The sequence below is a fragment of the Psychrobacter sp. Ps3 genome (genome assembly GCF_022129275.1).
In the GTDB taxonomy this organism is placed as follows: Bacteria; Pseudomonadota; Gammaproteobacteria; order Pseudomonadales; family Moraxellaceae; genus Psychrobacter; species Psychrobacter submarinus.
In genome coordinates, this window is record NZ_JADQAL010000007.1 from 1 (window position 1) to 57671 (window position 57671).

Here is a 57671-nt window from a genome sequence, read left to right on the forward strand (position 1 = left end):
ACTATTTTAGCGATCAGCAGTGCGCATTTGTGAATGTTCAACACGCCCTAATCTTGATGGTGCTCAGGATGCACTCTATTTCCAAACAACAACCCTACTCTCCTACTTTTTAGGAAAGTTCTCTCGCGCGGATAATCTTTTAACGTATGCTTTCGCTTGCTCAGGTAACGCCACCCCCAACATTTTTAGCCAATTAAATAGATGATGATAGTAGATATCAGCTAAGCTAAAGCGATCACCTGCTATATATTCTTGGCTATCCAACCAACTCGTGGCAATCGGTAGCGCGTTTTGAATATTGGTTATGCACTTCTCAGCGGTGCCCTCAGGCCAGTTCTCATAATTGTCTAATACCTTTATCTTCGTTAATATCCACACATAACTTTCAAGCTCTATCATGCCAAACGAGATGACCTGACGCAGTTTATAGTTCTTCTCGGCATAGTTATCATCGTTATGGCTAGGCGTTAGCGGTCTATCAGGATGCAAGTCATTGAGATATTCGATAATCGCTAACGATTCAGTGAAGTGCTTACCGTCATGGGTCATCGTTGGCACTTTGCCAAACGGGTTAATCGCTAAAAACTCAGGGCTTCGCTGCTCAAATTTATAAGCGTTTAATTCTTTGGTTTCATAGTCTAGGCCAAGCTCTTGTAGTGCCCAGACTACAGTTTCTGCGCGGCTAGGATGGGTGTATTTATAGAGCGTAATCACTAAAACGTCCTTTTTATAGTTGGTTAGAAATATAATTTAAAAACTTTTATATTCATATCAGATACACCTAAACGATAGCAAATCACTTAGACTATTAATATAGAATTTATGGATTAATGATAAGGACGCTACCATGACGAATGTTCAAACCAAGCCACTTTTGCAAAAGCAAGTCTCTGTCCCTGATAGCTCTAGCTCTACTGCTAGTTCTGCTACTCGCACGGTTACTTTGTCCGTATTACAAGCGGATATTACTACGCTAAAAATTGATGCTATTGTCAATGCGGCCAATTCGAGTTTGCTCGGTGGCGGCGGCGTGGATGGCGCGATACATCGAGGCGCAGGGCCGGAGCTGCTCGCTTATTGCCGCACCTTGAACGGCTGCGCCACTGGCGAGGCAAAAATAAGCCCAGCGTTTGATCTACCCTGTGACTATGTCATTCATACCGTAGGGCCAGTTTGGCATGGCGGTAATAATAATGAAGAAGCGCTACTGACAAGCTGCTATCAAAACGCGTTAGAGTTAGCCGCTGAACACAAGGTCGCTAGCCTTGCTTTTCCATCCATCAGTACTGGCGTTTATGGTTACCCAATCGACAAGGCCACTAAAGTAGCGGTAAATACGGTGAAGAATTATGTATTGGGTAAGCTAGAGTCGTCAGATAACTTTTCGGTAAATGAGATTATATTTTGCTGCTTCTCGGCTAATGATGCTGCGGTTTATCAAAGGGTTTTAGAGGCGGTTTAAAGTAGAGGCTAGAAGTCTATAACAAGCCTTTAAAAGAATCCAAACCACCACCCGCCATATTAAATAATAAGCCTGCTAAGTTAATCACTACCGTCAGATAAAAACTAATTCGAAAATCAGGCTTTTGTGACTTGTGACGCAAGTAGGTCTGCGCGACCATCGCCCCAACCCAGCCGCCGAGCACGCTTAGTAGATGCAAAGTCGATTCAGGCGTACGCCACGCGCCGCTTTGCGCAGCCGCTTTGTCCTTGGCGTAAGTGAGATAAGTAATAACGCCTAATAGTACATACCAAGCCAAGACCAGCCAGCTCAAATCACCCATCACTACTAATAATACTAATACTGCATAGAATGCCACGCCTAAAAGTAGCCTCTTCTTTTGCCCTGCTTCAAAGTCTGCTTGTTGGCTTTTCTTTGCGTTACGCTGACGGATTTGACTGTTCTTATCTGCTATTTGCTGCTGCACAAAACTGAACTCTTGTACTTGCTTGGCTTGCAAGCGTCCTTGTTTATCTTGTCCAATACTAAAGACCACTGGCTCATGGATGACAGGTCGACGCGGCGCTTTGAACTCGCTGACATGAAAGAACAGTGACTCCCCAGCTTCGGTTTCGATAAAGCCAAAGCCTTTGTCATCTTGCCACTTTGTAATTCGGCCTTGTTGTCTATTTGCCATGTTTGCGATACTCTCTTATTTGACTAGGATTAAAACTTTTATAATCGGTCACTTTTTATAATCAGTAACTCTCTACAGTTAACCTTTATTTTAGCGCCTTTACGTTACACTATTTACGCTTACATAGGGCAGTATTTCGCTTATCATTTCTTAATCTATCACCTGAATCTATTCACTGATAACAACACTCTACTTTTAACTAAAACTGGTTTTTTATTATGACTGACTCTCAAACCTCATCACAATTTATCAATCCAAACGAAGACACTCGTATCACTCATGGCAGCTTAGTCAAGCTGCATTTTGAGGTGTCATTAGAAAATGGTACGGTCATTGACTCGACCTTTAATCGTGATCAGCCGGTCAGTTTGACTGTCGGCGATGAAAGCCTGTTGCCGGGTTTTGAGCAAGTGCTGATGAATCTGCGGGCAGGCGACACCCGTACCGCGCACTTGGAGCCTGAGCAAGCTTTTGGCGACTGGAATCCAGATAATGTACAGCACTTTAGTCGTCCGCAGTTTGCTTTAGTCGCGGACAATCCTGAGATTGGTATGATGGTGGAGTTTGAGGATAAAGGTAAAAACACTTTGCCCGGTACTATTAGCGCGATTAATGACGATGAGATTGAGGTCGATTTTAATCATCCCCTAGCCGGGCAAGACGTACTATTTAAAGTCAAAATCTTTAAGGTGACGCCGCCGGGTGTGACTGGCATTCAGCTGAGTTAATCACACAAGCAACTCAAAACAATAATCAATAATCAATAATCAATAATCAATAATCAATAATCAATAATCAATAATCAATAGTCAGGATGCAACCATGCAATATGAAGTGCTGCCACAAATCGATGAAAAGGTATCGAAAATTTGTCTAGGAACGATGACTTGGGGACAACAAAACAATGAGCGCGAAGGCCATGAACAAATGGACTTAGCCCTTAGCGAAGGAGTGAACTTTTGGGACTGTGCAGAGATGTACCCCTCACCGCCTGACAAAGATAAACAAGGCGATACCGAGCGCATTATCGGCACTTGGTTTGCAAAGACACAGCAGCGCGATAAAGTTATCTTGGCCAGTAAAATGTCGCCGATGAGTTTTTTGCGAGACGGTAATAGCCGCTATAATGCCAAGCATATTAGTAGCGCTATTGACGGTAATCTGCAGCGCTTACAAACCGACTATATTGATGTCTATCAGCTGCATTGGCCTGAGCGGCAGTCGAACTTCTTTGGTCAACGCGGTTATGACAGCGAGATGTCAGCGCAATCGCTTGATGACTTAACGCCGTTTTTAGAGACCATTCAAGCGCTCAATGATGAGATCAAAAAGGGCCGCATTCGTGCTTATGGACTCTCAAACGATACTGCTTGGGGACTGATGCGCTACTTATGGGAAGCGGACAAAAACGGTCTCATCGCGCCTATCACGGTGCAGAATCCTTATAGCTTGCTCAATCGACTTTATGAGGTGGGTATGGCTGAGATTGCCCATCGCGAGAATGTCGGTTTGCTCGCCTACTCGCCCCTAGGCTTTGGGGTACTCTCTGGTAAATATTTAGGTGGCAAAAAACCAGCTGGCGCGCGGCTGACGATGTATGATAGATTCCAAAGATATATTAATGAGCAAGCGCTAGCAGCCACTGAGCAATACGCTAAGATTGCCAGCGATGCCGGACTAGATATGGCGCAGATGGCGCTCGCTTTTGTGAACTCGCGGCCCTTTGTCACAAGCAACATCATTGGTGCCACGAGCATCGAGCAGCTCAAATCAAACATCGATAGTGTTAATCTAACTTTAAGCGATGACGTATTAGCCGCTATCGAAGCGGTGCACACCCAGCAGCCGAATCCATCTCCTTAGTTCAGCTAACTAAAGCTGTTAGATTCTAAGGCTGCTAAATTCTAAAGCTATGAAGTTTACGCAAAAAGGCGCTAATCGATATGATTAGCGCCTTTGTCATTCACTTATATCGGCTCTTAGCTTAATACTCGTGCATGTAGCTCTGCGAGCCCTTCTTGCATGTGCTGTTGCAACAGATCTGTCAGCTCACTTTTGCTACGGCCTTGTGGGTCGATCGCTTCAAGCGGCAAAACATAAGCGGTGACGTTCTTAGTATCGAGTACTTTTTTTAGACTCTGCTTCATGGTCAGCTTGCCATAATAAGGCAATTCTTGACTTAAGCTGCCGTCTTTATTGACATAGGCAATCACCATCGCTCGTACCGGCACATCAGCGTCGATAGCCGCTTGCAAGAGCTTACCATGAATGCGCTTAATCTTGGAGCCATCGGTAGTAGTGGCTTCTGGAAAGAAAATAACTGAAAACCCTTGGCGCAAAAACTCAGCGATTTGCGCTGCTACTGAGCCGGCATCGCCCGAGCCGCGCTGAATAAACACGGTACCAGCCGCATAAGCAAGCTTACCGAATATCGGCCACTCGCCTATCTCCGCTTTAGATAAAAAGAAAGCCGGACTGACCGTACCAACCACCGGAATATCCATCCATGACACATGATTGGATACCCAAAGCCCATGATACTGCTGTACCGGCTCAACTTCGACAACCTTTATACCAAAAGAGCCGACCATCTTGCGGCAAAACGCTTGGATATAACGCGGTAGTTTTTCGCGCGGCGGGTTTTTAAAAGCGCCTATACGCTGTGCAGCTCGTAGACCACCTGCCATAGTGGTAGTCATACCAACAATTTGCTTACTGCGGCTAAATTGTTTTTTTAATGAAAAGCCTGGCTTAGAATGGCTCATCTGTATCCCTCATCATTGAATGTCTGTAAAAATGGCGTAAGTATAGCAAAATTCTCATAGTCAGTGACGATTTGTTCACTGAGCTTGAATGAGGGTTCTCGTTATTCACTATCTACTATAAACCTATCTTTTGTAAATCCAGTAACATAAAACTGGCGTCACTATGACAATTAGGCTTTAATAACCAGTAATAAGACCGCATATAGACTATTATCTGAACGCGATTATCCGCCTAATTATAGCCGATAATCGCGATTTATTTCCCCCATTTATAGGTGAAAATTTTTGGAATATTTTGAAAGATATGAAGGTGGCGAGCGTGCTGTTTTAGTGCACTTAGACATTCGTCAAATACAAGATCCCGATGATTTAAGCGAGTTTGAGCTACTTGTTGACTCCGCTGGCGCTCAGCGCGTGGAGCTAGTGACAGGCTCACGCTTAAAGCCAGATGCTAAGTACTTCGTCGGCTCTGGTAAAGCTCAAGAGATTGCTGAGTTAGTCAGTGCCAATGATGCTGATATTGTGATTTTTAATCATAGCCTCTCCCCCTCGCAAGAGCGTAACTTAGAAGCTTTAACGAAATGCCGCGTGCTTGACCGCACTGGCCTTATTTTGGATATATTTGCACAGCGTGCGCGTACTTACGAAGGTAAGCTGCAGGTAGAGCTGGCGCAGTTGAACCACTTATCCACTAGACTAGTACGTGGTTGGACGCATTTGGAGCGACAAAAAGGCGGTATCGGACTAAGAGGTCCTGGTGAAACGCAGCTTGAGACCGATCGTCGTCTACTACAAACGCGGGTCAATCAGCTCAAATCTAAGCTTGAAAAAGTACGTCAAACTCGCGCGCAAGGCCGTGCTCGCCGGCAAAAATCCGACGTCCCGACGATATCACTAGTCGGCTACACGAACGCAGGCAAATCTACCTTATTTAACCGCTTAGTCGATGAAAACATCTATGCCGCAGATCAGCTATTTGCGACTCTAGATCCGACTTTGCGCCGTTTAGATTGGCAAGGTGTCGGCCGTGTGGTCTTAGTCGATACGGTAGGCTTCGTGCGTCATCTACCGCATGAGCTTGTCGAATCCTTCCACGCTACTTTGGAGGAAACTTTAGAGGCAGATCTATTGTTGCACGTGATTGATTCTTCTAGCGAGGATATGCACGAGCAGATTGCAGCGGTCAAAGAGGTGCTAGCAGAGATTGATAATGATGTGCCAGTACTCAACGTCTATAATAAGATCGACTTAACGGGCGAGCCTGCGCGCATAGGTTATGCCAACGAAGGTGAGCCAAACCGCGTTTATGTCTCCTCAAAAGACAATTTAGGCATCGAAGAGCTCACACTTGCGGTACAACAGCTGATGACGGGTACTTTGACAACCTTTAATCTCACCTTGCCCTACCATGCTGGACACTTTAAAAACACCTTGTATGAGCTTGGGGTTATCTTAGAAGAAAGCTATGATGATAGCGGCCACGAGTGCTTGACCATTCGTCTGCCAAGCGAGCGTCTCAAGCAGCTATTAGGGGAAGCAAACCTGCAGCCTATGGAGGTGCTACCGTTAGCGCAAGCGACTTTACTGATGCCTATTCTTGAGCCTTTTGAGCAAAACAATGAGGAAGATTTGCAGCTGTCTGAAGATGAGTCATTAGTAGCGGAAGACTTAACCTACGAGCAGATCTTTGAGACGGATAATGAGTCTAGCGATCATACCGCTATAGATGACAACCCAAGTCCGCAAGCGTAAGAGTTAACATCAAGGTTTTAGAACCAGCAGGATAGCTGCTGTAAAGTCTGTATTAAGCAATGAGTATATTGGCCATTTTTAGGCTGATGTGCTCATTTTTTATTGTTTGTCTGTCCTGGCTCTTTTGCTATTATCACCGCGCATGAGTTTTTATTGTAAATACACCGGCCCTTAAGGTTTATTAGTCGCTCACTTCACTATATAATCAAGCGCATTGGTTGTCCCTCAACCAAAGTTTTTTACCTTTATTTCTTTTAAAATAATAGAGTAAAACTTTTACGCAATCCATCTAAAAGCCTAGCCATAGCTATTTGCGATGCTGTTTATCGATAGTTTTCGTCAGTACTTTTTATCAATAGCGTGGCGCTTGCTTTTATTCTATCTAGACTCTGTAGTTGCCGTCTTGGCAAGGATAGCTTATGAATGCCCTTACCCAAACCAAACTGCCTTTGTGGTTAGCCTTACTTTTGACGCTCGCCATGGTGGTCATAGTGCGCGAATCAGCGCTACTCCTGTGTCAGTGGGCCGGTATCGAAAAAGCCGCCAACATTGTAGGCCTCGTGGCGATGTTCGTCATTTTAGTCGTTTGGCGCTTGCTCAAAGGCTTACCGGAATGGATCACCAGAGCCAGTAACTTATTGTTAGTCGATAGCGGTTTTGCTTTTTTGCCGGTATCAGCAGGCGCTGGTATTTTATTGTTTGAGTTAGGTGATGAATTTTGGGGCGTCATGCTGACAATGGCTATTAGTACTTTGATACCGCTTTGGGGTCTAGCGATTCTAGCCAACCGCTGGTTGAGCTCTAGTGCTGACAATAAGAACAGTACAGGCCTGACAACACCCAAAGTTAGCGATAAGTCTGAGTAGCCTGCGCGGCGGAGAATTAAGATGATGTTTAGCAGTGTATTTATGGCGACTCTAGCCGCTATTTTATTGACCTTAGTCGCGCACGTGATCGCGCGTATCTTGGCCAAAAAGATCTCATGGCTGCCTATGGTCATTACCGCTTTGGTATTAGTACTGCTGTTTTTATTTATTACGCAGTGGGATTACGAGCATTATTATAGCGTTGCCAAACCAGTGTTTGATCGCTTGCTTGGCTATGTCACGGTACTGTTGGCTATCCCTTTAGCCGCCATGAATTTTAAAGGTTTGCCGGTTAAGCGCTTATCTATCATTGTCCTTATCGCAAGTGTGATCGGCGCGCTGTTACCGATGTCGTTAGCTTATCTGTTTTCACTCAGTCACGACACTTTGTTGTCCTTTGCTACGCGTTCTGTCACTACCCCTATTGGCTTGAGCGTGGCGGACTTAATCAGTGCACCGCTTACAATGGCCAACTTAATTATTATTGTTTCTGGACTGCTGGGCGGTGCCGTCGCTAGATTTTTATTTAAAAAAGTAGATGACGACAGAGCCAAAGGTTTAGCCTTAGGACTGGCCGCTCACGCGTTCGGCACAGTAGAAGCTTGGCAAATCAGCCCTACCGCTGGGCGCTATGCTGCCTTCGGTCTTGCGGTAAATGGCTTATTGACGGCTGTTTGGGTTCCTATATTTATCAGTGCTTTTAACATCTAAATTTTACCGAATAAATAATTTTGACTAAAAACCTATAGCTATCAATACAATAGGGCTAAGCAATATTTTGTGTTATAGTAAGTAACTATTATATTTTGTATTTATTACTAGTGGTTTGGTTACCATTGTAACTTTACAGAACTGTAACCTTATAGAATTTACTAATAATGCGAATCGCTATAAATGCTTTGTCTGGCTAATACATCAGTTATTGATACCATTGTTGAAGCTATGGTTAAAGCTACTGTTGAAGCTATCGTTTCGTCATTAACCGATAAAGAGTGATTTTCTTATGCCGAATACTGCCCCTTTATTGAGTCGCTGCTGGTCATCTATCTTGCTGACCTCTATCGCCCTATCCGCTGTTACCGTGACGGCACACGCTGGTAATATGTACATCTATAAGGATCAAGCGGGCCAAGTCCTCTTGACCAATGTCAGTCCGAGCGGTAATTTTGATAAATTTACCAAAAAAGTCAAAGTCACTTACTACAAAGATGCCAAGGTGCATGAAAGCAATCGCGATAACACCTATAATAACTATGGCACTAGTACCGCTAGTAAGAGCAGTAGTCGTAATGCTTATGATAGCTACATTCGCGCTTCTGCGGCGCGTCATGGCGTCGATCCTGGCTTGATGAAAGCGATGATGCATACTGAATCTGCATTTAACCCCAATGCTCGCTCACCAGTGGGAGCACAAGGTCTCATGCAGCTTATGCCAGCCACTGCCCGCCGCTTCAACGTCCGTAATGCTTGGAACCCTGCAGAGAACATTGAAGGCTCAGCGAAGTATATCGCTTGGCTGATGAAGCGCTTTAATAATAACGTGGAGTTTGCTGTAGCAGGCTATAATGCTGGCGAAGGCAATGTCGATAAATATAATGGTATTCCGCCCTTTAAAGAGACGCGCAATTATGTCAAACGGGTGATGAGCCGCTATCATAGTCTATATAAAAATGATGCTGGCGTCGTGGGTAGTGCCATGATTGCTAGTAATGCTGATAGCAATAGTGGTCTACAAAAAGTAAGCTATGGTACGAGTAGTAACGCTCATAGCGCAAGCTACGTTAACTCTGCTTTTGAGGCGTTACGTTAAGCACTTGTCTATCGTTATGGTTTATAAGTATCAGTATCTAATAGCCCATATCAACGCAAAAAGCCCATTACTTAAGTAATGGGCTTTTTTGTATTTGCTGACTTTAGAGTAACAACATACTCAAAGCTTACTTGCTAGCCGCTTGTGCAGCAGCAACTTCAGCAGCGAAATCTTCTTGTTTTTTCTCGATGCCTTCGCCAACTTCTAGACGCTTAAAGCCTAGTACTTTTACGCCCTCAGCTTTTAGTACATCGCCGACTTTTTTGTCATTGTCCATGACGTATGGCTGACGTAGTAAAGTCACTTCGTCTAGGTACTTACGTAGGCCACCTTCGATCATTTTTTCAACGATGTTGTCAGGCTTGCCAGACTCTTTAGCTTTGGCTTCGATGATATCTTTTTCACGAGCCAATACATCAGCAGACACGTCTTCGTCATTAACTGCTACTGGGTTGAATGCAGCAATATGCATCGCTAGGTTTTTACCCGTCTCTTCGTTACCGCCTTCAAAAGACACAACAACGCCGATGCGTATGCCATGACGATATGACGCTAGGTTGTCGCCTTCTAAAGTCTCTACACGGCGAATTTGAATGTTCTCACCGATTTTTTGTACTAAAGAAACGCGAGCTTCTTCGACGCTTTGGCCATCACCATAAGGTAGTTCAGAGATAGCAGCAACGTCAGTGACGTTGTTTTCGAGCGCAAGATTAGCCACTTTTTCTGCAAATGCAGTGAAGCTATCATCTTTTGCCACGAAGTCAGTCTGACAGTTTACTTCTAAAAGATAGGCTTGCTTATCGTTTTGCGCGATGACAATAGCGCCGTCAGCTGCGATATTACCTGCTTTTTTAGCCGCTTTTGCTTGACCTGACTTACGTAGGTTGTCAATAGCAACTTCGACATCACCATTGGCTTCTTGCAGGGCTTTTTTACATTCCATCATGCCAAGACCAGTACGGTCGCGCAATTCTTTTACCATTTTGGCAGATACTTTTACTTCTGACATAAGAGTTACCTTTTATTATGTATGTGAGTATTGATATGTATGGGGTACACGATACTTATATGTCTCAAGATATATCTGTGAGAGATATTTGCACGTATCTGAACACATTGAATCTTCGTCCAGCAAGTCAGTAACGTGTCAATAACAGATTAATAAACTAATAAGAAGGCATGACGAGTAAAACTTCATCATGCCTATTTTGAGCTGGTTTGAGCTTATATTTACAAGCTCAGCTTATACGCTATTAATAGCTTTATATGGGTGCCAAGCACTATAAATCAAGGCTTGCCATATCTTAGGGCTATTTATAGATCAGCTTGTGCTTCCGCTGGGTTCTTAGTAGCCGGAGCTTCTGCAGGCTGCTCGGTAGCATTGGCTTCAGCTGGTGCTTCTTGCTCAGCAGGAGCTTGCTGGTCAGCTTTGCCGCCCGCTTGCGTTTGAGCATATTCTTTACCCGCGATAACCGCATCGGCTACTGCTGTGACATATAGAGTCACGGCACGGATAGCATCATCGTTAGCAGGGATGATGTAATCAACATTATCTGGGTTAGAGTTGGTATCAACGATACCGATAACTGGGATACCTAGGTTTTTGGCTTCTTTGATCGCGATCGCTTCATGATCGACGTCAACAACAAAGATAGCGTCAGGTAAGCCGCCCATGTCTTTGATACCGCCTAAAGAGCGCTCTAGTTTTTCCATATCGCGAGTACGCTCTAGCGCTTCACGCTTAGTTAGCTTAGCAAACGTACCGTCTTCGCTTTGTTTCTCAAGATCTTTTAGACGAGTGATTGACTGGCGTAAGGTTTTCCAGTTGGTCAACATACCACCTAACCAGCGATGGTCAACGTAAGGCATGCCAGCACGCTGTGCTTGCTCACGGATAACGCCGCTTGCCGCGCGCTTAGTACCTACGAATAGGACTTTGTTTTTCTTAGCGGCTAGGTTGTTGACGTAGTTTAGCGCTTCGTTAAATGATTTAACGGTGTGCTCTAAGTTGATGATGTGAATCTTGTTACGAGCACCGAAAATATAAGGACCCATTTTTGGGTTCCAAAAACGTGTTTGGTGACCAAAGTGAGCGCCTGCTTGTAGAAGGTCGCGCATTGATACTTGAGTTGGGTTGTCTATAGCCATGATATTATCCTTGGTTGGGTTATGCCTCCATCTTACAAAAACGACCTATCTAGCGACACGCATTTGCTAAAGCGTTATTAAATAATCAAAATTATAAAAAAGCACTCAGACAAATTAATCAAATCGCCAGACACCCAGTCATCTTTTATCGTAAGATGTGTGTCATTGGTTGGTTTAAAGAATGCGCCACTTGCGAGGGACAGTTAAAATAAAATACCAAAACCGCCCTGCAATAAATAGCTGCGCTGTATTTTATCATAAAAGCAAGGGTAAGCTCTAGCACTTTGTTGCTTGATGCTTTGATTGATAGCGCTTTTTTTATAGCTTACAGAATGTACTAAAAGCCCTAAGCAAGCGTTGATCAAACTCACTCCGCATCATCAAGGTTAAGATTGCGATCGATTTGCCAAATCAAGAATGCGCCAAGGCTCATTAGCGAAAACATCGCGATACCTATTTTTAATACGGGGTTAACGGGGAATAAGTTTAATAGCAAGCCGCCAAAGATACCGACTGAAAACATCAGTGAGCCTTGCATAGCACTTGCCATACCAGCACGGGTTTTTTGAAAGGCTAAAGCGATAGCAGAAGCATTCGGCTGGGTCAATCCTAGTCCTGCAATACAGAAAAAGATGCATCCTAACACCAGCGGCAACCAAGCATCAGTACCGAAAATTAGCCCGATTATAAATAATGCAGCAGCAGAGATGACCTGCATCATCGTCCCAAAACGCAGGATACTTAGAATCCGAAATCGGTTAGTGAGCCACTGGTTTAGCTGAGTCAAGCCCACAAAACCTGCCGCGTTCATACCAAAGAGCCAGGCAAAATGAGTCGCCGATACGCCATAAGTATCCATGATAAGCTCGGAAGCTGAGCTGATATAGACGAACATCGCGCCCATTAATAAGCCGCCGCCTATGGCAGGATAGTTGAACCTTGGATCTTTTAGTAAGTCCCAATATTGACTCAGCACTTCTTTGGCTGGGCGAGCATTGCGATTTTCTTCGCTTAAGGTCTCAAAGAAGAAGAACTTGGTTAGCAGTAGATTGAGCATGCCAAAAGCAGCCAAAAACCAAAAGATAGAATGCCAATCAAAAAACTGTAGGAATAAAGCACCAAGCGAAGGCGCTAAAATTGGTGCCAGACCCATCACTAATATCATGATAGAAAAAGCCTTTGCGGTTTGCTTCGCTGTCAGCCTGTCACGAATTGCCGCTCGCGTCACTACAGCGCCAACACAAGCGCCAAGCGCTTGCACAGTACGGCCTGCAAATAAGACATATTCACTGCTTGTCGTAGCACAAACTATGGATGCGACAACGTAGAGCGCCATGCCAAAATAAAGCGGCTTGACGCGGCCGACGCGATCACTCAGTGGCCCATAGATCAGCTGACCAAAAACCAAACCAACAAAATATGCCGGTACGGAGTTGGCCATAAAAGCGGTCGATACACCAAAGTCATCTGCCATAGCAGGCAGTGCGGGCAAATACATATCAATAGATAACGGCCCTATCGCCACAATAAGCCCTAGCATCATAATCCAAGCTACCGGTAGCTCTGATGAGCGTACTCTAGTAGCGGCGGCTTTTTGACGAGCAGCCTTTTTGTCATTTGTGACATTGGGTTTTGGAGCAGACATAGTACGTACCGTTTATGATTATGGTGTGAAAGATAGGTTTATAAGGTTAAGGATAGTATTTACCAATAAACACTATTACGCAAACAAAGCAGCAGACAATCCTATATCGGACTGTCTGCTGCTTTTTCAATGGAGTGATAATACTTAAAGTATACCGCTCACATAATCTTTACGATAGTAAGCTCAGTATAAAAAAAATCAGCGGAACTGGGATGAATGTTACGCAGCCTCTGTCAGCGTAGACACAGCACTCTAAGAAAACCTTTATTCGTTTCACGCTAAGCTATTTTCTTAGCTACGGGCCTAAACGATTAGCGGAATTGACGTTTAGCGAACACCGTGCTCGCTTGTTTGGCTTTTCTAAGCGCAAGTTTGCGATTACGACCAAGCATCAGCTTGATTTGCCACATTTTTTCTTTATATAGTACTAGTGCTGGCTGGTGATGCATGGCATTGATAACACGTTTGCTTGCCAGCACCGCATCAGGGGAGCGCTCTACTAGCTCTTCGGCTAGCTTTTGCGCGTGCTCAAGAGGCATCTCAGTACAATGACTGACTAGGCCCAGCTCTTTACCTTCAGTGGCATCCACGATACGCGCAGTCATCGCCATCTCTTTGAGTACGTCTTCACGCACGACACCAAGCGCGGACTGAGTCAAGCCCATATCCGGCACTAAACCCCATTTTGCCTCCATAATCGATAGCTTACAATCAGGGTGGCTGATGCGTACATCACAAGCCAGTGCCAGTTGCATGCCAGCACCGATGCAGTGGCCTTCTAGTACTGCAATCACTGGGACAGGCAGATCACGCCATACCAAACAGACACGCTGAAACAGGCTTTGTTTCGGCTTAATTAGCTCCCACATCGCATATAGCTGGTTTTTTGGATTATTCAAATCCCCTAGGTCGATACCGGCGCAAAAAGTACCTTCGCTACCCTTTAATATTACCGCTCGTAAGCTTGTGTCTTTGCTAATATGGCCTGCAACACGAATGAGCTCATCCACCATCTGAAAGCTCAGAGCGTTTTTTTTCTGCGGGCGACTCAAAGTGACAGTGGCTATGTTTTGACTGACACTGACGTGTAGCGTTTGGTATTCATAAGCGGCGATGGCGTGCATGTTAGTCCCTTAAATAGTGGTCGACAAAGTGAACCTTAAAGTGAAAGTTAAAATGAATTTTCATCATAGCAGTGTTATCTCAAAGCTACCCTAGCAATAACTGACTATCCATTCAAATCATCTTCCAGTTCATATCGTTTTCGCTTAGACGGTGATAATTGAGCTCAGAATAAGGCGATAAATCTAGCTTTTGTAGATTATTGAGTGCGGTCATTAAGTCTTCATAATAAGGCTGTAGCATGGCAAACTGTGCAGGTGTGGTATGTTGTACGTTTAACAAGCACTTATCTTCTAGGTTTTGACTGGCAAGACGCAGCTGCGGGACGCCAGTATAGCGACTAGCTCCTAGGATACGGTGAGCAATCTGCGCAAGTATATGACGATCTTTTGCTTGCCAAGCTTGAGCGAGCGCTTCTCTTTCATCAGCGATAGTATCGAGCATCATGATGATAAGCTTCGCTGCCAGATCTGGCTTATTCGCTGAACGGGTCAATGCATCTTGCCAGTCCAAAATATCAGATCTGACAGTGGCGTTTGTCGTAGAGGGCTGCTCTAGAGGTAGTAGCTGCCGATCCGTTGCATAGCTTTGATTTGGTTGCAAATGAACATCAGGCTCTAAAGGACTTTGTGATAGTTTTCTTTGATCGAGATGGTTATAACGAGCTTGAGTACTATTACGCCCGTAGCCTTGAGCTGCCTGAGTATCCGGTAGGTTGTCACGTAGCGTATCGTGTACATTATCACGCAGATAATTATCGCGAATTTTCTTTAGCGATAGCGGACGCAGCATTTTTTTATTGTTTTTCTTGGGGTGTAGCTGGGTTTGTTTACCCTCATTATTGTCTTGATCGCTTACCTTTAACTGAGTGTCATTGGCATTATTGGCACTCAAATCGGCCAAACTCGAATCCTCTATATTAGTGTGCGCCAGCTGAGTACTCGTCGCCATATGCTTGGTTGCGGCGCGCCCTAGCCATTTTTGTAGCACTTGTAGTAACTGCGGCTGGCTAATAGGCTTACCGACATAATCATCTATACCACTAGCAATAAGGCGATCGCGCTCATCAGATAGGCCGTGAGCCGTCAGCGCAATAATAGGAATATGACTATCTGCTGCTTCTATTTTTCGGATCTGTTCGGTAGCCTCTCTTCCTGACATTCGCGGCATTTGGATATCCATAAATATCAGATCGATGTCATGATGAGTGGTCGTTGCTTTTTCTGTTGCGGTTTTTTCAGTGCTTGACTTCAATAAAGATGGCGCATTACTGAGCTGCTCGCGCGCTTCTGCTTTTGAGCGCTGAGTCTTACTCGATAAGCTTTGAGTGGCACTTTTGTTATTGGCTTTGGCTTGCCTAGCCTGCTGTTTACTGATCAGCTCTATCGCTTCAAAGCCACTATTGGCAGTGATGACATGGATACCAAGCTCGCTTAAAAGCGCGTCCAATACCAAAAGGTTAGGCAGATGGTCATCGACAGCGAGTACCGTGATTCCCTGCCAGCGCGGCTCTTGCACTTGTACTAGCGCTTTTTTATTTTGAGTGTCTAAAATAGCGTAGAGCTGGCGCTTATCCAATGGCTCATACAAGATATCGGCATGATAGCGATTTAGCAGGGCTTGATCAGCCGCCACTTGGTAGCCAAATACCGCCAGCTTACCTTGATAATGTAGCCTGATTTGCTTGAGTAGCGCCATCATATCATCTTGGTTATCGTTATCAACGATCACCCAATCCCAATAGTTATCTTGCTCTTTTAGCGATTCAAGCACCCCTGGCAAGGAGTTGGCTTGAGTCAGCTTGATAGGAAGATTCTGTAGGCTGGCTTTGAGCACTTGTAGGGAGGCGGTATGATTGATCCACACCAGCATATGAAACTCGTCGCCCGCTCCCGCTAGCGGTGCAAGCATAGGTAGCGAAATGGTGTTTCCGCTTGCCGCCTCTAACACATCAACGTGGGTTGGCATTCTAAACCAAAAAGTCGCGCCCTTATTAGCGATATTTTCTTGTGCATTGTCATAAAAACCAATGTCACCGCCCATCAGCCGAGTCAACTGTTTTGAGATAACAAGCCCAAGTCCAGTACCACCATACTGCCGAGTAATAGAAGGGTCACCTTGACTAAAGCTTTGGAACAGCATATTTTGGTCGGCCTCTGAGATACCTTTACCACTATCTTGCACACTAATCATTAGGTAGTTATCTTGATAGTCGTCCAAGCTGACGCGCACGACCACATCGCCATTATCAGTAAACTTAATGGCATTACCTACTATATTGGTCAGTACTTGCTTGAGTCTTAGAGCGTCCCCTACGATCTGCATAGGCACATCATTATAGAACAATACCGCCATCCGCAAGCCTTTTTCAGCAGCGACAGGAGACAACATATCGACCACATCATAAATAGTGCTGTAGAGATCAAACTCGTGACGATCAAGCACCAGCTTACCTGCTTCTATTTTGGAGAAATCAAGCACGTCGTTGACCAGCGCCAATAGATGCGCCGAGGACTTGCGAATAGTCTGCACATATAGGTCTTGCTCAGTATTAAGCTCGCCATGACGAGCAAGTAGATTAATAAAGCCGTCAATACTGTTGAGCGGGGTGCGCAGCTCATGGCTGATATTTGCCAAAAATGCCGACTTGGCTTGACTGGTGGATATGGCAGCGTCACGGGCATTACGAATCGAGATGTTTTGCATTTCCATCTCATCAAAGGCTAGGCGCAAATCATCTTCGGTCTGTTCGGCGTGATTTCTTAGTTCCTGAAAGCTGCTATGTAAGCGGCGCAAAGTTCTGACTAGATCTTGCTGTAGCAAATTTAGCTCGCCGTTAGACTCGGTCAAGATAGGCTTATATAAATTATCAACGGTGGTACGCTGCAGCTGTAGTCGCAGCTCATAAATAGGGGCGATCCAGCGCTTGGCATAGATATTGAGGCTAAGCAGTAATATCAAAATAGTAAGCAGACCGGTAATCGCTAAGGCCATAACGATACGGTAACGCGCCAAATATAGCGGCTCATTATCCATATCGATGAGCAGCCACAGCCTTTGAGCGGCAGAATCACTTAGAGGTAATCCATAAGCGGTGCCTATGGCGGTAGGCTGCTGCATCATAACGCTCTTGGCAGGATTAATCTGCGGCCACTGTTCTTCTACGCCGTAACCGACACTTGCTAAGACTTGATTACTCTCATCGATAATAGCGATACGCTGCACATGCTGCTCTGACTGTATATTGCTCAGCTTTTCTTGTATGGCAGCGAGCGTTGTTTGAGTTTCTAGCGAGTTGGTCTGCGTAGCCGCTAAACCCTGAGACTGCTCTAGTAACTTTGGCGCAATCTCAGCGATAGTCGGCTTATAGCGAATGAGCACCGCCTCAGCCAAGGCTTGCTGCTCAGAGTTAGAGGCGCGCATGGTCTCATAAAACACCAATATGCCGCCGACTGCGGCTAGGATACATATGGGTAAAAACACCAGTAGAATCAACTGACCGTAAGCGCTACTCGTATCAAAGCGTTTTTTATATGCCATGCTAAAAATAAACTCCAACGACTCTATAGGTCACTTCAAAGGAATGGATCGAATGGTTGCTAGGACAATTGAGATAATAAATTCCATTTTAGCAGTATTCTTAGCGTCTCTGTGAATCAATCCTCCTGCCCCTTAATTTGCTCCTTAATTCTCATTTGGTCACAAGTAATTAATGATGCGCTAAGCGTAGCCAAAAACAAAATGATATAATAAGGCCAGTTTTTATTCACGCTACATTTTATTAGCTTTGCTATAGCGTTTTGGCGATTAGCCACAGCCAGTAGCAAGCTCATTATTCACTATACCTTTGCCTTAACACTAGCCAATAATATGAGCTAAAACACTTCAAAATAGCGCTCATTGCAACATTAACTTTTATTATAATAGGATGCCCCATGTCGTCTACCGCCAACGCTAATTTTATTACTCAAGTCACACAGCTTGCCGATTGCGTGGGTCAGACACCGCTGGTCAGGTTGCAGCGTTTACCTGCGCAAGAAGAGGTGACTGACAGCACCCAACTGCTTGCCAAGCTTGAAGGCAATAACCCAGCAGGCTCGGTAAAAGACCGCCCTGCCTTTAATATGATCTATCAAGCAGAACAGCGCGGCGACATAAAGCCTGGTGATATGCTCATCGAAGCCACTAGCGGCAATACTGGCATTGCCTTGGCGATGGTTGCGGCTATGCGCGGCTATCCGATTACCCTATTGATGCCTACCAATTCAACCCAAGAGCGTAAAGACGCCATGGCGGCCTACGGCGCTGTGTTGATTGAAGTCGATGAAGGTATGGAAGCGGCACGCGATATGGCTTTACAAATGCAAGCTGATGGCAAAGGTATAGTGCTAGACCAGTTCAACAACCCGGATAACAGTCAAGCGCATTATCTCACGACTGGCCCTGAATTATGGCAGCAAACGGGCGGTAAAATTACCCACTTTATTAGCTCTATGGGTACCACCGGCACCATCACTGGCGTCAGTCAATATCTAAAAGAGCAAAATCCTGATATCCAAATCATCGGTCTACAGCCAGATGAAGAAGCGTCTATCGCTGGTATTCGTCGTTGGCCAGCTGCTTATATGCCGGGCATCTATAATGCTGACTTGGTCGATGAAGTTATGGATGTCGATCAAAAAATCGCTGAAGTCTATATGCGTAAGCTTGCCAAGCTCGAGGGCATCTTTGCTGGTGTGTCCTCAGGAGCTGCAGCTTGGGCTGCTGTGCAAGTTGCCAAAGCCAATCCGGCTGCGGTGATAGCCTTTATCGTTTGCGACCGCGGCGATCGATATTTATCAACTGGGTTATATAACGTTAATGATGCTGATGATAGTGCTTCAGCTTAAGAGTGTTTATAGCATCGCCTGTTATAGCCGACCAATTATAGCGCTAAGCGCAATTATAAGTGCCATCAGGACTATTTATGAGCCAAGCCCTACCCGCTAATCCCGTCTTAGTATTCGATATCGAAACCATCGCTGATACTGAGGCGGCCCGTCGTATCTATCCACAATTGGCGAGTCTCAACGATGCTGATACTTTAAGTGCGCTGACGGCTATTCGCACCCAAGAAGCCGGGCATGATTTTATGCGCCTGCCCTTACAGCGTATCGTCTGTATCTCCGCTTTATATATCAAAGACGGTCAATTCTCTTTATTTTCCTTAACAGCGAATAGTTTCAGTGAGAAAGAGATACTAGCAAAGTTTTTCCGTGCCTTTAGCGATTTAGAGAAGCTACCACAGCTGATCAGCTGGAATGGCTCAGGTTTTGATATTCCTGTACTTATTTATCGGGCTATGCAATATGACCTCTCAGCGCCTTGGTTATTTGAAGAGGGCGAGCGTATCAAAAACATGCGCTTCAACAATTATGTCAATCGCTTCCAAACTCGGCATTTGGATCTGATGGATCGGTTTAGTCAGTATGGCGCCTCTCGACGTGAAGCGATGGATGTGGTCGCTAGTCTCTACGGTCTGCCGGGCAAGACGGATGTCGATGGTAGTATGGTTGGGGAGCTGGTCAGTAATAAGGAATGGCAGACGCTATCGATATATTGCGAGTCCGATGTAATGAACACTTGGCTGATATACTTGCGCTGGCTGCGCTTGACTGGACAGCTCTCCTCCACAGGGTTTATAGAGTGGCAACAGCAAAGCCGCGATTATCTGACCGGCTTTACGCAAGCCGATGGGCGCATGCGTCATCAAAGCTTTCTTGATGAGTGGTCATTACCTTCTTAGTGACGCTAAGTAAAAGTGATGCTAACTAAGATATCAGCTATCGGCCGTATTTATTAGTCTCATATTTATTAACCCAGTACACCCATTTTCAATTTTTACTTATTTTTATCATTTATTGCTAAGGCAGGTTTATGCAGCCCACCGACGATCAGAACACTAAGAACAATGTTAATAGCAGTGATGCTACTGCTCAGACTCGCTCTAATAAAAGAGACAGCAAGGCGATTATCACCCCGCCTAATAAAAAGAAATCGAAACCGTCCTCAAAGACTCGTCGGCGCTTAAAAGATGCACCGCCAGTACCTTTTACTATCGACGGTCTTTCTCATGATGGTCGCGGTGTAGCCATCTATGGTAATGGCTTTGGCGCAGATAAGGGTCACCTTGAAGATAAGCATGGCAAAAAAGTCTTTGTCAGCTTTGCTTTGCCAGGAGAGAGCGCCTTAGTCAAGCTGACCAATAGCCGAGCCAGCTTTGAGGAAGGCGATGCTATAGAGGTTACTGCCAACCCCAATCCAGAGCGCGCAGTGCCACCTTGCCCGCACTTTGGCGTCTGCGGCGGCTGTAACTTGCAGCATTGGCAACCAGATAGTCAGATCAGCTTTAAACAGTCCGTGCTGGCTGAGATGCTCCAGCATCAAGCTGATGTGCAGCCGGAGCAGTGGTTAGAGCCGGTGGTTGGCGATAGATTAGGATATCGTACGAAGGCTCGTCTTGGCGTGCGCTATGTCGCCAAAAAAGAAACCGCGCTAGTTGGCTTCCGTGAGCGTTCAAGTAACTTTTTGGCTGAGCTAAACGAGTGTCACATTTTAGATCCGCGTATCGGTTTTGAGATTGAGAATTTAAAGACGCTAATCAGTAAACTCGAAAGCCGTGACAAGATTGCCCAGCTTGAGCTGGCGATGGGTGAGTATATTCCTGAGCTACCCGATGGTACACAGCCGGTAGCGCTGATTGTCCGTCATCTAGAGCCCTTATTAGATGCCGATATCGATAAGCTAAAAGCCTTTTTTGCCGCGCGCAATTGGCAGTTATATCTACAATCTAAAGGCGTCGATAGCATTCAGCGTATCGCTTTAACCCCAGATGACGATATGAGCGAGCAGTTTGGCCGTTTATATTACCAGTTGCCTGAATATGACTTAACTTATGAGTTTATTCCGACCGATTTTACCCAAGTCAATCTATCGGTAAACAGACAAATGACGAAGCTGGCTTGTGATCTATTAGAGCTCAAAGCTGGCGAGCGCGTGCTAGATCTGTTTAGTGGCTTAGGTAATTTTAGCTTACCATTAGCGCGTTTGGTCGGCGAGACAGGCTTGGTGATTGGCGTGGAAGGCAGCGCGGAGATGACTTTACGAGCCGCTACTAATGCCAAGCGCAACGGTCTTGATAACACGGAGTTTTATAGTCAAGACTTGACCCAAGATTGCACAACTGAGCCATGGGCCAACCAAGGCTTTGATGCGCTGCTTGTCGATCCGCCGCGTTCAGGCGCTTGGGAGATTATGCAGTATCTACCTAAGTTCAATGCCCAGCGCATCGTTTATGTCTCCTGTAATCCGGCGACGCTTGCCCGCGATACTAAGGCATTGCTTGAGCAAGGGTATCGACTGACTCATGCAGGGGTTATGGATATGTTCTGTCACACCGGTCATGTGGAATCGATTGCTAGGTTTGAAAAAGTATCTGCGTAATCACTTGTTTTGCTAAGTCTATTAAAGCGCCCGGGTTATATTCTATGGCGTAAAGATTATGTTTACGAGTAGCAATATTACAGAGCTCAACTTGAGTTATAGCAGCAAACTGCGATAATAGTCGTGACAGCTATCATAAAATTGCTAAGGTTTTGCAACAGCTATTTATTTAATTATCATTTAGTCTATATTCAAGCACTCTTGAATGATTTGCTTTAACTGCCACTTAACTAAATGCTAGTAACTGATGCTAATAACTGGAATAAAAGAGTTTGGCAGCCCTAAGCCTTATAGTTTGATTTTTTAGTATTTTTATAAAAGTTATTCTGTAGAACCTACCACCCAAACTTATTACTTGAGCTTATAACTAAAGCGTCATAGCACAAACTAGGATGACTCACCGCTTTATAACAGCTGCTATTTTGGCGGCTGTCTTGGCTTAAGTTTTATAGGTATTGATGATCATTTTTATGATGGATTACCAATATCGCTGTCAACAATCTTTAATAGCTAAAAGGAGCCAGCTGTGGTCAAGATTAGAGAAGGATTGCCCTTAGTAGATGGTCAAACTACCCAAGAAGATAGTGCGAGCTTGGCGGCGCAATTGGTTGCCAACCAACGCTCTCACCAGTCTGCTAATAGCTATGCGCAAATTCCTTTCGATATCAAGCAGCAATTGGCCACTCATAAGCTGCATACCACATTTGATCGCTCAGCCGCGCTTGCTTATCATACTCACGACCCAAAACTAGCTGATTACGCTGCGGACTCCTACACTCCGACAGGTTTTCCAGATTTAGACCAAGCCAACATTGATGTACCGGCGTGGCTAGATAATGTCGCCGAACGTATCGGCCAAGACTCAGTTCCCAATTTGGCGGCAGCTTGTGAGTTTATTCGCAGCCGTATGAATACCAGCGAGTCTGAGCGCTCAGGAGCTTATGTCACTGGCATCGGTATGAGTGATATTCTCACTTATCTCTATCAGGACGAAGACGCCTTAGTCGCTGCGATGCTCTATCGAAGCGCGCGTAAATCTCTGATTTCGTTGGCTGAGATTGAGCAAAACTTTGGCGCTGATATTCGCATGTTAGTCAAAGATACATTAGCGATGGGTAAGCTGTCCGCTATTATTGAAAATAACAAACGCTTAGAAGACCACTTTATTAATAAACAGCGCGACCAGCTCTCTAATGTCTATAGCATGCTGATCTCGGTCACTAACGATGTGCGAGTAGTGCTGATTAAGCTTGCTGAGCGTACCTTTGCAATGCGTGAGCTCTCTTTTTCTAGCGCTGAGCGCCAACAACGCGTGGCTCGTGAAGTCATGACGATTTATGCGCCGCTCTCGCATCGATTAGGGATTGCTCAGCTTAAGTGGGAGCTTGAAGACTTAGCGTTTCGTTATCTTGCCCCTGATCGCTATAAAGAAATTGCCAAGCTATTATCTGAGAAACGTAGCGAGCGCGAAGCTTATATTCAGCGGGTAGAGAGCAAGCTTAATCAAGCACTCATCGATGCTGATATCGTAGGCGAGGTTTCAGGTCGGGTCAAACACATCTATTCTATTTATCGTAAAATGAAGCTCAAAAGCTTATCTTTTGATCAGCTCTATGATATTCGTGCGCTGCGTGTCTTAGTCCAAAACCCTGCAGATTGCTACCACGTCTTAGGCTTAGTACACGGCTTGTGGCGTTATATCCCTGAGCAGTTTGATGACTATATTACCAACCCTAAGCCCAATGGTTATCGCTCCCTACATACCGCTGTCATCGCAGAGAATAAATCGCTTGAGATACAGATTCGTACTAACGAGATGCATTTTGAAGCTGAGCTTGGCATGTGCGCGCACGTTAACTACAAAGAAGGGCTGAAGAATAAAAAGGACAACTATCTCAACCAAAAAATTAGCTCGCTACGTCAGCTATTATCCATCAATAACGAAGCGCGTAATCAAGCTCAAGGCGATAATGAGAGCGACGTAGAGTATGATCTAAATGACTTTGATGAAGATGAACAAGCCATTGATTTTGATGAGCTTGAGCGCATCTACGTCTTTAGCCGTGATGGCGACATTATAGAGCTGCCTAAAAATGCCACTGTGCTTGATTTTGCTTATTATGTGCATACTCAAGTCGGTAATCGCGCGCAAGCGGCTCGGGTCAATCAGCGTTATGTGCCCCTCACCTATCAGCTCAAAACCGGCGAGCAAGTGGAGATTATTACCAAAGCTTCGCGCGAGCCTAATCGCGACTGGCTAGTTGCTTCTTTGGGTTATATTCATACTAGCCGTGCTCGCTCCAAGCTGCGTCAATGGTTTAATAAGCAAGACCGCGATAAAAACCTTGAGATTGGTCGACATATGCTCAGCCGTGAGCTTGAGCGCTTATCGGTGCATCCAAACAGTATCGATCTGAATGACTACACTCAGTTTTTTCATGTCAATACTCCTGACGATATTATCGTCGGCTTAGTCACCGGTGAGATTGGTCTGAATCAGCTGACAGGACATATCTCCAGGCAGCTACATTTAGAGCCTGAAAAGCAAAAAGCTGAGTTCACTCCTACTATCGACCCAAAAACCACGGGCAAAGCGGATGCCTATAAGATTTATATCGAAGGTTTGGATAATATCGAGATCAATTTGGCAGGCTGCTGTCATCCGATACAAGGGGAACCTATCTCAGGATATATCACCTTATCACGCGGCGTCAGCATTCATAATCGTGGCTGTCCTGAATATGAACGTCTAATAGAGCGTGATCCTGAGCGCGCTGTTAGTGCAGCTTGGAGAGCAAAATCCGGGCGTTATCAGCCTGTAGACATTCACATCGAGGCGTATGATCGCCGTGGCTTACTACGCGACTTGACTCAAGTCATCGATAAAGAAAGCGTCAATATCCGTCAAGTGGACACCACAAGTAACGATGATAATATTGCTTTTTTGAAGTTCCATGTTGAGGTAGCAGGATTGGCGCATTTATCTAAACTGTTAGCCAAACTTGAACAACAGCCTGGCATATTGCACGCACGCCGAGCGGTTGCGCCTTAATACAGCACTGCTTTAGCACTGATAATTACTCAAAACCATTCCTTTAAAGGTCATGATATAAACGCTTATGCCTGAATTACCCGAAGTCGAAACGACCAAGACTAGTCTTGCGCCTTTACTTAATAAGACTGTAGAGACAGTACAAGTGTTCCAGCCTAAACTGCGCTGGCAGATGCCTGATGACTTGCAAACCTTGGCCGGTTACCGCTTACAGAATGTTGAGCGCCGTGCAAAATACTTAATTTTAAGCTTTGTACCATCAGCGCAGTTATCACAAAGCACGGAGTTAAATAGCGATAGCCGTAAGCTGATTATTCATTTAGGCATGTCAGGGAGTTTGCAGCAGCACGCTTATGGTACTGAAAAACGTAAGCACGACCATTTGATACTCACCTTTAGTGATGAAGATAATACCCTTAGTCAATTACATTATCACGACCCAAGACGTTTTGGCGCGGTACTTTGGTATGCCAATTATAAAACCAAACTACTCGATCACCTCGGGCTTGAGCCGTTATCTGATGATTTTAATACCGACTATCTATATCAGGTCATTCAACGTAGCAGTAGTGATAACAGTGCCAGTAAAGATGACATAGATAAGAAAAAGATAACTAACAAAAAACCTATCACGCGACCGATTAAATCAGTCATTATGGAGCAGCAAGTCGTAGTGGGCGTCGGTAATATTTATGCTGCCGAAAGCCTTTTTTTATCGGCGATTCATCCCGCTACTCCTGCTAACACCTTATCTTATGAGCAGATAGCGCTACTGGTTGAACATATTAAAGCAATTTTAGATAAAGCCATTACGCTTGGTGGCTCTACTCTACGCGATTTCACGGTAGCTAGTGGCCAAACAGGCTACTTTCAACAAACCCTAAATGTCTATGGGCGACAAGGCGAAGATTGTCCGAACTGCGCCGCTACTCTGGATAATATCAAGCTCAATGGGCGCGCGAGTGTCTTTTGCCCTGAGTGTCAACCGCTACCAAAACCAAATCGTTAGCTACATGACTCACTAAAGCTTTATAGAAAGTAGTCAAGACAAAAGTGATTCATTGAGCCGTTAATGATAAAGCTAAAGGTACAGCGCATGAATTTATATTGCTAATCGCCCAACATCTTGGTTTAATAGTAGCTATGTTTAATAGTAGTTGTGCTCAATAATACTAACGTTTAGCAATAGTCTTAGCCTCTATCTTCCACCCTTATTTTAGGATGACATCATGACTGTCAAAACTCGCTTTCAACATGCTGTTAAGTCCAAGCTTTTAACCGCTCTTACTAGTATCAGCCTTGTAGTTATCACTATGAATCCAGCCTCAGCGGCAATCGAGATTGACGAGACAGATTTTGGTCCTTCATATGACACTATGGTAGTCGATACGGTAGTAGGTAAGCCGTTGCAACTAGTCGCCGCCGTTACTGGTACAGCCGCCTATTTAGTTAGCCTGCCTTTCGCCGTCGTCGGTGGTAATGCGGATCAGTCGCAGCAAAAACTATTTGTGGAGCCTTGGGAGGCCATGAGCCGCTGTTTGGGCTGTACCGTCGCCGAGGATAACTACTACAAGTCGCAAGCAGTCGATGATAATACGGTGCGCATCGTAGTCGATCAGCCCTCCGAGATCTTGATTAATACTAACGACTACGTCGTAGTAACTCCTTAGTAGCCGTAATACGTGAGTAATAGCAATACCCTAATAATAGTAACATCCTAATGATAGTAACGCCATAAAATCAATACAGAGTTAATCGCTATTCGCTGACTACTCTTATCTATTACAAATTTTTGACATAAAAAAAGGCTAACACGAGGTTAGCCTTTTTGCATTGTGACACTAAGTCAAATCAAGGTTTAAGCGTTCTTCTTACGACCGTGACGCTTACGCTCACTTTCAGTCAAATAACGCTTACGGATACGAATCGCTTTTGGTGTTACTTCAACCAGCTCATCGTCTTGAATGAATTCAAGCGCTTGCTCAAGCGTAAACTTAACTGCTGGCGTCAACGTCAACGCTTCATCAGTACCACTAGCACGTACGTTGGTTAACTGCTTACCGGTTGTTGGGTTCACTGTCATATCATCATTACGAGAGTTAAGACCAATAATCATACCTTCATAAACTTCAAGCTGAGGCTCTGCAAATAACTTACCACGCTTTTGTAGATTAAACAGAGCAAAGCCTAAACAGGTACCATTAGCCATTGAAACCAACACACCGTTAGTACGACCACCGACATCACCGATCTTTTGTGGACCATAATGTGAGAAGCTTGACGTCATGATACCACTACCTGAGGTCAGTGTTAAAAACTCAGAACGGAAGCCAATTAGACCGCGAGCAGGTATAGTCGCTTCAATACGCATACGACCTTTACCATCAAGCTCCATATTGGTCATCTCGCCTTTACGCAAGCCAACTTGTTCCATGATAGCGCCTTGGTGCTCTTCTTCGATATCGAAAACGACGTTTTCATAAGGCTCTTGTAGTTTGCCATCGACTTCTTTGACGATAACTTCTGGGCCAGATACACCCATCTCAAACCCTTCGCGGCGCATATTTTCTATCAATACTGACAAATGCAGTTCACCACGACCAGAGACTTTAAATTTATCTGGAGATTCAGTATCTTCCACGCGCAGAGCAACGTTATGAATCAGTTCACGCTCTAGACGCTCCCGGATATTACGAGAAGTCACAAACTTACCATCACGGCCTGCAAATGGTGAATTATTCACTTGGAAGTTCATCGAAACGGTTGGCTCATCCACAGTCAATGCTGGTAGTGCTTCGACATGATTTGGATCACAGATAGTATCAGAGATATTTAGTGCATCGATACCTGTGATACAAACGATATCACCAGCCTGTGCATCTTCAACATCAATACGATCAAGGCCATGGTAGCCCATAATTTTTAAGATACGGCCGTTACGTGTCTTACCATGCTTATCAATGACAGTAACTGGTGTATTGGTAGACACTTTACCACGCTGGATACGGCCAATACCGATAACACCTACGAAGCTGTTGTAATCGAGGCTAGATATTTGCATACGAAATGGTGCGTCAGCATCCACTTGTGGCGGCTGTACTACATCAACGATGGTTTTAAACAACGGCGTCATATCTTCAGCCAGATCATCAGCATCCAGACCAGCAATACCGTTTAACGCTGAGGCATATACCACCGGGAAATCCAACTGCTCATCAGTTGCGCCAAGGTTATCAAAAAGATCAAAGATCTGGTCCATAACCCAATCAGGGCGTGAGCCAGGACGGTCAATTTTATTGATAACGACAATAGGTTTCAGGCCTTGTTCAAACGCCTTTTGCGTGACGAAGCGAGTTTGCGGCATAGGGCCGTCAACAGCGTCAACGACTAACAATACACAATCGACCATCGACATGACGCGCTCAACTTCCCCGCCAAAGTCGGCGTGACCTGGGGTGTCGACAATGTTAATACGATATTCAGTATCATCAGAGTTATCTGTCCATCTGATCGCTGTGTTTTTAGCTAAAATGGTGATGCCACGTTCTTGCTCAATATCACCAGAGTCCATCGCACGTTCGGCAATGTTAGCACGATCGCCAAAAGTACCTGATTGATGTAATAACTTATCAACCAAAGTAGTTTTACCGTGGTCAACGTGGGCAATAATTGCAATATTACGCAAGTGTTTAATATCGTTCGCCATATAAAATGCTCGTTTTGTCTTAAGAAAATACAGTAGCCATCTATGCTACTGGATAAATTTTATTTACCAATTTAGCAAAAGCTTTACGAAGATAGTAGTCAATCGTCATTTGCGTACGATTAATTAGGAGGCATAGACGCCGTAATTTTCGATTTAGGGCACTAAATAATACATTTAGCGCCATAAAGATCTTTTTGGCGTAAGGCTTACCGCGTAAAGTGCTGATAGTGACAAATCTATTGCTAAATAGCAGCAATAATAGGGGACTTGTCCATTTGCAAAATGTTTGGGCGGATAGTATAACATTAATGCAAATACTTTTTTGCATTAAGTTATTTATATCATTACTTTTTATGCAACGAAAAAAGCCACCTTTAAAGGTGGCTTTTTTTTATAACAATTAAGATATCAAATTGCTACTTACTGAACAACCATGTCTTTAGTTTGTTCTACAGTCATTGTTTTGTCACCAGTGATGATGGCATAAACACGACGGTTCATAGCGCGACCTTCTTCAGTATCGTTATCAGCGATAGGACGGTCGTAACCGTAGCCTACTGTTGATAAACGGTTTGGTGCGATACCGAACTCGTTAGTCAACATAGACTTAACTGCTACAGCGCGGGCTTCAGATAGACGTTGGTTATAACGTGCTGATGGGCCAGTTTTTGAAGCATGACCTTCAACGCGGGCAGTTGAGTTTGGATACTCACGCATCTTCTCAGCTACTTTAGCGATTTCAGGCTGATATTGTGATTTGATAGTAGATTTGTCGTTATCAAAGAATACACGTAGCTCCATTTTCAACTCATCAGTAATATCTACTGGGATTGGGCAACCACGTTCGTCAACGACGACGTTCATTGGAGTACCTGGGCAAGCGTCTAGTGAATCAACAACACCATCACCGTCAGAGTCTACATCTTCTTCTACAACGACTACTGGCGGTACATAAACGTCAGGCTCTACCACTGGTGGTACTGCTACGGTAGGCTTCAAGTGACCACCTAGTACAACTTCTAGACCAGCTAAGGCCATGCCTTCCCACCAGTTGTTATCGAAGTTATGAATAGCACGTGCTTCACCACGTAAGCTCAACGCATCATTGATACGATACATCGCACCTAAACCTAGGTTACCAATAGTATCTTTAGATTCAGAGACTTCAGTTCCAGCAGGTAAAGTGCTTCCAGCTGGAGCAGCTTTTATAGCATCAGTAGTCGTATATGCGTTTTTATTTTCGACTTTAATCTTAGATTGACCAGCACCAATGAGCATATATGGCTTGAATGCATTATCAGTGTAACCAGTAAATTCCTCTAATCCAACTAAGAAGTTACCAGAAATCATCTCTTGTTCTACATCGAATGCGCTACCAAGGCTGTTGCCATTACCGTTTACAACATTACCATCGGCATTAGATACACCATATTCTACTTGAAACTGTGTAGATGGAGTTAACTCAATACCTAGAGCCGCACCAGTATAAAGATCATCTTCTTTATAGATGCCGTCCTGAACACCAGTGCTATTGACATCGGCACCTGCTTTAAACAGATCAACTTGATCATCATCAGCACCTTCGCTGTAGTGATAACCTAGTAGTACTGGGCTGATAGTAACACCAGCGTTAGCCGCTAGTGGAGCAGCTGTTACAGCGAACAGAGCTAGAGCGATTTTATTCAATTTCATGAGCTTCCTCCAAAGGATAATTTAAGTGGATAAAACAAGTCATACCACTTCCTAAGATATGTTAACTACACACCTATCACGAATGTGTCATTATACAACAAAAGTAATTAGGAAGTAGCTTAGCGATTATTAATTCAGTTTACAACTTTTTTTATCAGGCAGCTACACATTATTACACGATAATAGGGTAACTAAAACAAACTTCAGATACATTCCTGATATTAACTGACATAACCACAATCTTTTTGTTTTTGACCTTAGACTTATGGTTACTAAACCTACCTAAATAATATCAACTTCTTTATTTGTTGTATCTAAGCATTCTAGTACATCCTTGTAGTTTTCTCTATCCATAAAACACTCATTTCACTAATTGAAACATTTTTTGACAGTTGGGCTATATTCTGCTTATATGTACTAGTAAACATTATTTCACTTGCTAGCACTAACAATCCTATTAGAATTGGACTTATTATTTATCCAATAACAGATAGTGCTATCACTAAAGATAAATACAGCGCGCAAATACAATCTATGTCAGTAGTTCGCTGTAGGCTTTACTCATTTATTTAAGATTTACTGTAGACCGCATTCCCCTATTAATTAGCAATTAGCTCAGGGCGGTAAGAAATCATGTACGCTTTAAATCATCCACTACTCATATATTCGTTTATATTAATATTAATTTTAGTATTATTTATATACTTTATTCTCAGTTACACTATCGAGCAACGCTCACGCCAGATTCAAAGGGATCAGGGTTTTACCTTAGTAGAGCTTATTGTAACTGTCTGTGTTTTAGCGATAATAGCTATTATTGCTGCACCATCTATATTAACTCAGTTAGCCAATATGGAGTCTAAGCGCATCAGATACGATATAAGCTCTATGTTAGCTACTGCAAAAGCGGAGAGCTATTTAAGACGTCAAAATCTAATTGTTTGTTTATCGGATTCAGCAGGACGTTGTCATAAAAATAGCAATAAAGCGATGTTACTATTCTTTGATCACAACAATAATCAGCACTTCGATACTTCTACAGATGAGCTATTAGAGCAACAGCGCTTGTCTCCTAGGTATGCTCAGCTACATCTGCGAGCAGGTAATCGGCATTATATTAAGTTTTGGGGCGATAGCGGTAGGCCTCGAGGATTTTTTGGTCATATCAAATACTGTCCTACCTCCAGCTACAATCAAAGTAAGTATCAAATATCTTTTAACCAAGGCGGTATTGTGAAATACAAACCTGACGCCGCTCATCCGACTGGCTGTTAGTCATTTTTTAAGTTTCTAAACAGAAGAGAAGTTATTGATAACGCTGTTGCTGCTGCCATAACAGGCGGCTTTGTAGCGGCTGATAATCGAGTAGCTGATCGATAAGCTGACGATGTAGGCGCGACCATGAGTTCAAAGTTGAGCTTTCGATACCGAGCTGAGTCATTGACAGTATTTCTTGACCACGAAACAAAGTTGCTGCTGAGGAAGAAAGGTCTGCTGACTCCTCTGCTACCACTGGTACAAAGCCAGTATCAGCTAAGAATCGATAAGTAGTCTCTGCCTCGATAGCTTCTAAGTTACTATCCTGCGTTAAGCTCAGTGCAAAGCCTAACTCTTTAAACAAGTGCTGCTCGAATTGACGCAGACACAAGCGCAGCTCATCGGCTGTTAATGGCTGTTTGAGTAAATTTAAACTATCTTGATAATGTTGCCATAGCACTGGCATAGGATCTTCGCTAGGAAGTAGCTTCCATAGTATCTCGTTGAGATATAAAGCTGCGTATTGCTGTTGACCGCGGATCTGACCATAGCGTGGGTTATGAGCGGCTGGCGATGTTACTGCTGATGACTGGTTTGTTGCAGGGGTAGGCTTATCGTTTAATAGGCGATCGAGCTGACTGATGGTAATTTGGGTAAAGGTTTTAAGATCACGCTTACCAGTAGCAAACAGCTGTAATGGTGCAAATAGCGGCGCGCCTTTTTTGCCAATACCATGTACGACGCCATGCTGCTGAGAAAAAAGGTAGTAGATCGCACGTTTTTCTTGGTAGGAGCGCTGATGTAATAAATAACCTACTAATGCTTCATTGCGCATCTATTATTACCTCAGCGTTTATTGATATCTAGTTAGAGTATTTGGTTCTACTAGTAGTACCTTAATACCCTAAGCTATTTAGAGCACGTTCATCATCTGACCAACCGCGTTTGACTTTAACCCAAAGCGTGAGCATGACTTTTTTGTCAAACAGCAGCTCCATATCTTTGCGAGCGTCTATACCCACTTGTTTAATACGCTGACCTTTCTCGCCAATGACAATGGCTTTTTGACCACTACGCTCGACAAAGATAGTTGCATCAATAAAAGTCATAGCTTTGCGAGGACGCCCGGTTTTAGGATCTTTATGCGCCGCTTCATCTTTAAAGCCATCAATTTGTACCGTCAGATCATAGGGTACTTCATCTCCGGCGCTACGCATAATTTTTTCGCGGATAATTTCACTGGCTAAAAAGCGCTCTGAGCGATCGGTGATTTGTTCAAGATCATAAATAGGATCTGCAATGGGCAAATGCGAAGCAATAACTTCTTGCAGGCGGTCTAGGTTTTGGCTCTTCAAAGCAGAAACCGGTACGATATCGGCAAAATCAAAGCTTTCATTGAACGTTTCGATTAATGGTAATATCACGCCCTTATCTTTTAGCGTGTCGGCCTTATTGATAATCAAAACAACCTTTAGGTCAGTCTCACCCAGCTTTTGTAGAGTCAATAAATCATCTTCACGCCATTGATCTGAGTCTACTACAAACAGTACCAAATCCACATCGACTAAGGCTGATAATGCCGCCTTATTCATGCGCTCATTGATCGCGCGCACCTCATTGTGATGAATGCCTGGGGTATCCACGAACACCGCCTGCATCTCATTGGTACTCAAAATACCATGAATACGGTGGCGAGTCGTCTGCGGTTTACGTGAGGTAATAGAGAGCTTTTGACCCAAAAGATGGTTCATCAGCGTCGACTTACCTACGTTTGGACGTCCGACAATAGCCACATAACCGGCTTTGAAGTTCTCTGCAATGTCGTTGTGACTATTCGCTGAAAAGAAACTATCGATTGCGTCGTCATTATCAGTAGTGTTTGGTGTCTCGGCACTGTTGTCAGCATCATTAGCTGTTTGTGATTGCACAGTCGCTAACGACTCGCCTATCTTTCTACTGTTTTTAGGCGTGTTAATTTCGGTGTTTGGCTCAGTTTCGTTATTTTGGCTCATATTATTGGCTTTGTCTTTAAGGTTAAAGTAATGACTTTTATAGTAAAAGAATTGATACTTTAAGGATAGTTATAAAAGGATAAGAGTAAAGAGTAAGGCTTATCTTAAGGGCGTTTTTTTATCGCTTTGGGGAGTTTGTGCAACTGATTGATCATCAGCTCAGCTGCTTTTTGTTCGGCGATACGGCGACTCTCGCCAGACTCAGTCACATCAGGGCACTGACTGATATTTACCTGACAGCGAACAACAAAAATCTGATGCGGAGCGTTACCGCGAGTTTCTATTAATTCATAAACCGGAAGCTCGAACTGCTTAGATTGTAGCCATTCTTGCAGGCGGCTTTTGGCGTCTTTTAGCACTTTTTGTTCATTGACGTTTTCTATCAGCTCACCATACCAATCTAGCACGCAATTACGGGTAATATTAATATCTTGACTATCGAGATATATCGCGCCGATTAACGACTCTACCGCGTCGGCTAAAATAGAAGCACGGTTACGACCGCCGCCCTTACGCTCACCAACACCGAGTATAAGATGATTCGACAGCTCAAGGTTTTGCGCTATGATGACCAGCGACTCTTGGCGAACCAAAGTCGCGCGCATACGTGTCAGGCGTCCTTCGTTTTGCGTAGGATAACGATGGTATAGAGCTTCACCTACGATCATTCCGAGCAGCGCATCCCCTAAGAACTCTAAGCGCTCGTAGTTTGTTTTACTATCAAAAGAGCGATGAGTCAAAGCCAGCTTAGGTAAGCTTGGATCATTAAAAACATATCCAAGCTTGCGCATCAGCACTTCTAAGCCCTGAATAAAACTTGAGGTTAATGTTAGCGCGTCAGTAACGGTGCTTGTTTTATGACTAGCAGGCACAGGCTTTGCTTTATGCTGCGGCGGATTTGATTTCATGCGTGGCTTTTGGCTATCCTTTTATCGTATTAATATAGCAGCTTAATGAGTGCTTATTCTGCTGACGTCCCATCGATATCGCCTTCAAAGCGATTGACGATATCAACGTTTGCAAAAAAGTTATTGGTTTCTTGGTAATTTTTATAAATCGCCAATTGTCCTGGTTTTTTATTCGTAAAGGTAAAAATATCTTGGGCTACAGTATCGTAGTAAGCGTTGATATTCAGTTGTCTATTGACGCGTTCAATATACTGAGTCGATGTCTCGTTATTAGCATTCGCTTCTTTTAACTGAGCCGCTAATAGCTTCGTCAATTGATAATCGCCCACTTGCGCAGGCGCAATAGCTAAGGTTAGCTTACCTGCTATGACGATAATGATTAATAATAAAATTATACTAGTCACACTGCCGCGCTGTGCAGATAAACTGTTTTGCTTCATCCTTACGCTTCCTATATAAAATGGGTAAGCTGAGTAAGCTGCTATCGTTAGTCGATGGAACCATTGCGATCAAAAGTTGGCATACTTAGACCAGGCGGCTTATGCATCCAAATATAAACAGCTTTTCCGGCTAAGTTCTCATCAGGAACAAACCCCCAAAAACGGCCATCTAAGCTGCGGTCACGATTATCACCCATGACAAAATATTCATTTTCAGGAACCGTGATACGCCACTGATTCCCAGCCGAGCTCACTACCTCTGACGCTTGCTGCTGTAAAAAAGGCGCATATTGTGAGCTGTTCATGCCTTTTAGATAGCGAACCAGATGCTCATGCTCGCCTTGCGTCTCTTTAAAATACTGCGCTTGCTCTTCTTCTAACTGCCCCATTCTCGTCGCTTCGGCGTCAGTTAGCACTTCACCTGGCGCAATCTGACCTGCTGGATACAGCTGTGAGGTCAATTCCGGATTGGCAGCAAAGTCGACGGACTCTGTTTTTACCTCTGTACCATTAATAGCAAGAGTACCATTGTCATAACTGACCGTATCACCCGGCAGGCCAATAACACGCTTGATATAATGCACACTTGGATTTTCAGGATAACGAAATACAGCGACATCGCCGTGCTCAGGATCACCTGTATCAATAACTTTACTATAAGTTAAAGGCAAGCGCACGCCATAAGCAAACTTATTTACCGCAATGAAATCGCCAGTATATAGCGTCGGCACCATAGAAGAGGATGGAATATTAAAAGGCTCAATCAAAAAAGAGCGTACAATTAAGACCACTGCCAGTACTGGAAAAAAGTCATAGGCCCAGCGCACTAGTAGGTTTTCTTCGCCGGGACCACGCGTTTTTCGTTGCTTCAAAGCCAGTTTATCTAATAGCCAAATCAGCCCTAAACCTAGCGTTAGTGGCACTAAAATTAAGTTAAAATCAAAATCCATCAAAGTGCCCTTCAGCTATCAAAAAATGACTCATTTTGCCACATTCACTTTATCGCTTCGTTTAAAACCGTAACTATTCTGATATCAAACCATCGGTAGTCGTAATGATTTATTAACTATCGACCTGCAATACTGCTAAGAAGGCTTCTTGTGGTATCTCCACATTACCCACTTGCTTCATGCGTTTTTTACCTGCTTTTTGCTTAGATAACAGCTTTTTCTTACGCGAAACATCGCCGCCGTAACACTTAGCCAAGACGTCTTTACGCATCGCTTTGACCGTGCTACGACCGATAATCTGACTGCCAATCGCTGCCTGAATTGCGACATCGAACATCTGGCGCGGGATCAGCTCTTTCATCTTACCCACTAGCTGATTACCACGGAAACGCGCTTGATCTTGATGCACAATCATCGCTAGGGCGTCGACTTTATCGCCGTTAATCAGTACATCAACCTTGACCAGTTTATCGACTTGATAGCGCTCAAAGTTATAATCTAAGGATGCAAAGCCGCGCGAGACTGACTTGAGTCGATCAAAGAAATCCATGACCACCTCGGCCATTGGAATATCAAAAATAAGCTGTACTTGCTTACCCATAAAGCGCATATCGACCTGTACACCGCGGCGCTCAATACATAGGGTCATAACGTTACCCAGATAGTCTTGTGGTACTAGTATCTGACAGCGCGCTATCGGTTCACGAAACTCTTCGATATTGTTAGGCTCAGGGAGTTTTGATGGGTTATCAACGTAGATCACCTCGCCATCTTTCTTTTCTATCTCATAGATAACCGAAGGCGCAGTGGTGATTAGATCCAAGTCATATTCGCGCTCAAGACGCTCTTGGATAATCTCCATGTGCAGCATACCCAAAAAGCCGCAGCGAAAACCAAACCCTAGCGCATCAGAAGTGTCTGGCTCAAAAAACAGTGACGCATCATTGATTTGCAGTTTTTTCAGCGCTTCGCGGAACTTTTCAAAATCGTTAGAATCTACCGGAAACATCCCTGAATAGACCTGCGGAGTGATTTGCTTAAACCCTGGAATACGATCAACATCAGGCGTTTTTTCGTGAGTGATAGTGTCCCCTACTGGCGCGCCAGCGATATCTTTGATCCCAGCGATGATAAAGCCAACTTCACCCGCCTCTAAAATACCAGTATCTAAAGGCTTAGGTGTAAAGACACCAATTGAGCTGACCGGATGCGATTCTTGGGTCGATTTGATATAAATCTTATCGCCCTTACGCACGGTACCTTCACGGACTCTCACTAAAGACACAACGCCCAAATAGCTATCAAACCAAGAGTCAATAATGAGCGCTTGTAGCGGGGCGTCGCGATCGCCTGTCGGTGCTGGGATACGCTCAACTAGCGCCTCTAATAACGCCTCCACGCCCAAGCCTGACTTGGCAGAAACGCGAGGGGCATCGATTGCCTCTATGCCGATGATATCTTCAATCTCTTGAATGACGCGCTCAGGCTCCACTTGCGGTAGATCAATCTTGTTAAGGACAGCCATGACTTCTAGGCCCTGATCGACTGCGGTATAACAGTTGGCAACCGACTGCGCCTCAACACCTTGCGCCGCGTCAACGACTAACAGCGCGCCTTCACAAGCCGCTAGTGAGCGCGATACTTCATAAGAAAAATCGACGTGACCTGGCGTATCGATAAAGTTTAGCTGATAACGCTCACCATTAGGATGGTCATAATATAGCGTGACCGACTGCGCTTTAATGGTGATACCGCGCTCACGCTCGATGTCCATAGAGTCAAGCACTTGCGCCTGCATCTCACGATCTTGCAGCGCGCCGCACATCTGAATAAAACGATCAGCAAGGGTCGACTTGCCATGATCAATGTGGGCAATGATAGAAAAATTACGAATATTGGCTAATGCAGTCACAAAGCGCCTACTAAATAAAGGATGATTGGATCGTAGTTGTTAGTTGCAAAATCGCGTCTCTAGCATTTATTACAACGTACTTATACGTGCAGGTATTCTAGCAGTTTTTGGCTCTAAAGTAAGGCGATTTTATTTGACAAAATTGGTGCATAACAAAAAACGAGCGTTTTTGATGGAGTCATTCTCGATTGAGTATAAACATTGATTATAAATAAAGAAAGGCCTGATACCATTAACAAACGGCGCAACACGATTTGACGATTCTACGCTTGAGGTAAAATTTCAGGCAAAAAAAAACCAACCGCTAAGGATTGGCTTTTTTTGAATATGGTGGCGATGAAGAGACTTGAACTCTTGACCTCACGATTATGAGTCGTGCGCTCTAACCAGCTGAGCTACATCGCCATTTAAGGCTCGGTATAATACCGATAGCATCGACTTGCGTCAACCCCAATCTGACATTTTTTGCAAAAAAACTGCTTTAACTGCTGAAATAAAATAGTAAACCTAATAAGCAAAATAGGTTTGGCAGACCGATAAGCCGGGTTCTGTCGTGGACAATCATTCCTCTAGGCGTATTATCGCTAATACGCTCAAGCAACCTACCCGCATCGAACGCGGGCCGCGCCATACCGATGCCTATTTGGTCTTGCTACGCGTGGAGTTTACCTTGCCGTGAAATGTTGCCATTCACGCGGTGCGCTCTTACCGCACCCTTTCACCCTTACCTCACATGCTGATGCGAGGCGGTCTACTCTCTGCTGCACTGGTCGTCAGATTACTCTGCCCAGCCGTTAGCTGGCACGCTGCCCTATGTAGCCCGGACTTTCCTCCCCTGCAATTCTATCTATTAAAAATAACAAACAGTATGCAGCGGCGATTGCCTAGTCTACCAAGCGCGCTAGTATAGCAAAACTAACGCCTGTATGGGAAAGTCTTTTCGGCATATTTTTAGAATGACTTTAATGACCTTAAAAGCACTTTAAACACTTAGATAAATGCTGTTGGCAAGGCTATGTCAGCATTATCTGAATGTTCATTTGCTTGTTTGGCCAAGACCAGCCAATACGCTTTGGGGTAATAGCGCGCCAAATACGCCTGCAAAAAATCAATGGTACTATTTGCAATCTCAGCATCCGTTTGTTCAGCATCATCATGGATATGATTGTAAATCACACTATGGATCATTAAGCCGCGCGATTTTATGGCTTCTAAGCTTAGCAACGTATGATTGATGCTGCCCAGTCGGCCAGAGGTGACCAAGACGATAGGATAGCCTTGCTTGGCAATATAATCCAAGGTTAATAGTTGCTCATTTATCGGTACCAGTAGCCCGCCTGCCCCTTCAAGCAACACCATCTCATAATCGGCTTGTAGTGCTTTGGTGGCATCGGTAATCACATTGATGTTAAGAGGCTGATTGGCCAATGCTGCGGACAGATGCGGTGACGCAGGCTTCTCATAGCGATAAGGACAGGTGGTAAAGTCCAGATCGCATGGCTGTAATGGCATCTGCATCAATTGACGGTGACTTAAAATATCATCCGCAATGCCTAGTTCGCCATCTGCTTGTTTACTGATGCCTGTTTGCACCAATTTTTGCGTGATAACGTTCACACCCTGCTGCATCAACGCTTTGGCAAGTAGACCCGTGGCATAGGTTTTGCCGATATCGGTATCAATGCCGGAGACAAATAGCACGCTCATGGTTAACCTCGATGTTCTAAATACGTACGTACTACTTTTAGCAGCGCTTGGCATAAGGTGGTCAGCTCATCATCTGTAACCACGTAAGGTGGCATGATGTATACCAGCTTCCCAAAGGGTCTGACCCAAATGCCATGATCAATCAATAAAGACTGAAAAATGGGCATATCAACAGCGTCTTCTAACTCAATCACTGCCACTGCCCCCAAACAACGAACCTCGGCAACACCTGCCAGCTGCGCAGCTGGCGTCAGGGCTTGCTCCATCGTACGCTGCATATTGGCAGTACGCGTTTCGATATCATAAGACAGGATCAAATCAATCGATGCACAGGCGACCGCGCAGGCGAGCGGATTACCCATAAAGGTCGGACCATGCATAAGGGCTGGATAGTCACTATTATGAATGGTATCGGCAATATGACGAGTACAGAGCGTTGCGGCAAAAGTCATATAACCGCCGGTCAGCGCCTTGCCAATGGTCATGATATCAGGGGTAATGCTGGCATGCTCACAGGCAAATAACTTTCCACTACGCCCAAATCCAGTAGCAATTTCATCCGCTATCAAGAGTACATTGTACTTATCACAAAGTGCGCGTAATAGCCGCAAATATTCAGGGCTATAAAAACGCATACCACCTGCGCCCTGAATAATTGGCTCAATGATAAAACCCGCCAGCTGCTCACCATACTCTACAAAAAACTGAGCTAACGACTCACGATCATCTGCCGTCAATGCGCGATCAAAGCCAAGTGGCGGTGCTGAGACAAAATGCTGCATCGGTAGCTGCTTACCATATAGGCTATGCATCCCATTGACAGGATCACAGACACTCATGGCGTGCCACGTATCACCATAATAGCCTGAATGGGTCGAGGCAAACTGTTGCTTGTTTGGGCGCTCGGCAGCCACTTGATATTGCAGCGCCATTTTTAGTGCCACTTCTACGGCGATACTGCCACTGTCCGCATAAAAAATCGCATCGAGACCAGAAGGCACAATATCGAGTAGCTTTTTGCCCAGATCGATCGCTGGCTGATGGGTCAAGCCACCAAACATCACATGCGCCATTTTGCTCAACTGCTGAGTCAGCGCGTCGTTTAGCTTAGGATGATTGTAGCCATGGACGCTCGCCCACCATGACGACATTCCATCAATCAGGCGCGTGCCGTCTTCAGTAATGATATAAATCCCTTCAGCGCGATCGATAACGACATTGGAATAGGTGGGTGGTAGGCTGGCATATGGATGCCATAAGTGCTGGTGGTCGAAGTCGCTGGTAGGCATACTCATCGTCCGCTCGCAAACGAAAAGTATGTATGTTGAAAAAAGTGTATGGGCAATTGAATATCCGTATTCATCATATTATTCCTAGGCTTTGTTGGGCAGCAGCATCTCAGCACATTATTGACCCGTAATACGCTTATATTTGGCCAATAAGTCACTTTCTGTCTCGACATGATTGGGGTCATGAGGGATACAATCGACGGGACAAATCACCACGCATTGCGGCTCGTCAAAATGCCCGACACATTCGGTGCATAGATCTGGATCAATGACATAAATATCATCGCCTTCTGAGATGGCCTCATTTGGGCAAGCCGGCTCGCAGACATCACAGTTGATGCATTCATCAGTGATTAATAACGCCATGACCTACCCCTTTATGATTTTGTGGTTACCGTTTTAAAAATACGCTTCGTTAGTGATAAAAGCCAATACTTGCTGATCTATTTAGTCTGAATCGCCAGCTTATCGATAAAGGCTTGCGAGACGCATTCTGGTACAAACTTTCTGACATCGCCGCCAAGCTTAGCGATTTCGCGAATCATAGTCGATGAGATAAAAGAGTAATTCTGTGACGGCGTCAAAAACACTGCCTCAAAATTTTCATCGAGCTCGCGGTTCATATTGGCCAGTTGAAACTCATATTCAAAATCTGACATCGCGCGCAAGCCGCGCAAAACAGCAGTTGCTCCCTTTTCGCGCATAAAGTCCACCAGCAGACCCTCAAACCCAACGACAGAGACTTGCGGCAGATCCGCAAATACTGTTTCTACCAACCGTACCCGCTCCTCAAAACTAAATAGCGGCTTTTTATGGTGGCCTGAAGCCACAGCAATGACCACTTCATCAAATAATTTAGTCGCGCGTTTGACCAAATCGACGTGACCGGTGGTAATGGGATCAAAGGTGCCAGGATAGAGGATTTTGGTATGTAGCTTAGAAGCTTTAGGTGTAGATGATGGGTTCATAGCAAGGCTAATATTGTCGTTGATAGTATGCGTATCCTAGCAAATTTAGCAGTGATTGAACACTCAGTTTATTCGCTTTTGCGAGCTTAGACTACAATAGTAACGACTACATTTGTCCTAAGCTCGCTTTACCCTTTTTAACTATCGATTTGTTACAATACTCGCTCGACTCATCCGTTTTATAACCACAAGCTAATGATGACATTAGTGGGTTAGGATGAGGAACAGTAAGACTAAAGCGTTAAGTTCAAGTCAGCACATTTAAAACAGCAACTTAACGTTTTGAGGGAGAAATTATGTCAAAAAAATCTAAAAAACCGGACAACCAAATTGCCAGTAATAAAAAAGCGCGGCACGAGTATTTTATTGAAGAGACTTTTGAGGCAGGATTGTCACTGCAAGGCTGGGAGGTCAAGTCCATTCGCGCCGGCAAAATGACCATTACCGAAGCTTATATTATCTTTCGTAATAATGAGGCTTTTTTGTTTGGTGCCCATATTCAGCCGCTAATCTCCAGCTCTACGCACATCAACCCTGACACTACGCGCACGCGTAAGCTACTACTTAATCGCCGCGAGATCGATAAGCTTTACGGCGCAGTTAATCAAAAAGGCTATGCTTGCGTGCCCTTATCCTGCTACTGGAAGCGCTCGATGGTGAAGTGTCAGATCGGACTTGCCGTTGGTAAAAAGCAGCATGATAAACGTAAAACCTTAAAAGATCGCGACTGGGAGCGTGATAAGCAGCGCGGCTTTAAACAGCATTTGGGTTAAGTCATTTATAGTGGTTTAATACAAAAAGGACGACTTTTATAAGCCGTCCTTTTTTTAGTTTTATTAATTTTAAATGTTATGCGGTTTTAATTTTTAGCGAAGCCTTTTTTGCTTGACTGGCTTTACGCAATTGACGAAAACCATGAATAATTAAAAACGCAATGCCTAACCAGATCAGCCCATAACTATAGAGCATCGCTGACTCAAACGGATTACCTAGCACCGTAATTGCTAAGATAAATAGCAGTGCCGGCTCTAGGTAGCTCATCATGCCGTACACATTGACTGGCAGCATTTGACTGGCATCGACGTTGGTTTTCATCGCCAGCACGCTTAAGATACCTAGTCCTATTAGCATCATAATAAAGAAGCCTGAGCCGCCAACTAAGCTCAAACTACTTGGCGCTATAAAGCATAGATACCCTAAAGCAAACGGTGCAAAAATAGTCAAATCAACCAGTAAGCCCGTTATCGCACCAATGCCTTGCAGACGGCGAATAATATAATACAGCGGATAAGTGCCGCACACCCAAAGTGTTGCCCAAGACACGCTTTGGGTACGTACAATCTCACTGCCAACGCCAAGCGCAGCAAAGCCTACCGCCAACCATTGTAAGCGGCTAAGCTTTTCACCGAATAGTACACAACCGAACACCACCATCATCAATGGGAACAGGAAATAACCCATCGCCGTTTGTACGCCTTGGCCATTGATGGGTGCCCACATAAATAGCCAAAACTGGCTCAAAAATATTGGCGTTGGTAGTAGCAGCCATGCCCACTGCTTGGCTGCTCTTAGCTGTTTTAACTTACCGATATGCAAGCTTAGACGCCCGCTAACCACTAAGTAGCCTACGAGTGCCGCCCACATCGCTAGCATGCGCCAGATAAAAACCTGCGTGCCCGATAACGGCGCTAAAAAGTGACTATAAGCATAAAGTACACCAAATAATGCATTAGACAATACCGCTAATGCCGCGCCCATAATTAACGTGCGCTGCTTAGCGCTACCTGAAGCCCAAATCGCAGGTACAGGCAAGCGTGAGATAGTGCTTGTGAATACCGATGATAAAGTAGTGGTTGACATAGACGCTCCAAAATTGAACTAAACTTTATACCTCAGCATCTTGTTGTTATTAAGCTGAGGGAAGCTAGTTTACCCGAGCGCTTTGAGATATTATTTCTATATTTAACTATTTATAAATTTATTTATCGCAATATCGCAGTATTATTCATTATTTATCACAATTTAGGGTTGTTACTGATTATCCTTATTGACTAATGAACCTTGCCTAATTAAGAAGTCTACTACTATGACGCACACTCTTGATCAAACCGACAAAGCCATACTAAATCTACTACAAGACGATGCGACTTTACCGCTAAAAACCATTGCCGAAAAAGTACACGTGTCTACTGCAACCGCACAGCGACGGGTACAGGCGCTAATAGATAATGAGGTAATTAGCAAACAGGTTGCTATTGTCAATCCAAACAAGGTGGGATACGGCCTAACAGCAATAGTGATGATACAGATGCTACGCTCGAATAACTCGATGCAGCACCGATTTGAGCGCCTAATGAGCAGCCAGCCCCGGGTGATGAGCTGTTATGAAGTATCAGGGGATGCGGATTTTATGCTGATGGTCAATGCCAAAAATATGCAAGATTACCATCAATTTACCCGCGATTTGCTGACGCATGATAATAATGTGCGTAGTTTTAGCAGTCAGTTTGTGATGAACTTCACCAAAAGTGGCACGAAGATATTATTGGATTAATCTTACACTATCAATCACTTATCGGTGATTGAATATCACATCCTGAGTACGATTCATGTTAAGATGAGCGCCTTTAAATGAGCGGCTCACTAAAACTGATAGTAGCGGCTACATGCAAAACACATTTTTTTGATTAAGGTCTGTCCATGTCTGCCGATACCATTGCCCATACCGCCTTTAAACAAGGCACTAAACCGTTATATGACTACGATAAGCACTGGGCGAGCTGCTATGAGCCGGCGCCTTATCTACCGATGAGCCGAGCCGAGATGGACGCGCTAGGCTGGGATGCTTGCGATGTTATCATCGTATCGGGCGATGCGTATGTCGATCATCCAAGCTTCGGTATGGCAATCATTGGGCGTTTGCTTGAGTCGCAAGGCTTTCGCGTCGGTATCATCGCCCAGCCTGATTGGAAGAGCAAAGACGCCTTTATGGAGCTTGGCAAACCTGTCTACGCTTATGGTGTCACCGCCGGCAATATGGATAGCATGATCAACCGCTACACTGCTGATCGCAAGATACGTAGCGATGATGCTTACTCACCAGGCAATGTAGCGAACAAACGCCCGGACCGCGCCGCTATCGTCTATAGTCAACGCTGCCGTGAAGCTTATCCTGATGTGCCCATTATCTTAGGCGGCATCGAAGGCAGCCTGCGCCGTATCGCCCATTATGATTATTGGTCGGATAAAGTACGTCGTAGTATTTTGCTCGATAGCCGCGCTGATGTCTTACTCTACGGTAACGCTGAGCGCGCTATCGTCGACGTGGTGCATGGTTTATCCAAAGGCTATACCTTTGAGCAAATGAGCAGCCTTCGCGGTACAGCTTATCTATTGACTCCAAGCCGTCGCCACTGGCAAGCGCATATGACAGAGGTCGCCAGTAACGATGTCGATACCGTTGGCCGTGTCGATCCAATTATCAACCCTTATGTGATGACTGAAGACGTTGATAGCTGCAAAATTGAGCAAGAAAAGCCTAGCGATTCGCCCGTTGGCCAAGCGATGACTGGTATGTCTGCCCAATACGCAGGATTTGTCGCAGAGCCTGTCACTAATAAAGTTCTGAACGCTGAGCAAGTCGATACGGATACGCAAGTGGTGCAAATGCGCGGTATGGAGGCTGAAGATAATAAAGAATATAAGCCAAAAACTGCTCTTAAACATAAGCTAAAAATGCCGCCACGTGAGCAAACTGTCATTCGCTTGCCCGACTACGATCATGTCAAATCAGATCCGGTGCTCTACGCGCATGCCAGCCGTATTCTACATCTCGAGACTAACCCGGGTAACGCGCGGGCGCTAGTGCAGCGTCATAGTAGCGGCGCGGGTAACTCCTTCACTTCTATCGATGTCTGGCTCAATCCACCGCCAATTCCGCTATCGACCGAAGAGATGGATTATGTCTTTGACTTGCCTTATGCACGTTTGCCGCATCCGAGCTACGGCGATGCGCGTATCCCTGCTTATGACATGATTAAGTTTTCGGTCAATATCATGCGCGGCTGTTTCGGCGGTTGTACTTTTTGCTCAATCACCGAGCACGAAGGTCGTATTATTCAAAACCGCTCTGAGGACTCTATCCTACGTGAAGTCGAAGCCATTCGTGATACCGCGCCAAACTTCACAGGCGTCATCTCCGACCTTGGCGGCCCGACGGCCAATATGTATCGCCTTAACTGTAAAGATGAAACCATCGAAAAGCACTGCCGTAAGCCCTCTTGTGTCTATCCAGACGTCTGCGAAAACCTGCTTACTGATCATAGTAATTTGACTCAGCTATACCGTAAAGCGCGTGATATCAAAGGCGTGAAGAAGATCCTGATTGCATCCGGTCTACGTTATGATCTGGCGGTAAAAGATCCAGAATACGTCAAAGAGCTGGTCAGCCATCACGTTGGTGGTTATCTAAAAATTGCCCCAGAGCATTCAGAAGAAGGCGTACTGTCCAAGATGATGAAGCCGGGCATGGGCTCATACGATAAGTTCAAAGCGATGTTTGAGCAATACAGTCAAGAGGCCGGTAAAGAGCAGTATCTAATACCTTATTTTATCGCCGCGCACCCCGGTACTAAAGACGAAGACATGATGAATCTGGCGCTGTGGCTCAAAAGCTATGGCTACCGCGCCGATCAAGTACAAGCCTTTTACCCAAGCCCTATGGCAACAGCGACGACGATGTATCACACTCACAAAGACCCGCTACATAAAGTCAGCCGCGTGGGCGGGGATATGGATATCGTCAAATCAGGTAAGCAGCGTAAATTGCATAAAGCCTTTTTGCGTTACCATGATCCTAAAAACTGGGCAATACTGCGTAAAGCGCTGCAAGATATGGGCCGTAGCGATCTTATCGGTAAAAACCGTGGCTGCCTTATCCCGCCATATAATGCGCATCTAGAAGGCCGCGATGCGGCGCAGGACAGCTATCAATCGGCGCGTAAGAAAAATAGCCGCGTTGGTAATGACTCAGCTAAGCGTCAGAACCGTAATAAAAATAGTACTAATAAAGCTCAAGCCAACAACCGCTCCAAAAAGAGAGTCAGCAAAGGTAACTTTCAGACTCAGCATACGGGCTTACCGCCGCGTAAGACTAAATAACGTGAGATAGAAAAGTGTAAATAGCACGAAGCTCCAAAAAAGGCGCTTGTTGGCTTAAGTCAGCAAGCGCTTTTTTTAGTTAAATTTCATAATTACATTAGTCAATATTTATGCAATGAAGTTATAAGGTAGTGAACAATTCCTAACACTCTAGAGTAGATGCATTGGTTACCATAAATGTTATGCACCTACAGTGCTAGAACCCCTAATAATAAAGTAATATATTTTGGAGATGTTTATGAATACTATGATGAAACTCACCGCTACCCTACCTGCCGTTGCTCTACTAGCAGCCTGCTCTACCACTACTCCTACCGCTCCTACTACTCCAGCCACTCCGACAAATGGTACGAGTGATATGGCTTACGATCGTATGGCGCCTGCCCCTTATACTTGTACTGATGATAGCCAAATCCTAGCAAAGCAGTCCATTAATAAAAATCAGGCGACTATCAGTGCCACTGTTCCTAAACTGAACTGGTCACAGCAAGAAGTGATCTTAGTCGGCGGCGTCAATGGCGACACGGCAAGCTATATTAATGACTCTAACCCAGATATCATCTATGCTTGGCACATGAAAGGTGATGAAGCTATATTGGCTACGAAATGGGCAAATGGTAAAGAGTACCAAGTCAACTGTAAGATGGGTCGTTAATAGTATTGCGTCAATCAAGCAGTGATAGTGATTGAGCTTTAACTAAAACTATATTTGTATTGATTAGCAATACGTTAAACAGTCATCGAGTGATGGCTGTTTTTTTATGGCCGATTAAGTGGTGAACGCTTATAAAAGCTGTCAAAATAATAGCAATGCTAATTGCCTATAATTCATGCTCAAATAAGCTGTTTATAAAAAAGGAAGAGTGATGAGAATTCATCTATTACGTCTAACGCTAGCATCTACGCTTAGCATAGCCGCATTAACGGGTTGTGATACTAGTAACCAAGATAGCGTCGCTACTTCTGCTAATACTGAGGGAAATGTCTCTGTAGAGGTCAATAATGCGACTACTGCAAATAAAACCTCGTCAGTAGTTACCGATATTGACTGGTCAAAAGTGGCTAGTGGTGAACAAGCGGCTGAACGAGCTAATTATGATTACCCCTTTGCTATCGATAGCCAAAACGTGCAGGACTATGCCGATTATTTTAACGTCGATAAGGCAACAGCGCAGCATAATCTCACCGTCGGCATGGCAAGTAATGAGGCCGTATCAAAAGTCCTTAACCAACTAGAAAGCACATACACCTCGCACGAGCTTACCGATGGCGAAACGGTTGAGCTTATCGTTCATACGACTCCTGAGGTCACTGCTAGCCAATACGAGTATGTGTTCGCCGATGACTTTGCTAAAGGTTTGATATTGCCGATTAGGATTGTTCCGGATGGTAAAAAGAATGAGGCTATGGTTAATCCGCATGAGGATTAGATAGTTGGTTAGCGTGGTACTCTAAATTTAAATTTTAGGTGGCAAAAGTTGAGCGGATTATAGTATTTAGTCACATATAAACCTACAACCTCCGATCTATTTACATCTCGTGCCCACATACAATTGATGTTAAAATCTATCTTTTATTTATACATAGGGCGCTTTATTTTATGCAGACTGTCGAAGAGCTGGCACAAGGTGCTTGTAACTATTGGCCAACGCAGTTGGTAGAAGAAGCGGCGGACAAAAGCACATTGATTCCGCTGCTTGAAACGCAAGATATTTTTATCAATGTTTTAAAGTTTGCTGATGCCACCCCCTACGCTTGGCAGCAAGCACTGGCTCAAAATAAAAAGCTGTCTGCCAATTTATTTTTGAAGCATTTGATGGTACTAACCGATATTGGCGGCGAACGCTTACAGCGCTATGGCAAAGACTTTGCTCAGCTGTTTCCTACAGGTCAGCTACAATTTACCGCTGATGATGTGATTCATACTTATGTATTTAGCACTCCTAAAAAGCGGGTTTGGAACAATAAAAAGCTTAGAGTAGAAAAGACGCTATTACTTGAAAACAGGCAAACCTTTGATCATGATATGCTCGATGTATGCATGTTATTGATTTGGGGCGCGAATACGACAGACCCTGCCAATTTGCCAGATGAAATCTTAGAAAAAGCAATTATTGGCAGTATGATTGGTGATGCCGATAAGCTAGAAAAATATATCAAAGAGCGCTATTTGTTTGTCAGTCGTCAAATTGGTGGATCGACCGCTAATGACTTAGGGTACATTTGTGAAGGTTATATTAAAGATAAGCTACAAGCCATGTTGCCTGACGACTACACTTTTGACGGTCATACTCTAAGAAACATGACATTAAACAACGATCAACTCACCAAATTTGATTTGGTCATTTCTAATGCTAAAACGGATCGCTCTATAGGTATAGAAATTAGCTTTCAAGTCACTACCAATTCTGTTATTGAAAGAAAGTCACAAAATGCCAATAACAGGCAGTCTATAGCACATTCGCATGGGCATAAAGTAGGTTATATTATCGATGGCTCAGGGAACTTTCAAAGAAAAAGCGCCGTGCAAAACATTTTAAATTATAGTGATTTCACCGCTAATTTTTCTGATGCAAGTTTATCAAAGATGGCTAACTATATAAAAGACAACGTTTGATGATTACATTTATTGATTTATTCGCTGGAACGGGTGGTATCCGTCTGGGGTTTGAACAAGCACTGAATAAAAATGGTATCAAAACCAAATGCGTGCTTAGTGCAGAAATAGATAAAGAAGCTTGCAAAACTTACGAGCAAAACTTCGGTGAAAATCCATATTGTGATATTACTCAATTGTCTGACGTAAAAGATTTTGACGTATTATTAGCAGGATTTCCTTGCCAAGCTTTTTCTTCTGCAGGTAAGCGATTAGGTTTTGAAGACACAAGAGGCACATTGTTTTTTGATGTGGCACGCTTGATTGCCACCAAACAGCCTTCTATGTGTGTTTTAGAAAATGTCAGGGGTCTTGTCAGTCATAATAAAGGCAAAACTTTTGAAACTATTAAAAATGTACTGAGTGACTTAGGGTATCAATTTGAATATAGACTATTAAACTCTAGTAATTATGGTGTGGCACAAAATCGGGTGCGTATCTATATTGTCGCCGTTAAAGACGCCAAACCTATCCTGACATTAGCAAATGATGTTGGCGCCGTAGACTCACATGCTTTCAAACAAAGTCTGACCACTATGGATTTGTTTGAAAGTATTCAGCCTGTATTGGTTAAAGATATTTTAGAGTCAAACCCCAACGAGTATTACGATTGTTCTGACACATTTATTTCTCAACTAACTCAGGTTTTGGATGGTGATTTAGATAGATTACATGGCATACGCCTTATTGATAGCCGTGGTGGCAACTCTATACATTCATGGGATTTAGGATTGCGCGGACAATGCACTCCCCATGAAATTGATTTTATGAATTTGTTAATCGCTAATCGCCGAAAAAATATTTTTGGTACGCATCAAGATGGCAAAGCATTGAGCAAAGAACAAATTGCTACTTTTTATCCCTATGACGATATAAACACGGTCATTGAGTCTTTATTGGATAAACGCTATATTAAAGAAAAAGAGGGTCTATACAATTTAGTCGCAGGTAATATGTCTTTTGAGGTGTTCAAATTCCTTGATCCTGATAGCGTATCAATTACATTAACAGCCTCTGATTCTAACAGGCTAGGGGTTTATCATAATGGGCGCGTACGGCGTTTGACACCTAGAGAATGCGCCAGATTACAAGGTTTTCCAGATTCTTACGTCTTGCATCCAAAAGACAGTTTTGCATACAAACAATTAGGTAACGCTGTAAGTGTGCCTGTTATAAAAGCGTTGGTTACAGATGTTTTAATTCATAACCCTAGTTTATTTGAATAAACTAGGGTCTTGTTTTTGCTAACTTTGCTCGTTTGCACTACTCTCCAACCATCGCCAAAAACTCTTCCTCACTCACCACTTTCACACCCAATTTTTCCGCTTTGGTTAGTTTTGATCCAGCTTTTTCCCCTGCCAGTAGCGCCGTAGTTTTGGCAGATACACTGCCTACCACTTTTGCGCCTAAGGCTTGCAGTTTTGCTTTGGCTTCGTCACGTGCCATGCTCGCAAGCGCGCCGGTGATGACCCACGTCTGCCCATCGAGCAACAAGCCATCTGCCGAGACCACCTCGACGGCGTCCCAATGTACGCCAGCAGCGCGCAGCTTTTCAATAACTTCAACATTGTGCGGGGCGCGGAAGAACTCGTAGGTCAGCTCGGCGGTAATCGTACCAACGTCTGGCGTGGCGATAAGGGCATCCATATCGGCGCTCATTAAGCTATCTAAATCACCAAATTGTTGCGCGAAGTTTTGTGCGGTGCCTTCGCCAACACCGCGAATACCGAGCGCATAGATGAATCTCGCTAAGGTGGTTTTTTTACTGGCTTCAACAGCTTCGATGATGTTCTGTACCGATTTCTCGCCGAGTTTTTCAAAGGTAATCATTTCATCCTGATGCTTATGCAACTGATAAATATCAGCGACGGTTTTGATAAGGCCATGCTCAAAAAAACTCATCAGCCAGCGCTCGCCCAGCCCATCGATATCCATCGCCCGCCGTGAGACAAAGTGGATAAGCGCCTCAACTTGCTGCGCAGGACAAAACAAACCGCCTGTACAGCGCGCTAAGGCTTCGCCCTCGGGTAGCACTACGGGTGAGTCGCAAACCGGGCAAGTGGAAGGTAGCTCGACAGGCTGAGAATCATCTGGGCGTTGCTCTTCCCAAACGCGGGTGACTTTGGGAATGACGTCACCAGCACGATGGACGCTGACCATATCGCCCGCTCGCACATCTAAGCGCTGAATCTCGCCAAAATTATGCAAGGTGACGTTACTGACAGTGACGCCGCCAACTTTGACCGGCTCTAACTTGCCGACTGGGGTAATTTGCCCGGTACGCCCGACTTGCCATTCGATAGTATGCAGGCGGGTCATCACGGTTTCGGCAGGGAATTTATAAGCCGTCGCCCAGCGTGGTTCTCTAGATAAAAAGCCTAATTGCTGCTGCAGAGCAAGGCTGTTGACTTTAATCACTGTTCCGTCAATCTCAAACGGTAGTTTTTCGCGTTTTTCAATCACTGACTCATAGTACGCTTGCGCCTCGCGTGGATTGGCAACCACGCGCACTGCGCTGACGGTAAAGCCAATATCGCCAAGCCAAGCCAGTGCACCCGATTGAGTGTCGATACGCTCAGGCAAGCCTTGATTGACCGAATAGCCATAGAACGCTAACGGGCGACTGGCCGCTACCGCAGGGTCGAGCTGACGCAAACTTCCTGCTGCGGCATTGCGTGGATTGGCGAAGGTTTTTTCACCATTTTCCTCTGCTAGACGATTGAGGCGCTCGAAACCGGCTTTTGGCATTAACACCTCACCGCGTACTTCTAGCAATTCGATATCTTTGGCATCTGCCAGCCACAAAGGCAGATTACGAATAGTTTTGACATTTTGGGTGATATCCTCGCCCGTTTGCCCATCGCCGCGAGTGACCGCTTGTACATACTGGCCATACTCGTATTTTAGCGACACGGCCAAGCCATCGAGCTTCATCTCCATCTCATACTCAGGGTTTTGCTGGGCGGCGCTTAGACGATCATTGACGCGGCGCATAAAGTCGCTGAGTTCATCATAATCAAAGACATTGCCAAGCGATAACATAGCAATGTCATGGGTGACTTGGGTAAAGGCCGATAGCGGCACATCACCGACTTGATTAATCGGGCTATCAGGCTGCACCAAATCTGGATACTCTTCTTCAAGCTCGATAAGGGACAGACGCAGCTGATCGTACTCGCTATCCTCAATCATAGGATTATCAAGGACGTAATAGGCATTATTATGCGTTTTTAGCGCTGCAATCAAGGTGCGCATTTTGCTAATGACATCGCTATCATGGGTCGCATGGGTCGCATGGTTTTTAGAGTTATGAGTATTATTAGAGTTGCCAGAGTCAGTCATAGTCGGTATCTATAGTGGTTATTGAGCGATTGATAATAGCAACTATGATAACAATTTAGGGGGCGCTTTACAGTAAAGACTGGCGTAAAAAAACGCCACTTTTGCTTAATAAAAATGACGTTAAATGAGAGGTTATTTGGCTATTTTAGCTGTCGTAATCGCGGACTTGATTGCGTAGCTGCTGCTTATAATCTGGCGTAATCGGTTCGTTATTTTCGTCTAGCATTATCGCATCAAGATCGCTTGCCATCATATAGGCAATACTCATCATGCTATCAAAACTACGCACCGCTTGCGGATGTGGCAGCGATAAAAACAACACCACGCCGCTATAGACATTGGTCGCCACGCTATGCGGATCAAAAGGTGCGATACCATTATCAGTGATACCCATCATGCTAAACCAAAGCATACCGGTGCCGTCTTTTTGCTCATAACGATGGAACATATTCATCGCGCCAAAGCGCAAGCCGTACTTATCCACTAAGGTTAATAAATCACTGCCGCGAATAATCACATTCGGGCGCTCACGGCTTTGCTGCGGCAAAATAGTAATATTGATGTTGTCTTTGGCATTTATCAGCGGTCCGTTTTGCGCCTCATCAATAGGCGTCAATAAGTGCTGGTCGAGCACAGGGCTGTTGTCCGTGAAGCTCGGCTCCTCGGCAGTATCAATCACGGGCATCAGGCTATCGGTCGCTGACATCAGGCTTGAAAAAGCATCCGGCTCGCTTTGAATGTCAGAGTTATTGTCTTGGGCGAATTGCGCAAACTCTTCGTCATCTGCGCGCTGCTGTTCTGCTTGCCAGCGGGCATACTCAGGATTGGTTTCATTATCATTGACATCAGCCGTCGTACCACGATTTTGTGTCAGCTGCGCATCAACCTCAGTATAGTTTTGTGTCAACGGCTCTTCTTCAACCACAGCACTCAGATACTCTCTATTAGGAGCAATCGTTGTCTCACCGGCGATAGTATCATCGAAGTCTGGCTCATCAACGACATTGCGCTCATGACGCGGAATGATAGGGATACCGTTTTTATCATAATTAACGGCGGCCGCATCAGTATCTTGTCGGCGCTTGAAACTACGAATGACCATAAACAGTCCTGCTAGCACAATCAAAGCGGCAATGGCGATCAACACAAACTGGATAGCGGTCATAAGAGAATACATCCTAATAATAATATAGCTAACAATATAGGTAATGATAAAAGTAATCAGAGCATATACAGCAGTTTAAACGCTATCAGTCTAGCACGGCTACCTAAAAGCGTCATCACCTTGTAACGGTTTGACACTTGATACTCATCATTGCACGTGCCGTTCAGTAGATGATAGCGGGTAAAAAGCGTGTAGAAAACGAATAGAAACTTGCCATAAATATAACGGCTTTGATTTTACCCTAAATTATAAAGTTTGTTTATCAATACTTAACTCATGATATAGTAAATCCTAAATAAAAAGAGTAAAAGAGTACAGGCATTGTAATGTGCTACTGGTATAAATTTTCCTTGCGTGCTGCGTTCCCAGAGGCTGCGCAAAATTCATTCCAGTAGCACTGCATTTCTTTTATAGTGGATCGACTATAGTTAACTTTCGATGTACTTTTCGGCTTCATCAAGTGAGACGCTGACTAAAGTAGAAACACCTGCGCTAGGCATAGTGATACCTTTTAGCTCATCGGCAATCTGCATCGAGAGCTTATTATGGCTAATGAAGATAAACTGTAAATCATCCGCCAACTCATGAATCAAGCTAGTAAAACGAGCAACATTAGCATCGTCAAGCGGCGCATCGACTTCATCGAGCACGCAAAACGGCGCCGGATGCTGTTTAAATATGGCAAAAATTAGGCTCAGCGCAGTCAAGGTCTTTTCGCCGCCTGAGAGTACAGCGAGACGGCTATTACGCTTGCCTTTTGGCTGCGCCATTAACGTCAACCCTGCGCGCCAATGTTCAGATTTATCAGCGCTGATATCAGATTGGGTATCCGTAGGCATATCCTGCAAATCTAGCGTTAGACTGGCTTGCCCGCCGCCAAATACTTTGGCGAACAGTTTAGATAACTCACCATTGACCGACTCCAAGGTTTGCATAAATAGCGTCTTAGTCGTCTCATCAATCGAAGCAATAGCATCCGTCAAAGTCTGCATACTAGCGGCAATATCTTCGGTCTGCTGTGCAAGCGGCTCTAAGCGTTCATTAACCTCAGCCAGCTCTGCCACTGCTGCCAGATTGACCGCGCCTATTTTACTGATTTGCTGCTCAAGACTGGCCTGCTCAGCTTGTAATTCAGCGATTTTCTCGGGACGGACGCGGCGTTTATGAGTAATAAAATCGGTTAATAAGCTTGAGACACTTATCTGCGGCGGCGCAGCCTTTAACGCCTGCTCACTACTATTAGATAAAATATAATGGTACTCATCTAATGCGCTCTGTACGCTATCCTTTGCATCGTTGAGTTTAGACTCGCTCAGCGCCAGCTCTGTCGCCTGTTTGGCATTGCTCTCTTGCTGATCCTGTAAGGTAGTCTGCAAAGTATCTAAGGCAGATTGCTGCTCGTTGTACCCATCTTTAAGGATGCTCAGGGCGGCTTCACGCGTGGCTAATAAATCTTGCTGCTCATCGCGCTTGGCTTTTATAGTCTGTAATGTGGCCTGCAGCGTTGGCAGTTGTTGTTGGTAGCTGTCACGATTGGCGATCAGTGTCTGCCAGTTTTGTAAAGACTCATCAAGAAATTGCGCTGCACGCTGTAGACTATTAGCACTATGCTCAAGGTGCATCTCAAGTTTTTGTTGGCGCAGCTGCAGGGCTTGCCAATCGGCGTCAACTTTTTGGCGATTGCGCTGCAGCTCGTGACGCTCTTCTTGTAGCTGCTGACGCCGATCCTGTGCAGCTTGGACTTTGGGCCTTATGAGTTGTAAGTCTGTTTCGATTTGCACGCACTCATCATTGAGTGTTTGTTGCTCGGCGGCAAGCTCTTGTTGCTCGTGCTTCAGTGCCAATTTGTCGCTCTGCAAACGCTGGGCATCGGCCTGTCTTTGCTTGAGGGCAGCTTTCTCAGTTGCCAATTGCTGCTGATAATCATACACCTCACGGGTAAGCTGCTCGTTTTGAGCGCGGCTCTCATCTAAGCTGATTCTTAGCGCGTCATACTCGCTTTGGCTTCTCTTTATTTGCTTATGCAAGCAATCAATGTGCTCATCGCTAGTATCAAGCAGCTCTTCCAACTCTATTAAACGCTGCTGCTGTTGCATACGCTGCATCAAAAATTGACTGTTTTGCGCAGCGTCTTGTTGCTTGGCGAATTGATTAAAATTCATAGTGCCACTAGCGCTAATCAACCAACCTTCTGCAGTCACTAATAAAACCGATGACGGCAATACTTTTAGGATTTCGGTCAATTCTGCAGTGGTCTCGCGGTTAGGCGCATCATCTGCAAGATATAAATAACACTGCTGCCATATCGCTAAAGCAGGCTTAGTAATTAATGCAGATAAAGGCTGTACTTTAGCTTGCAAATTAGCAGGTAGCTTGGCTGTAAAACCCTGATCAGCGCTATCGGCCATCTGTGCAGGCAGCCACAAACTATGGCGACTAACTGACTGTTTATTAGCTTCACTTTGGGAGTGTTGACTATGCTGAAAGCTCAGTAAATTTGGCAGATATCTAGAAAGCTCTGGCTCTGAGATTAGACCCACTTGCTCATCAGTAAGCACTTGGCTATCTAGCCATAATGCTAATACCTTATCAAGGGTTTGCGCATGCTCCTTGCCAAGTGGACTAAGCTTGATTTGCTCGCGCAAAGTGGAAACCGGCAGTAGATTGTCAGTATTAATAACAACGTCATTTGCCAAACCTTTATCCGACTTCTCTTTTTGTGCGGTCGGCTTCTGAGTCGTTTTGGCATGTACGATCTTATGTAGCGTATCGTACTCGCCTGCCAGTAGCGCGTGGCTTTTTTCTTGTGCTGTCACCTCGCGTAGCTGCTCGGTCAAACGCTGCTGCAACGTATGAGCTTGCGGTTGCAAATCCGCTAGCCGTTCAGCGACGCTATCTTGCTGACGCGCACGCTGCTGTAACTGAGCTTCTATCTCATCGATAACGCTGCTGGCGCTTTTGTCTTGCTCATCTATGCTCAAAGAGTCATCATGAGTAGGGCTTTGAGTCTGCGCCTGATCCCACAGCGTTTGCCAACTTTGCTGGCGAGCAGCGAGCTTCTCTTGACTCAGCTGATGACGCTTTTGCGCTTGGCTATTGATGGCTTGCTGCTGCTCGAGGGTACGCACGTTATCTTGCAGACGCGTTAACTGCGATTGTGACTCAGACCATGCGCGTTGTAGTGGCGGCTCTTCCGCTTGATACGTTTGCCGCTTCTTGGTTAGCTTAGTAAGCTCTGGCTGCAGGCGAGCAAGCTCGAGCTGCTGCTGATCCTGCTCATCCTTTATTCTATCAAGCTCGTCAGTCGACTGCTGACGCTGCCGCTCCAAAGCAACCAGCTGCTGCTCAATCACTGTTAGCTTCGCCATAACATCGTCTAGCTGATGCTTTGCTTGTTGAAGCTCAAGCTGCTGATGATAATGCGCGCTTTGTGCCTCGTCTTTTAGCCATTGCTCTTGGTTAATCTGGGTGCTGAGCTTGTCTTGCTTATGCTTTAACTGCTCATAGTGCGCTTGCAGCTCTTTGAGTGCTAAATCACTACCTTCATACGCATTCTTATGTTGCAGTTGGGCTTGTTTGGCTTGATATAACTGCTGAATCGCCAGTTGTTGCTTAATATCCGCTAAGGTCTCGGCCAGCTCATTGTAGCGCTGAGCGCTGCTCGCTTGACGCGCTAAGCTTTTTTGTTGACGGACTAGCTCGCTTTGCATATCGTGCAGACGCGCTA

General features: G+C 44.7%; 45 protein-coding genes, 1 tRNA gene, 1 other RNA gene and 1 pseudogene (1 of these 48 running past the window's edge). 22 read left to right on the forward strand and 26 right to left on the reverse strand.

Annotation, left to right across the window (positions count from 1 at the left end):
- Positions 1-102 precede the first annotated feature (102 nt).
- Complete coding sequence (locus I3248_RS12185) at positions 103-714, reverse strand: glutathione S-transferase family protein (RefSeq protein ID WP_238062579.1); 612 nt, start codon at positions 712-714, stop codon at positions 103-105.
- Positions 715-847: 133 nt separating this feature from the next.
- Here I3248_RS12185 and I3248_RS03540 point away from each other — a divergent pair, with 133 nt between their 5' ends.
- On the forward strand, positions 848-1462 hold the full coding sequence (locus I3248_RS03540) for an O-acetyl-ADP-ribose deacetylase (RefSeq protein WP_238062580.1): 615 nt from the start codon (positions 848-850) through the stop codon (positions 1460-1462).
- Positions 1463-1478: 16 nt separating this feature from the next.
- Here I3248_RS03540 and I3248_RS03545 read toward each other — a convergent pair whose 3' ends face one another.
- Positions 1479-2138 carry a DUF1294 domain-containing protein gene (locus I3248_RS03545; protein ID WP_238062581.1) on the reverse strand — a complete coding sequence of 220 codons (660 nt, stop codon included), beginning with the start codon at positions 2136-2138 and terminating at the stop codon, positions 1479-1481.
- Positions 2139-2356: 218 nt separating this feature from the next.
- Between I3248_RS03545 and fkpB the strand changes: the two genes are divergently transcribed.
- Both fkpB and I3248_RS03555 read left to right on the forward strand, forming a co-directional pair.
- Positions 2357-2866, forward strand: coding sequence for an FKBP-type peptidyl-prolyl cis-trans isomerase (gene fkpB, locus I3248_RS03550; RefSeq protein ID WP_025646527.1), 510 nt, complete (start codon positions 2357-2359; stop codon positions 2864-2866).
- A gap of 94 nt (positions 2867-2960) precedes the next feature.
- Positions 2961-4001, forward strand: a complete 1041-nt coding sequence (locus I3248_RS03555; protein ID WP_201610914.1) for an aldo/keto reductase — start codon at positions 2961-2963, stop codon at positions 3999-4001.
- Positions 4002-4117: 116 nt separating this feature from the next.
- Here the strand turns inward: I3248_RS03555 and I3248_RS03560 are convergent, their stop codons facing one another.
- Positions 4118-4903, reverse strand: coding sequence for a lysophospholipid acyltransferase family protein (locus I3248_RS03560; RefSeq protein ID WP_025646525.1), 786 nt, complete (start codon positions 4901-4903; stop codon positions 4118-4120).
- A gap of 285 nt (positions 4904-5188) precedes the next feature.
- On the opposite strand from I3248_RS03560, the gene hflX reads away from it, so the two are divergent.
- The 4 genes from hflX to I3248_RS03580 all read left to right on the forward strand — a co-directional run bounded on the left by hflX (position 5189) and on the right by I3248_RS03580 (position 9331).
- Entirely contained in the window at positions 5189-6655 is a 1467-nt protein-coding gene (hflX, locus tag I3248_RS03565; RefSeq protein ID WP_201610916.1) for a ribosome rescue GTPase HflX, read from the forward strand.
- Positions 6656-7074: 419 nt separating this feature from the next.
- Entirely contained in the window at positions 7075-7521 is a 447-nt protein-coding gene (locus I3248_RS03570) for a CidA/LrgA family protein (protein ID WP_238062582.1), read from the forward strand.
- 21 nt (positions 7522-7542) lie between these two features.
- Positions 7543-8232 carry an LrgB family protein gene (locus I3248_RS03575; RefSeq protein WP_037059469.1) on the forward strand — a complete coding sequence of 230 codons (690 nt, stop codon included), beginning with the start codon at positions 7543-7545 and terminating at the stop codon, positions 8230-8232.
- Between the two features lie 292 nt (positions 8233-8524).
- Entirely contained in the window at positions 8525-9331 is an 807-nt protein-coding gene (locus I3248_RS03580; protein WP_025646521.1) for a lytic transglycosylase domain-containing protein, read from the forward strand.
- A gap of 127 nt (positions 9332-9458) precedes the next feature.
- On the opposite strand, the gene tsf is transcribed toward I3248_RS03580, so the two are convergent.
- The 5 genes from tsf to I3248_RS03605 all read right to left on the reverse strand — a co-directional run bounded on the left by tsf (position 9459) and on the right by I3248_RS03605 (position 17786).
- Positions 9459-10340 (reverse strand): translation elongation factor Ts, encoded by an 882-nt coding sequence (tsf, locus tag I3248_RS03585; protein ID WP_238062583.1) that lies wholly within the window; start codon positions 10338-10340, stop codon positions 9459-9461.
- A 305-nt stretch (positions 10341-10645) separates the two neighbouring features.
- Positions 10646-11479 (reverse strand): 30S ribosomal protein S2, encoded by an 834-nt coding sequence (gene rpsB, locus I3248_RS03590; RefSeq protein WP_238062584.1) that lies wholly within the window; start codon positions 11477-11479, stop codon positions 10646-10648.
- Between the two features lie 367 nt (positions 11480-11846).
- Entirely contained in the window at positions 11847-13124 is a 1278-nt protein-coding gene (locus I3248_RS03595; protein WP_238062585.1) for a multidrug effflux MFS transporter, read from the reverse strand.
- 311 nt (positions 13125-13435) lie between these two features.
- The gene (locus tag I3248_RS03600) at positions 13436-14248 is read right to left on the reverse strand and encodes a crotonase/enoyl-CoA hydratase family protein (protein ID WP_238062586.1); all 813 of its coding nucleotides are present in this window, start codon (positions 14246-14248) and stop codon (positions 13436-13438) included.
- Between the two features lie 112 nt (positions 14249-14360).
- Positions 14361-17786, reverse strand: coding sequence for an ATP-binding protein (locus tag I3248_RS03605; protein WP_238062587.1), 3426 nt, complete (start codon positions 17784-17786; stop codon positions 14361-14363).
- Positions 17787-18181: 395 nt separating this feature from the next.
- Between I3248_RS03605 and cysM the strand changes: the two genes are divergently transcribed.
- The 6 genes from cysM (at position 18182) to I3248_RS03635 (ending at position 26450) form a co-directional block, all read left to right on the forward strand.
- Positions 18182-19135: a cysteine synthase CysM gene (gene cysM, locus I3248_RS03610; protein ID WP_238062588.1), complete on the forward strand. Its 954-nt coding sequence runs from the start codon at positions 18182-18184 to the stop codon at positions 19133-19135.
- A gap of 77 nt (positions 19136-19212) precedes the next feature.
- A complete protein-coding gene (locus tag I3248_RS03615; protein ID WP_238062589.1) occupies positions 19213-20031 on the forward strand; it encodes a 3'-5' exonuclease in 819 nt (272 codons plus the stop codon).
- A gap of 131 nt (positions 20032-20162) precedes the next feature.
- Positions 20163-21728 carry a 23S rRNA (uracil(1939)-C(5))-methyltransferase RlmD gene (gene rlmD / locus I3248_RS03620; RefSeq protein ID WP_238062590.1) on the forward strand — a complete coding sequence of 522 codons (1566 nt, stop codon included), beginning with the start codon at positions 20163-20165 and terminating at the stop codon, positions 21726-21728.
- Positions 21729-22254: 526 nt separating this feature from the next.
- Positions 22255-24780, forward strand: coding sequence for a bifunctional (p)ppGpp synthetase/guanosine-3',5'-bis(diphosphate) 3'-pyrophosphohydrolase (locus tag I3248_RS03625; RefSeq protein WP_238062591.1), 2526 nt, complete (start codon positions 22255-22257; stop codon positions 24778-24780).
- Between the two features lie 67 nt (positions 24781-24847).
- Entirely contained in the window at positions 24848-25789 is a 942-nt protein-coding gene (gene mutM, locus I3248_RS03630; protein ID WP_238062592.1) for a bifunctional DNA-formamidopyrimidine glycosylase/DNA-(apurinic or apyrimidinic site) lyase, read from the forward strand.
- Between the two features lie 220 nt (positions 25790-26009).
- Positions 26010-26450: a hypothetical protein gene (locus I3248_RS03635; protein ID WP_201558188.1), complete on the forward strand. Its 441-nt coding sequence runs from the start codon at positions 26010-26012 to the stop codon at positions 26448-26450.
- A gap of 188 nt (positions 26451-26638) precedes the next feature.
- On the opposite strand, the gene typA is transcribed toward I3248_RS03635, so the two are convergent.
- On the reverse strand, positions 26639-28486 hold the full coding sequence (gene typA / locus I3248_RS03640) for a translational GTPase TypA (RefSeq protein WP_238062593.1): 1848 nt from the start codon (positions 28484-28486) through the stop codon (positions 26639-26641).
- Positions 28487-28906: 420 nt separating this feature from the next.
- Positions 28907-30178 (reverse strand): OmpA family protein, encoded by a 1272-nt coding sequence (locus tag I3248_RS03645; protein ID WP_238062594.1) that lies wholly within the window; start codon positions 30176-30178, stop codon positions 28907-28909.
- 633 nt (positions 30179-30811) lie between these two features.
- On the opposite strand from I3248_RS03645, the pseudogene I3248_RS03650 reads away from it, so the two are divergent.
- Positions 30812-30972: pseudogene (locus I3248_RS03650) on the forward strand (prepilin-type N-terminal cleavage/methylation domain-containing protein); the annotation flags it as partial.
- Between the two features lie 94 nt (positions 30973-31066).
- Positions 31067-31453 carry a GspH/FimT family pseudopilin gene (locus I3248_RS03655; RefSeq protein ID WP_238062630.1) on the forward strand — a complete coding sequence of 129 codons (387 nt, stop codon included), beginning with the start codon at positions 31067-31069 and terminating at the stop codon, positions 31451-31453.
- A 31-nt stretch (positions 31454-31484) separates the two neighbouring features.
- On the opposite strand, the gene I3248_RS03660 is transcribed toward I3248_RS03655, so the two are convergent.
- The 12 genes from I3248_RS03660 to coaD form a co-directional block, all read right to left on the reverse strand.
- A complete protein-coding gene (locus I3248_RS03660; RefSeq protein ID WP_238062595.1) occupies positions 31485-32270 on the reverse strand; it encodes a DNA repair protein RecO C-terminal domain-containing protein in 786 nt (261 codons plus the stop codon).
- 61 nt (positions 32271-32331) lie between these two features.
- Entirely contained in the window at positions 32332-33291 is a 960-nt protein-coding gene (gene era / locus I3248_RS03665; protein ID WP_339340870.1) for a GTPase Era, read from the reverse strand.
- 260 nt (positions 33292-33551) lie between these two features.
- Positions 33552-34355 carry a ribonuclease III gene (gene rnc, locus I3248_RS03670; RefSeq protein WP_238062597.1) on the reverse strand — a complete coding sequence of 268 codons (804 nt, stop codon included), beginning with the start codon at positions 34353-34355 and terminating at the stop codon, positions 33552-33554.
- A gap of 53 nt (positions 34356-34408) precedes the next feature.
- Entirely contained in the window at positions 34409-34795 is a 387-nt protein-coding gene (locus I3248_RS03675; RefSeq protein ID WP_201600323.1) for a DUF4845 domain-containing protein, read from the reverse strand.
- A 47-nt stretch (positions 34796-34842) separates the two neighbouring features.
- The gene (lepB, locus tag I3248_RS03680; RefSeq protein ID WP_025646502.1) at positions 34843-35745 is read right to left on the reverse strand and encodes a signal peptidase I; all 903 of its coding nucleotides are present in this window, start codon (positions 35743-35745) and stop codon (positions 34843-34845) included.
- 112 nt (positions 35746-35857) lie between these two features.
- Complete coding sequence (gene lepA / locus I3248_RS03685; protein ID WP_201558154.1) at positions 35858-37657, reverse strand: translation elongation factor 4; 1800 nt, start codon at positions 37655-37657, stop codon at positions 35858-35860.
- A 328-nt stretch (positions 37658-37985) separates the two neighbouring features.
- A tRNA-Met gene (locus tag I3248_RS03690) sits at positions 37986-38062 on the reverse strand.
- A gap of 116 nt (positions 38063-38178) precedes the next feature.
- Positions 38179-38553: RNase P RNA component class A (gene rnpB, locus I3248_RS03695), an RNA gene on the reverse strand.
- Positions 38554-38647: 94 nt separating this feature from the next.
- Positions 38648-39364, reverse strand: coding sequence for a dethiobiotin synthase (gene bioD / locus I3248_RS03700; RefSeq protein ID WP_238062598.1), 717 nt, complete (start codon positions 39362-39364; stop codon positions 38648-38650).
- A gap of 2 nt (positions 39365-39366) precedes the next feature.
- A complete protein-coding gene (bioA, locus tag I3248_RS03705; protein ID WP_238062599.1) occupies positions 39367-40659 on the reverse strand; it encodes an adenosylmethionine--8-amino-7-oxononanoate transaminase in 1293 nt (430 codons plus the stop codon).
- 111 nt (positions 40660-40770) lie between these two features.
- Positions 40771-41019, reverse strand: a complete 249-nt coding sequence (locus I3248_RS03710; RefSeq protein WP_193006256.1) for a YfhL family 4Fe-4S dicluster ferredoxin — start codon at positions 41017-41019, stop codon at positions 40771-40773.
- Positions 41020-41096: 77 nt separating this feature from the next.
- A complete protein-coding gene (gene coaD, locus I3248_RS03715; RefSeq protein WP_238062600.1) occupies positions 41097-41621 on the reverse strand; it encodes a pantetheine-phosphate adenylyltransferase in 525 nt (174 codons plus the stop codon).
- 296 nt (positions 41622-41917) lie between these two features.
- On the opposite strand from coaD, the gene smpB reads away from it, so the two are divergent.
- Complete coding sequence (gene smpB / locus I3248_RS03720; protein ID WP_201610935.1) at positions 41918-42394, forward strand: SsrA-binding protein SmpB; 477 nt, start codon at positions 41918-41920, stop codon at positions 42392-42394.
- A gap of 76 nt (positions 42395-42470) precedes the next feature.
- Here the strand turns inward: smpB and rarD are convergent, their stop codons facing one another.
- Positions 42471-43481: an EamA family transporter RarD gene (gene rarD / locus I3248_RS03725; RefSeq protein ID WP_238062601.1), complete on the reverse strand. Its 1011-nt coding sequence runs from the start codon at positions 43479-43481 to the stop codon at positions 42471-42473.
- 226 nt (positions 43482-43707) lie between these two features.
- Between rarD and I3248_RS03730 the strand changes: the two genes are divergently transcribed.
- The 6 genes from I3248_RS03730 to I3248_RS03755 all read left to right on the forward strand — a co-directional run bounded on the left by I3248_RS03730 (position 43708) and on the right by I3248_RS03755 (position 50663).
- A complete protein-coding gene (locus tag I3248_RS03730; RefSeq protein WP_201558147.1) occupies positions 43708-44175 on the forward strand; it encodes an Lrp/AsnC family transcriptional regulator in 468 nt (155 codons plus the stop codon).
- 146 nt (positions 44176-44321) lie between these two features.
- A complete protein-coding gene (locus I3248_RS03735; RefSeq protein WP_238062602.1) occupies positions 44322-46781 on the forward strand; it encodes a YgiQ family radical SAM protein in 2460 nt (819 codons plus the stop codon).
- 238 nt (positions 46782-47019) lie between these two features.
- Positions 47020-47436: a hypothetical protein gene (locus I3248_RS03740; protein WP_238062603.1), complete on the forward strand. Its 417-nt coding sequence runs from the start codon at positions 47020-47022 to the stop codon at positions 47434-47436.
- Between the two features lie 211 nt (positions 47437-47647).
- A complete protein-coding gene (locus tag I3248_RS03745) occupies positions 47648-48211 on the forward strand; it encodes a hypothetical protein (RefSeq protein ID WP_238062604.1) in 564 nt (187 codons plus the stop codon).
- Between the two features lie 170 nt (positions 48212-48381).
- Positions 48382-49398 carry a hypothetical protein gene (locus tag I3248_RS03750; protein WP_238062605.1) on the forward strand — a complete coding sequence of 339 codons (1017 nt, stop codon included), beginning with the start codon at positions 48382-48384 and terminating at the stop codon, positions 49396-49398.
- Positions 49398-50663 (forward strand): DNA cytosine methyltransferase, encoded by a 1266-nt coding sequence (locus I3248_RS03755; protein ID WP_201600347.1) that lies wholly within the window; start codon positions 49398-49400, stop codon positions 50661-50663. The genes I3248_RS03750 and I3248_RS03755 overlap by 1 nt, the downstream gene beginning before the upstream one ends.
- A 37-nt stretch (positions 50664-50700) precedes the next feature.
- On the opposite strand, the gene ligA is transcribed toward I3248_RS03755, so the two are convergent.
- From ligA to I3248_RS03770, 3 genes are all read right to left on the reverse strand, one after another.
- Positions 50701-52692: an NAD-dependent DNA ligase LigA gene (gene ligA, locus I3248_RS03760; RefSeq protein ID WP_238062631.1), complete on the reverse strand. Its 1992-nt coding sequence runs from the start codon at positions 52690-52692 to the stop codon at positions 50701-50703.
- 232 nt (positions 52693-52924) lie between these two features.
- On the reverse strand, positions 52925-53944 hold the full coding sequence (locus I3248_RS03765) for a cell division protein ZipA C-terminal FtsZ-binding domain-containing protein (RefSeq protein ID WP_238062606.1): 1020 nt from the start codon (positions 53942-53944) through the stop codon (positions 52925-52927).
- Positions 53945-54372: 428 nt separating this feature from the next.
- Positions 54373-57671: the 3' portion of an AAA family ATPase gene (locus I3248_RS03770; RefSeq protein WP_238062607.1), read on the reverse strand. The gene runs 580 nt beyond the window's last position; only the last 3299 of its 3879 coding nucleotides appear in the window; its start codon lies beyond the right edge, outside the window — the gene reads right to left on this strand; it ends in the stop codon at positions 54373-54375.

What these genes read in the sequence shown, in the direction of transcription:
- I3248_RS03540 (WP_238062580.1), top strand. Translation starts at nt 848, where the DNA reads ATGACGAATGTTCAAACCAAGCCACTTTTGCAAAAGCAAGTCTCTGTC.
- I3248_RS03545 (WP_238062581.1), bottom strand. Translation starts at nt 2,138, where the DNA reads ATGGCAAATAGACAACAAGGCCGAATTACAAAGTGGCAAGATGACAAA.
- fkpB (WP_025646527.1), top strand. Translation starts at nt 2,357, where the DNA reads ATGACTGACTCTCAAACCTCATCACAATTTATCAATCCAAACGAAGAC.
- I3248_RS03555 (WP_201610914.1), top strand. Translation starts at nt 2,961, where the DNA reads ATGCAATATGAAGTGCTGCCACAAATCGATGAAAAGGTATCGAAAATT.
- I3248_RS03560 (WP_025646525.1), bottom strand. Translation starts at nt 4,903, where the DNA reads ATGAGCCATTCTAAGCCAGGCTTTTCATTAAAAAAACAATTTAGCCGC.
- I3248_RS03570 (WP_238062582.1), top strand. Translation starts at nt 7,075, where the DNA reads ATGAATGCCCTTACCCAAACCAAACTGCCTTTGTGGTTAGCCTTACTT.
- I3248_RS03575 (WP_037059469.1), top strand. Translation starts at nt 7,543, where the DNA reads ATGATGTTTAGCAGTGTATTTATGGCGACTCTAGCCGCTATTTTATTG.
- I3248_RS03580 (WP_025646521.1), top strand. Translation starts at nt 8,525, where the DNA reads ATGCCGAATACTGCCCCTTTATTGAGTCGCTGCTGGTCATCTATCTTG.
- tsf (WP_238062583.1), bottom strand. Translation starts at nt 10,340, where the DNA reads ATGTCAGAAGTAAAAGTATCTGCCAAAATGGTAAAAGAATTGCGCGAC.
- rpsB (WP_238062584.1), bottom strand. Translation starts at nt 11,479, where the DNA reads ATGGCTATAGACAACCCAACTCAAGTATCAATGCGCGACCTTCTACAA.
- I3248_RS03595 (WP_238062585.1), bottom strand. Translation starts at nt 13,124, where the DNA reads ATGTCTGCTCCAAAACCCAATGTCACAAATGACAAAAAGGCTGCTCGT.
- I3248_RS03600 (WP_238062586.1), bottom strand. Translation starts at nt 14,248, where the DNA reads ATGCACGCCATCGCCGCTTATGAATACCAAACGCTACACGTCAGTGTC.
- I3248_RS03605 (WP_238062587.1), bottom strand. Translation starts at nt 17,786, where the DNA reads ATGGCATATAAAAAACGCTTTGATACGAGTAGCGCTTACGGTCAGTTG.
- cysM (WP_238062588.1), top strand. Translation starts at nt 18,182, where the DNA reads ATGTCGTCTACCGCCAACGCTAATTTTATTACTCAAGTCACACAGCTT.
- I3248_RS03615 (WP_238062589.1), top strand. Translation starts at nt 19,213, where the DNA reads ATGAGCCAAGCCCTACCCGCTAATCCCGTCTTAGTATTCGATATCGAA.
- rlmD (WP_238062590.1), top strand. Translation starts at nt 20,163, where the DNA reads ATGCAGCCCACCGACGATCAGAACACTAAGAACAATGTTAATAGCAGT.
- mutM (WP_238062592.1), top strand. Translation starts at nt 24,848, where the DNA reads ATGCCTGAATTACCCGAAGTCGAAACGACCAAGACTAGTCTTGCGCCT.
- I3248_RS03635 (WP_201558188.1), top strand. Translation starts at nt 26,010, where the DNA reads ATGACTGTCAAAACTCGCTTTCAACATGCTGTTAAGTCCAAGCTTTTA.
- typA (WP_238062593.1), bottom strand. Translation starts at nt 28,486, where the DNA reads ATGGCGAACGATATTAAACACTTGCGTAATATTGCAATTATTGCCCAC.
- I3248_RS03645 (WP_238062594.1), bottom strand. Translation starts at nt 30,178, where the DNA reads ATGAAATTGAATAAAATCGCTCTAGCTCTGTTCGCTGTAACAGCTGCT.
- I3248_RS03655 (WP_238062630.1), top strand. Translation starts at nt 31,067, where the DNA reads ATGTTAGCTACTGCAAAAGCGGAGAGCTATTTAAGACGTCAAAATCTA.
- I3248_RS03660 (WP_238062595.1), bottom strand. Translation starts at nt 32,270, where the DNA reads ATGCGCAATGAAGCATTAGTAGGTTATTTATTACATCAGCGCTCCTAC.
- rnc (WP_238062597.1), bottom strand. Translation starts at nt 34,355, where the DNA reads ATGAAATCAAATCCGCCGCAGCATAAAGCAAAGCCTGTGCCTGCTAGT.
- I3248_RS03675 (WP_201600323.1), bottom strand. Translation starts at nt 34,795, where the DNA reads ATGAAGCAAAACAGTTTATCTGCACAGCGCGGCAGTGTGACTAGTATA.
- lepB (WP_025646502.1), bottom strand. Translation starts at nt 35,745, where the DNA reads ATGGATTTTGATTTTAACTTAATTTTAGTGCCACTAACGCTAGGTTTA.
- bioD (WP_238062598.1), bottom strand. Translation starts at nt 39,364, where the DNA reads ATGAGCGTGCTATTTGTCTCCGGCATTGATACCGATATCGGCAAAACC.
- bioA (WP_238062599.1), bottom strand. Translation starts at nt 40,659, where the DNA reads ATGAGTATGCCTACCAGCGACTTCGACCACCAGCACTTATGGCATCCA.
- I3248_RS03710 (WP_193006256.1), bottom strand. Translation starts at nt 41,019, where the DNA reads ATGGCGTTATTAATCACTGATGAATGCATCAACTGTGATGTCTGCGAG.
- coaD (WP_238062600.1), bottom strand. Translation starts at nt 41,621, where the DNA reads ATGAACCCATCATCTACACCTAAAGCTTCTAAGCTACATACCAAAATC.
- smpB (WP_201610935.1), top strand. Translation starts at nt 41,918, where the DNA reads ATGTCAAAAAAATCTAAAAAACCGGACAACCAAATTGCCAGTAATAAA.
- rarD (WP_238062601.1), bottom strand. Translation starts at nt 43,481, where the DNA reads ATGTCAACCACTACTTTATCATCGGTATTCACAAGCACTATCTCACGC.
- I3248_RS03730 (WP_201558147.1), top strand. Translation starts at nt 43,708, where the DNA reads ATGACGCACACTCTTGATCAAACCGACAAAGCCATACTAAATCTACTA.
- I3248_RS03735 (WP_238062602.1), top strand. Translation starts at nt 44,322, where the DNA reads ATGTCTGCCGATACCATTGCCCATACCGCCTTTAAACAAGGCACTAAA.
- I3248_RS03740 (WP_238062603.1), top strand. Translation starts at nt 47,020, where the DNA reads ATGAATACTATGATGAAACTCACCGCTACCCTACCTGCCGTTGCTCTA.
- I3248_RS03745 (WP_238062604.1), top strand. Translation starts at nt 47,648, where the DNA reads ATGAGAATTCATCTATTACGTCTAACGCTAGCATCTACGCTTAGCATA.
- I3248_RS03750 (WP_238062605.1), top strand. Translation starts at nt 48,382, where the DNA reads ATGCAGACTGTCGAAGAGCTGGCACAAGGTGCTTGTAACTATTGGCCA.
- I3248_RS03755 (WP_201600347.1), top strand. Translation starts at nt 49,398, where the DNA reads ATGATTACATTTATTGATTTATTCGCTGGAACGGGTGGTATCCGTCTG.
- ligA (WP_238062631.1), bottom strand. Translation starts at nt 52,692, where the DNA reads ATGCGCACCTTGATTGCAGCGCTAAAAACGCATAATAATGCCTATTAC.
- I3248_RS03765 (WP_238062606.1), bottom strand. Translation starts at nt 53,944, where the DNA reads ATGACCGCTATCCAGTTTGTGTTGATCGCCATTGCCGCTTTGATTGTG.